The following is a 57,671-nucleotide window of genomic DNA, read 5'->3' as shown; positions in this document are numbered from 1 at the left end:
TGGCCGAGCGCTTCGGCAAGGACGGGACGCCCGCCGGGATCGGCGGTGCGGTGGAATTTCGCACCGACGTCTTCGACGCTGACACCATCGAGTCGCTGGTGCGCCGGCTGGAGCGGGTGCTTGCGGCGATCACCGACGATCCCACGCGGCCGATGTCATCGATCGACCTGCTCGATGACTCGGAACGCGGCTGGCTTGACGAGATGGGTAACGGGGTTGCGCTGACCCGGCCGGCGACCGCGCCGGTGTCGATGCCCGCGTTGATTGCCGCGCAGGTGGCCCGGACTCCGGATGCCGTCGCGCTGGTATCCGGCAGCCTGTCGCTGACCTACCGGGAACTCGACGAGGCGGCCAATCGGTTGGCGCACGTGCTGGTGGGTCACGGCGCGCGCCCGGGTGAATGCGTGACGCTGCTGTTTTCCCGTTCCGCCGAGGCGATCGTGGCGATGGTGGCCGTGCTCAAGACGGGAGCGGCGTATCTGCCCATCGACCCGGCGGCGCCGGCGGCGCGGATCGAGTTCACGCTCGCCGACGCCCGCCCGATCGCCGCGGTCACCACCGCTGATCGGGTCGGGCGGCTAGCAGGCCATGGGTTAGCGGTCATCGACATCGACGACCCCGCTGTGGCTTCCCACCCGAGCACCGGGCTGCCGATGCCGGACCCGGAGGATATCGCTTACCTCATCTATACCTCTGGCACCACCGGTGTGCCCAAGGGGGTCGCGGTCAGCCAGGCCAGCATGGCCCAGATGATGTCGTCGCTGGCCGTCTACACCCCGGCCGAGCAGGCATTCGCGCAATGTCACTCCTATGCCTTCGACTTCTCGCTGTGGGAGATCTGGGTTCCGTTGCTGGGCGGCGGACGAGTAGTGATCGTGCCCGAGTCGGTGGCCGCCTCGCCGGAAGATCTGCACGCCTTGCTGATCGCCGAGCAGGTCCGCGTGCTCGCCCAGACCCCGTCGGCGGTGGCCATGCTGTCACCCGATGGTTTGGAGTCGACGGCGTTGCTGGTGGCCGGTGAGGCTTGCCCGGCCGAGGTGGTGGATCGGTGGGCGGCGGCCGGGCGGGTGATGCTCAACGGCTACGGCCCCACCGAAACGACGATGTGCGCCTCGGTCAGCCCGCCGTTGGTCGCGGGGTCGGGTGCGCCGTCGATCGGGTCGCCGGTGCCGGGGGCGGCGTTGTTCGTCCTCGATGGGTGGTTGCGTCGGGTGCCCGCCGGTGTGGTGGGTGAGTTGTATGTCGCCGGCGATGGGATCGCGGTGGGTTATCTGCGCCGGCCCGGGTTGTCCGCGTCGCGGTTTGTGGCGTGTCCGTTCGGTGGCGTTGGCGTGCGGATGTATCGGACCGGGGATTTGGTGCGGTGGCGCGCCGACGGGCAGTTGGATTATCTGGGTCGTGCCGATGAGCAGGTCAAGATCCGCGGGTATCGCATCGAATTGGGCGAGATCCAGACGGCGTTGATGGGTGTGGACGGTGTGGACCAGGCGGCGGTGATCGCACGCGAGGACCGCCCCGGCGACAAGCGCCTGGTCGGCTATGTCACCGGCGCCACGGACCCCACCCGGATACGAACCGTGCTGGCCCAGCGGCTGCCGGCCTTCATGGTGCCGGCCGCGGTGGTGGTGGTCGACGCGCTGCCGCGGACGGCCAACGGCAAGCTTGACGCTCGGGCGTTGCCGGCGCCGGACTATGCCGATCAGGAGCGTTATCGGGCGCCGGGTGATGCGGTCGAGGAGATCCTGGCCGGCATTTATGCGGAGGTGCTGGGGCTGGAGCGGGTCGGGGTTGATGATTCGTTCTTCGAGCTCGGTGGCGACAGCATTTCGTCGATGCAGGTGGTGGCGCGGGCGCGGGCGGCGGGGCTGGTGTGCAAGCCGCGTGACATTTTCGTCGAGCAGACGGTGGCCCGGTTGGCGCGCGTCGCTGGGGTGGCCCAGGCCGAGGGTTTGGTTGATGAGGGCGTCGGTGCGGTGGTGGCTACGCCGATCATGCGTTGGCTGGCCGAGGTCGCTGGTCCGGTTGATCAGTTCAATCAGACGGTGGTGGTGCAGGCTCCGGCAGGGGCGACCGAGGCGGACGTGGTGGTGGTGGTGCAGGCGCTGCTGGATCGGCACGCCGTGCTGCGGTTGCGCGTCGAAGACGATGGTGCCCGGGCCTGGTCGATGCGGGTGCCCGAGGCCGGTTCGGTGGACGCCGCTTCGTGCCTGCAACGGGTGGAGGTGCTCTCCGAGGAGGTGCTCGTCGCGGCCCGGGCGCGGCTGAACCCCGCCGCCGGTGTCATGTTGAGCGCGCTGTGGGTGGGCTCCAGCAGCCAGCTGGTGTTGATCGTTCACCACCTGGCCGTCGACGGGGTTTCGTGGCGGATTTTGCTCGAGGACCTCAACATCGCCTGGGCGCAGCATCGCGGCGGACAACCGATAGACCTGCCGGTGACCGGCACGTCGTTCGCCCGCTGGGCGGCGCTGCTGGCCGAACAAGCCCACAGCCCAGCAGTGGTGGACCAGGCCGATGCCTGGCGACGTGTGGCGGCGGCCCCGGCCGTGTTGCCGGCCGTTCAGCCGGCGGTGGATACCTTTGCCACGGCGGGGCACCTGTCCATGTCGTTGGATGCCCAGACCACCCGAATGCTGCTCGGCGAAGTGCCGTCGGCGTTTCACGCGGGGGCGCAGGACGTTTTGTTGATCGCCTTCGCGTTGGCGGTGGCAGAGTTCGCGGGTACCGGTGCGGCGCCGATCGGTATCGATGTCGAGGGCCACGGGCGCAATGAGGACCTGGCGCCGGACGTGGACTTGTCGCGCACGGTGGGCTGGTTCACCGCCAAATATCCGGTGTCGTTGACCGTCGGTGAGCTGCGCTGGGCTCAGGTGACTGCCGGCGAGGCGGTGTTGGGTGCCGTGCTCAAGGAAGCCAAAGAGCAGCTTCGCGGGCTCCCGGATTCCCTGACCTACGGTTTGCTGCGCTACCTGAATCGCGACGCGGACCTGGCCGGACCCGACCCGGTGATCGGCTTCAACTATCTCGGGCGCCTGGGCGCGTCGGGCGGCGACGCCGCGGCGAGCGGCGACATGTGGTGGCCCAGCCGGGAAGGCTCGTCGAGGACGGGCGCCGTCGCGGCCATCCCGATGCCGCTGCTGCACACCGTGGAGCTCAACGCCGGCACGGTCGACACCGACACGGGACCGCAACTGCACGCCGATTGGATGTGGGCGCCTTCGGCGCTCGATCAGGCCCAGGTCAACCGGCTGAGCCAGCTGTGGTGCGACGCCCTGGCCGGTATCTGCGCGCACGTGCAGCGCGGTGGCGGCGGGTTGACGCCGTCGGACATCGCCCCCGCTCGGCTGAGCCAACCGCAAATCGACCAGCTTCAGCGGGAGCATCAGATCGCCGACGTGCTGCCTCTGACCCCGGTGCAGCAGGGGTTGCTGTTCCACGCCAGCACCGTCCGGGGGAGCGACGACGACCTGTATGCGGTACAGCTGAATATCGCCGTCACCGGTGCGCTTGACTCCGGCCGTCTACGCGATGCGGTACACACCGTGGTCAATCGGCATCCGCATCTGGCGGCCCGATTCTGCCCGCAATTCGATGAGCCGGTGCAGATCATCCCCGCCGATCCGGTGGTGCCCTGGCGGTACGCAGACCTCGCCGGCGATGGTCTCGACGCCGACGTGGATGAGCTGGTCGACCAGCTATGCGCGGCCGAGCGCGCCGCGGTGGGCGACCTGGCCGATCCGCCGGCATTCCGGGCGGCGTTGCTCCGCATCGGGGCAGACCGGCACCGCTTTGTGCTGACCAATCACCACATCGTGGTCGACGGCTGGTCATTGCCGATCCTCTTGGCGGAGATATTCGCCAGCTATTACGGTCAGCCGCTGGCCCCGGCGGGGTCGTATCGCCGGTTCGTGACCTGGCTGGCCGAGCGAGATCTGGATGCCGCCCACGCCGCGTGGCGCCAGGTGCTGGACGGCTTCGACAGCCCCGCTCTGGTCAGCTCGGGACACAGGTTGGCGCTCGGCACCCGTGCCGTCGAATCGTTCCTGCTGCCCGCCGAGACCATGCGGGCCATGAGCGAGCTGGCCCGCTCCTGCCAGACCACCGCAAACACGGTGCTGCAAGGCGCCTTCGCCCAGCTGCTGTGCTGGCTGACCGGCCAGCACGACGTGGCATTCGGTACCACCGTGTCGGGCAGGCCGGCCGATGTCGCCGGGGCGGAGTCGATGGTCGGGCTGATGATCAACACGGTGCCGGTCCGGGCGCGTCTGACACCCACCACCACCGCCACCGAGCTGCTGGAGCAACTGCAGAACACCAACAACCACACGCTCGAGCACCAGCACCTCGCGCTCAGCGAGATCCACCGCATCACCGGGCACGAGCAGCTGTTCGACACCCTGTTCGTGTACGAGAACTACCCGATGGACGCCGCCGCCCTGGCGGGCGATGACGAGCTGGTGGTCACCGAGTTCACCAGCCACGAGTCCACTCACTACCCGCTCTCCATCGTGGCCTTGCCGGGCAGTGAACTGCGCCTTCGAGTCGAATTCGACACCGCCGTGTTCGACGGCGCCGCCATCGGCGCGCTGGTCGAGCGGTTGCAGCAGGTGCTGGCGGTCATGGCCGCCGACCCGGCGCGGCCGCTGTCTTCCATCGATCTGCTGGACGAGCGTGAGTATGCCCGCCTGCAGCAGTTCGGCAACCGGGCGGTGCTGGCGCAACCTGCTCCCGCGGCGACGTCGGTTCCGGAGTTGTTCGGGGCGCAGGTGCTGCGGGCCCCGGAGGCGGTGGCGCTGGTGTGTGGCGACCGCTCCTGGAGTTACCGCGAGCTGGATGAGGCCGCCAATCGGCTGGCGCATTTGTTGGCCGGAAATGGGGTTGGCCCGGGCGCGTGTGTGGCGCTGTTGCTCCCGCGGTCGGCCGAGGCGATCGTGGCGATCTTGGCGGTGCTCAAGACCGGGGCCGCCTACCTGCCCATTGATCCCGCCGTGCCGGCGGCGCGGTTGGAGTTCATGCTCGGCGATGCTCGGCCGGTCGCCGCGGTGACCACCGCGCAGTTGCATGCGCGGCTGGACGGGTTCGGCGGACTGGCGGTCATCGATATCGATGATCCGGCGGCGGCGACCCAACCGAGCACAGGGTTGGCGGCGCCGGCCGCTGACGACGTGGCGCACATCATCTACACGTCGGGCACGACGGGCACACCCAAGGGAGTGGCGGTCACCCAGCAGAACGTGACTCAACTGTTCGCCGGTCTGGACATCGGTGTGGAGTTGGGGCCGGACCAGGTGTGGACGCAGTTCCATTCCTATGCGTTCGACTTCTCGGTGTGGGAGATCTGGGGCGCCCTGCTGCACGGGGGGCGGCTGGTGGTGGTGCCCGACTCGGTGGCGCGCGCGCCGGAAGACTTCCACGCCCTGCTGGTGGCGCAGCGGGTCACCGTCTTGACCCAGACCCCGTCCGCGGTGGGGGTGCTTTCGCCGGAGGGACTGGAGTCGACGGCCTTGGTGATCGGGGCCGAGCCCTGCCCGCCGGAGTTGGTCGACCGGTGGGCGCCGGGGCGGGTGATGGTCAATGTCTACGGCCCCACGGAGACCACGATGTGGGCCGCGAAGAGTGTGCCGTTGGTGGCGGGGGCTGGGGCACCGCCCATCGGGTCGCCGGTACCTGGGGCGGCGTTTGCGGTGCTGGACGGGTGGTTGCGTCCGGTGCCGGTGGGGGTGGTCGGCGAGTTGTATGTGGCCGGCCGCGGAGTCGGCGTGGGGTACTGGCGTCGGGCCGGGTTGAGCGCGTCGCGGTTCGTGGCGTGCCCGTTCGGAGCGCCGGGCGCACGGATGTACCGCACCGGCGATTTGGTGCGCTGGCGTGCCGACGGACAGCTGGACTACCTGGGTCGTGCCGACGAGCAGGTCAAGATCCGCGGGTACCGCATCGAACTTGGCGAAATCCAAACGGCGCTCACGAGTTTGGATGGAGTGACGCAGGCGGCGGTGATCGCCCATGAGGACCGCCCGGGGGAGAAGCGTCTGGTGGGATATGTCACCGGCACCGTCGACCCGGGCGAGGCGCGCGCCGCGCTGACCGAACGGCTCCCGGGCTACATGGTGCCCGCGGCGGTGGTGGCGCTCGAGGCGCTGCCGTTGACACCCAACGGCAAGCTCGACACTCGCGCCCTGCCGGCTCCGGAGTACCAGGACACGGATCGATATCGCGCCCCGGCCAACCCGACCGAAGAAATCCTTGCCGGTGCTTACGCCGAAGTGCTCGGTATTGAACGCGTCGGGGTCGACGACTCCTTCTTCGACCTGGGTGGGGATTCGCTGTCGGCCATGCGCCTGATCGCGGCGATCAACACCAGCCTCGAGGCGAATCTCCCGGTGCGGGCCTTGTTCGAGGCGCCCACGGTGGCCCAGTTGGCCCCTCGCATCGGGACCGAAAGCGGCGGCCTGCGGCCCCTGGTGCCCGGTGAGCGGCCCCCGGTGGTGCCGTTGTCGTTTGCGCAGAACCGGTTGTGGTTCCTGGACCAATTGCAGGGCCCGTCACCGGTTTACAACATGGCGATGGCCTTGCGGCTGCGCGGACGGCTGGATGCCGAGGCGTTTGGTGCGGCGCTGTCCGATGTGGTTGCCCGCCACGAAAGCCTGCGCACACTGTTCTCGGCGCCCGACGGGATACCGCAGCAGGTCGTGGCATCCGCCGAGCAAGCGGACATCGGCTGGCAGGTCGTCGAGGCCGGCGCATGGTCGCAGGAGCAGTTGGGCGTGGCGATCGGCGCCGTGGCGCAGTACACCTTCGATCTGGCCTCCGAAATCCCATTGCGCGCAAGGCTTTTCGCCGTCAGCGACGATGAGCACGTGCTGGTCGCGGTGGTGCACCACATCGCCGCCGACGGCTGGTCGTTGCGGCCGCTGGTACGTGATCTGGGCGTGGCCTATGCCAGCCGGCGCGCGGGGCGGGCCCCCGACTGGCCCGCCTTGCCGGTGCAATATGTCGACTACACACTGTGGCAGCGCGAAATCCTCGGCGATCTGGAAGACAGCCACAGCCGCATCGCCGCCCAGCTGGCCTATTGGGAGGATGCGCTGGCCGGGATGCCGGAGCGCTTGCAGCTGCCTACCGATCGGCCGTATCCGCAGGTTGCCGATCAGCGGGGCGCCCGGGTGGCGGTGGAGTGGCCGGCCGAGTTGCAGCGGCAGGTCACCCGCGTGGCGAGGGAACACAACGCCACGAGTTTCATGGTCGTTCAGGCCGCCCTTGCCGCGTTGCTTTCCCAAATCAGCGCCAGCCCCGATGTGGCGGTCGGTTTCCCGATCGCTGGACGCCGCGACGCCGCGCTCGACGAACTGGTGGGCTTCTTCGTCAACACGTTGGTGCTGCGTGTCGACGTGGCCGGTGATCCCAGCTTCGCCGAGCTGCTCGGGCAGGTGCGACGGCGCAGCCTCGCCGCATACGAGCACCAGGACGTGCCCTTCGAGGTGTTGGTGGACCGGCTCAACCCGACCCGAAGCCTCGCCCATCACCCGCTGGTCCAGGTCATGCTGGCTTGGCAGAACCTGCCCGGATCCGGCAGTGCCGCCGACGATTTGGCCTTCGGTGATCTGCAGGTGACGCCGTTGCCGGTGGACACCCGGGCCGCCCGCATGGATCTGACCTTCTCGTTGGCCGAGCGCTTCGGCGAGGACGGGGCGCCCGCCGGGATCGACGGCGCGGTGGAATACCGCACCGACGTGTTCGACGCGGACAGCATCCACACCCTGATCGTGCGGTTCCGCCGCGTGTTGATGGCCGTGACCGCCGACCCGGCGCGGCGGCTGTCGGCGGCCGAGTTGCTCGACGACGCGGAGCACGCGCGGCTCGACGACATGGGCAACCGGGCGGTGCTGACCCGGCGGGTGGCTGCGCCGGTGTCGATTCCGGCGTTGTTCGGCGCGCAGGTGGCCCGCACCCCGGAGGCTGTGGCGCTCAGCTGCGGTCAGCGGTCGTGGACCTACCGGGAACTCGACGAAGCCGCTAACCGGTTGGCGCACCTGCTGGCCGGCAACGGTGTCGGCCCGGGTCGGTGTGTGGCGCTGCTGTTCTCCCGGTCGGCCGAGGCGATCGTGGCCATCTTGGCGGTGCTCAAAACCGGGGCGGCGTATCTGCCGATCGATCCCACGCTGCCGACGGCGCGCATCGCGTTCATGCTCGGCGACGCCGCGCCGGCGGCCGCGATCACCACCGACGAGCACGCGGGACAGCTACAAGGCCATGGCGTGCTGGTCATCGATGTGAGCGACCCGACCATCGAGGGCCGACCCAGCACGGCGCTGCCCGCGCCGGAGGCCGACGAGATCGCGTACCTCATCTTTACGTCCGGGACCACCGGCGTGCCCAAGGGAGTCGCGGTCACCCACCGCAACGTCGCCCAGCTGATGGAGCCGTTGGATGCCGGCCTGCCGTCCGGGGCGGTATGGGCGCAGTGGCACTCCTACGTGTTCGACGTCTCGGTCTCGGAGATCTTCGGCGCGTTGTTGCATGGTGGGCGCCTGGTGGTGGTGCCCGAGACGGTGGCCCGCTCACCGGAGGACCTCCATGACATGCTGCGGGCCGAGCACGTCGACGTGCTGAGTCAGACCCCGTCCGCGGTGGCGATGTTGTCGCCGCAGGGGCTGGACTCGATGGCGTTGGTCGTCGCCGGTGAAGCGTGTTCCGCCGAGGTCGTGGATCGGTGGGCGCCCGGCCGGGTGATGATCAACGCCTACGGTCCCACCGAAGCCACCGTGTATGCGGCGATCAGCGCTCCGTTGGTCGCGGGGTCGGGTGCGCCGTCGATCGGGTCGCCGGTGCCGGGGGCGGCGTTGTTCGTCCTCGATGGGTGGTTGCGTCGGGTGCCCGCCGGTGTGGTGGGTGAGTTGTATGTCGCCGGCGATGGCGTCGCGGTGGGTTATCTGCGCCGGCCCGGGTTGTCCGCGTCGCGGTTTGTGGCGTGTCCGTTCGGTGGTGTTGGCGTGCGGATGTATCGGACCGGGGATCTGGTGCGGTGGCGCGCCGACGGGCAGTTGGATTATCTGGGTCGTGCCGATGAGCAGGTCAAGATCCGCGGGTATCGCATCGAATTGGGCGAGATCCAGACGGCGTTGATGGGTGTGGACGGTGTGGACCAGGCGGCGGTGATCGCGCGCGAGGACCGCCCCGGCGACAAGCGCCTGGTCGGCTATGTCACCGGGACGGTCGACCCGGCCAGCGCGCGCGCCGCGGTGGCAGACCGGCTACCGGGCTACATGGTCCCGGCCGCGGTGGTGGTGATCGACGCGCTGCCATTGACCGTCAACGGCAAGCTCGATGCTCGGGCGTTGCCAGCGCCGGATTATGCCGATCAGGAGCATTATCGGGCGCCGGGTGGCGCGGTCGAGGAGGTCCTGGCCGGCATTTATGCGGAGGTGCTGGGGCTGGCGCGGGTCGGGGTTGATGATTCGTTCTTCGAGCTCGGTGGCGACAGCATCTTGTCGATGCAGGTGGTGGCGCGGGCGCGGGCGGCGGGGCTGGTGTGCAAGCCGCGTGACATTTTCGTCGAGCAGACGGTGGCCCGGTTGGCGCGCGTCGCCGGGGTGGCCCAGGCCGAGGGCTTGGTTGATGAGGGCGTCGGGCCGGTGGTGGCTACGCCGATCATGCGTTGGCTGGCCGAGGTCGCTGGTCCGGTTGATCAGTTCAATCAGACGGTGGTGGTGCAGGCTCCGGCAGGGGCGACCGAGGCGGACGTGGTGGTGTTGGTGCAGGCGCTGCTGGATCGGCACGCCGTGCTGCGGTTGCGCGTCGAAGACGATGGTGCCCGGGCCTGGTCGATGCGGGTGCCCGAGGCCGGTTCGGTGGACGCCGCTTCGTGCCTGCAACGGGTGGAGGTGCTCTCCGACGAGGCGCTCGTCGCGGCCCGCGCGCGGCTGAACCCCGTCGCCGGACTGATGCTCAGCGCATTGTGGGCCGCCTCGACGGGCCAGCTGGTGTTGATGATTCACCACCTGGCAATCGATGGCGTGTCGTGGCGAATCGTGTTGGAGGACCTCAACATCGCCTGGGCACAGCATCGCGGCGGACAACCGATAGCGCTACCGGTGACCGGCACGTCGTTCGCCCGCTGGGCGCAGCTACTCGACGAGCACGCCCACACCGCGAAAGTCGTTGACACGGCGCAGATGTGGCAGCGTGTCGCGGCGACCCCTGCGGCGCTGCCGGCGGTGCAGCCCGACGATACCTATGAGACCGCCGGGCGCTTGTCGATGTCGCTGGACGACGCCGAGACGACCCGGATGCTCCTCGGCGAGGTGCCCGCCGCGTTCCACGCCGGCATACACGAGATCTTGTTGATCGCGTTCGCGTTGGCGACGGCGGAATTTTTGGGCGCCGGCGGCGGCCCGATCGCGATCGACGTCGAAGGCCACGGGCGCCACGAGGAGCTGGCCTCCGGTGTGGACCTGTCGCGCACGGTGGGCTGGTTCACCACCAAATACCCCGTGGCATTGACCGTCGGCAGCCTGTCCTGGACGCAGGTGATCGCGGGCGACGCGGAGCTCGGGGCGGTGATCAAGGACGCCAAGGAGCAGCTTCGTGCCCTCCCCGACGGGCTCACCTATGGTTTGCTGCGCTACCTGAACGCTCAGGTCGACCTCGAGGGCTCCGACCCGTCCATCGGTTTCAACTATTTCGGGCGCATGGGCGGGTCGGCGGACCTATCGGGTGACGGCTGGGGGATCAGCCCGGACGGCTTGTGGGTTACCGAAGCGGCCACGGCTATACCGATGCCGCTGATGCACACCGTGGACCTCAATGCGGGCACCATCGACACCGAGGCCGGGCTGCGCCTGCAAGCCAATTGGACATGGGCGCCGTCGGCGCTGGACGAAGGGCAGATCGCCCGGTTGAGCCGGTTGTGGTTCGACGCCCTGGCCGGCATCTGCGCGCACGTGCGGCGCGGTGGGGGTGGACTGACCCCCTCAGATATCGCGCCCGCCCGGTTGAGCCAGCAGCAGATCGACGACCTGCAACGGCGACACGCGGTCGCCGACATCCTGCCGTTGACCCCGCTGCAGCAGGGGCTGCTCTTCCACGCCCGCACCGCGCCCGGCAGCGCGGACGACCTGTACGCCGTGCAGCTGAACATCGCGGTGACCGGCGCACTTGACCCGTACCGGCTGCGCGATGCGGTGCACACGGTGGTCAAGCGGCACCCGCATCTCGTAGCCCGGTTCTGTCCGCAATTCGACGTGCAGATCATTCCGGCTGATCCCGGGCCGCCCTGGCGCTATATCTACCTCACCGGGTCGGGGGAGGGCGAGATCGACCGGCAGATCGAGCAAGTCTGTGCTGCCGAACGCGCCGCGGTCTGCGAGCTCGACGGCGAGCCGGCCTTCCGCGTCGCGTTGGTGCGCATCAGCGCCAACCGGCACCGCTTTGTGCTGACCAATCACCACATCGTGGTCGACGGCTGGTCGTTGCCGATCCTGATGGGCGAGATCTTCGCCAGCTATCACGGCCAGCCGCTGGGCGCCGCCGGCTCGTTCCGCCGGTTTGTGACCTGGCTGGCCGAGCGTGATCTGGATGCCGCCCACGCGGCCTGGCGCGAGGCGCTGGACGGCTTTGACACCCCCGCTCTGGTCAGCTCGGGGCACCGGTTGTCGGGCACCCGGGGCGCGGCATCCTTCGGGCTGCCCGCCGAGATCACGGGGGCCGTCGGCGACTTGGCCCGGTCATGTCAGACCACCGTCAATACGGTGCTGCAGGCCGCCTATGCCCAGCTGCTGTGCTGGCTGACCGGCCAGCAGGACGTCGCATTCGGTACCACCGTTTCGGGTAGGCCGGGCGACCTCGTCGGCGCCGAGTCGATGGTGGGCCTGCTGATCAACACGGTGCCGGTGCGGGCGCGTCTGACACCCGCCACCACCGCGATCGAGCTGCTGGAGCAACTGCGGGACACCAACAACCACACGCTCGAGCACCAGCACCTCGCGCTCAGCGATATCCACCGCATCACCGGTCACGAGCAGCTGTTCGACACGCTGTTCGCCTATGAGAACTACCCCGTGGACGCCGCCGCACTGGCCGCCAACGAGGAACTGGCGATCGGCGATATCGCTCGGCACGAATCCACCCACTACCCGTTGACGGTACAAGTCCTGCCCGGGAGCGAACTCGGCCTTCGCGTCGAATTCGACACCGGCGTATTCGATCACTCCGATATCGAAACGCTGATCGACCGGTTGCAGTGGGTGCTGGTGGCGATGGCCTCCGAACCCCACCGGCGGCTCTCGGCGATCGATTTGCTGGGTAGCGACGGCAATGCCCGCCTGAAGGAACTGGGTAACCAGGCGGCGTCGACCCGGTCCGCGCCCGAGCCGGTCTCGATTCCGGCGCTGTTCGCCGCGCAGGTGGCGCGTTCACCGGAGTCCGTGGCGCTGGTGTGCGGTGAGCGCACGTGGACCTACCGCGAGCTGGATCAGTCCGCCAATCGACTCGCGCAGCTGCTGGTCGCGCGGGGCGCGGGCCCGGGCGAGTGCGTCGCGGTGTTGTTCCGGAGGTCGGCTGAGGCGATCGTGGCGATCTTGGGCGTGCTCAAGAGCGGGGCCGCCTACCTGCCGATCGACCCGGCGTTGCCGGTGGCGCGGATCGGGTTCATGGTGGCCGACGCCGCGCCGATCGCCGCGGTCACCACCGCGGGGCTGGCCGACCGATTCGGCGGGTATGACGTGCTGGTCATCGACGTCGATGACCCCGTTGTCGACAGCCAGCCCAGCGCCGCACCGCCGGTGCCGGCCCCCGACGACATCGCGCACATCATCTACACCTCGGGCACGACGGGTGCGCCCAAGGGAGTGGCGATCACCCACCAGAACGTGGCCCAACTGCTCGACTCGCTCGGCGCGGGCCTGCCTTCCGGACAGGTGTGGACGCAATGTCACTCCTACGCGTTCGACTTCTCGGTCTGGGAGATCTGGGGCGCTCTCCTGCACGGAGAACGCCTGGTGGTGGTGCCCGAAGAGGTCGCGGCCTCCCCTGACGACTTCCAGGCCTTGATGGTGGCGCAGCGGGTGAACGTGCTGACCCAGACGCCGTCGGCGGTGGTGGCGCTCTCGCCCGAGGCCTTGGCGTCGACAGCGTTGCTGGTTGGTGGTGAGCCCAGCCCGGCCGAGCTGGTTGACCGGTGGGCGCCGGGCCGGGTGATGGTCAACGCCTATGGTCCGACAGAGACCACCGTGTACGCGGCCATGACTGCGCCACTGGTGGCCGGATCGGGGACACCGCCCATCGGGTCGCCCGTCTCGGGTGCGGCGTTGTTTGTGCTGGACGGGTGGTTGCGGTCGGTACCGGCCGGGGTGGTCGGCGAGTTGTATGTGGCCGGTTGGGGCGTGGCGTGCGGTTATGTGAGCAGGGCAGGCTTGACCTCCTCGCGCTTCGTGGCCTGCCCATTCGGAGCGCCGGGCACCCGGATGTATCGCACCGGGGATTTGGTGCGGTGGCGTGCCGACGGGCAGCTGCAGTATGTGGGCCGGGCCGATGAGCAGGTCAAGATCCGCGGTTACCGCATCGAACTGACTGAGATCCAGGAGGCGTTGTCCGCGCTTGACGGAGTGGCGCAGGCGGTGGTGGTCGCCCGTGCGGACCGCCCGGGTGAGAAGCGTCTGGTGGGGTATGTCACCGGCACAATCGATCTGGCGGCGGCGCGCGCCGCGCTGACCGAACGGCTCCCCGGCTACATGGTCCCGACGCTGGTGACGCTCGACGCGCTGCCGTTGACGCCCAACGGCAAGGTCGACGTCCGCAGCCTGCCGGCGCCCGGACACACCGCGGGCCAGTATCGCGCCCCGAGCACCCCCATCGAGGAGACCCTGGCCGGGATTTTCGCCGACGTCCTCGGCATCGACCGAGTCGGAGTCGACGAATCGTTCTTCGATCTCGGTGGCGACAGCATTTCGGCGATGCGCGTGATCGCCGCGGTCAACGACGGCCTGGATGTTGATCTTGCGGTACCCGCGCTGTTTGAAGCGCCCACGGTGCAAGCTTTGAGTCACCGGTTGCAGACCCACCCGGCTTCCACTCACGAAGTGGTTCCCCTTCAGTATCTGAAGGGCGGTAGCGGCACCCCGCTGTTCTGCGTCCATCCGGCAGGGGGGGTGAGTTGGCCGTACCAGGCGCTCGGCAATCACGTGGACTGCCCGATAATCGGAATTCAGCAGATTCGGCGGCCCGAAGAGCCTCAACCTCAATCGATTTCGGATATGGCCAAAACCTATGCCGACCGGATCCAAAGCATTCATCCCGACGGGCCTTACCACCTCCTCGGCTGGTCTTACGGGGGTGTGATCGCTCATCAGCTCGCGGTCGAGCTTCGACAACGCGGAAGCGTCGCAAACCTGTTCCTTCTGGACGCTCAGCCGATCATCGACAGCAGCATGGCCCTGCGCGACTACGCTCTGGACGAAGCTCAGATCGTGAAAGAAATCCTGGAGTTCTACGGCGTAACCACGCCCGAACCGAATGAGTCGTTGACGTACGAGCAGATCGAAGATCTCATTCGCCAACAAGAAGCCATTGAGCTCTCCCGGCACAAAGATCTGCTGAATCTGCTCGTTCAGAACCTGAACACCAATCTCGCGTTCTATCGGGCTCACGAACCCGGCATTCTGGACGGCGATATGACGGTCTTTTCCGCTATGCGAGACGACAGCGATCGCGGTAACCATCTTCGGCAGAGTTGGCGGCCCTACGCTACGGGCGACATCGCCGTGTACGAAGTCGACTGCACGCACAATGAGATGCTGATCACCGAATCGACCGGTATGTACGGTAAGCAACTCCAGCGCCTGCTCGACCTGGATCTCTCGCGGCGCGATGGCAAGCTCTAGCGTTGCGGCAGCGGTGATTTCGACTTCGATATCTGCGTCGGCGCCCATAGCGCGTTCGACCGTCGAATTCAGAGGATGTTGAAGCCCTCGGCCAACTGCGAGATCCCGACCACCGTGAACACAGTCACCAGGATCTGCCGGTGGTAGGCGCGCACCCAGTCATGCAGCTGTCGCAGGAGGGCCTCGGTGCGGGCCGGCGCGGCCACATAACCCACCAGGATCATCTCGACTACGGAATACATCAACAGGAAGAAGGCGATGGAGGCGCTGACCTGTGCCGCGATCGGGGCCCTCGAGGCCACGATGATCGCGAGGATGAAGAAAACGCCATCGACCGGCACCGAGGCCAACCCGATCACCCACGCGATCCACAGCGATCCTGCCTCCCACGCGCAGTGGCCGCGGTGGAGCAGGCGCCGCAGCGGCGAACGGTCGTCGGCAGAAACATCCCGCGCGCGGCTGAGGAATCGTGGAACGGCGATCGGCGTATCCGGGGCCGGCCCGAGCGCCGAGTCCCCACGGCTCATTGCTCGCGCCTCGGCGCGCTGGCGCGTCGAAAACCGCACGGCCAGCACCGCGGCGATCGTCAAACCCAGCACACCTAGGCCGATTTGAATTCGCGGGAGGGCGGAGCTGGCCGCCGGGGTCGCCGAAGCGTGCCCAAACGAGCCGAACAGCGACGTGAAGTTGAGCAGGACCAGCGGCACAACCAGTTCGGGTATGCATACGGTGAGCCCGCCGATCCAGTAGGCGAGCAAATTCGGCGCGGGCCGCGGGCGGGAGATCATCAGAAGGGCCAGGCCCAGGCGCACCGGATTGAGCGCAGCCAGAACACCCAAACTCAGGACCGACCCCCACATCGCCACGACTGTACCCAATCCTGCAGAGGTCAAACACCGAGTCGGTGTCGCGTCGCGAACCCCGTTCGCGTGCAACGTGTTCGAGCGGCTGACAAACGAGCCGGCGCCGGTCGAAAGGGCTTGGCGGGCATCGCCGGGGCGGGCCCAGCGGTCGTGGCGAACCGTTCCGGTTGAAACCTGTTGCGCCACGGCGGTTTATGTTCGCCCGACGGCGCCGCCTGAGGTTCACCGGCGAAAACCGCAAGGCGGGGTGCCCGCAGCGATCAGCTCGCGACCTGGTGACGGCCAGGAATCACCGATTACCCGTTGGCCGGCAACCGGCGAGCCGACGCATGTCACAGCGGCCGTCTGGGCGATTCCATTCGGGCAACGGTAGGGTCGAAGGCGTGTGCGGAGTCACCGGGGAGGTACGGCTCGACGGGCAAGCGCCCGACGTAGCGGCGGTCTCAGCGATGGCCGCCGTGCTGACGCCACGGGGCCCGGATACAGGCGGCGCCTGGTCGCAGGGCCGGGTGGCGCTCGGCCACCGTCGCCTCAAAATCATCGACCTGACCGAAGCCGGCGCCCAGCCGATGGTCGACTCGGAGCTGGGGCTGTCCCTGGCCTGGAACGGCTGCATCTACAACTACAAGGAGTTGCGGCAAGAACTCAGCGGGTACGGCTACCGCTTCTTCTCGCACAGCGACACCGAAGTTCTGATCAAGGCCTACCACCGGTGGGGCGACGATTTCGTGAGCCACCTGTTCGGCATGTTCGCCTTCGCCATCGTCGAACGCGACAGCGGGCGGGTGCTGCTGGGCCGTGACCGGCTCGGCATCAAGCCGCTGTACCTGACCGAGGACGGCCATCGGGTCCGGTTCGCGTCCACGCTGCCCGCCCTGTTGGCCGGCGGCGGCGTGGACACCCGCATCGATCCGGTCGCCCTGCACCACTACATGAGCTTCCACTCGGTGGTGCCCGCGCCGAACACCATCCTGCGCGGCGTCCGCAAGGTGCCGCCGGCATCGCTGGTCGCCATCGAGCCCGACGGCAAGCGCACCGTCACCACCTACTGGGCGCCCGACTTCACCCGCCACGCCGACCGCGCCGGCTGGTCGGAGCGCGACTGGGAAGACGCCGTGCTGTCCACGCTGCGGCTGGCGGTCAAGCGCCGCCTGGTCGCCGACGTGCCGGTCGGTTGCCTGCTGTCCGGCGGCGTGGACTCCAGCCTGATCGTGGGTCTGCTCGCCGAGGCCGGCCAGCACGGGTTGTCGACCTTCTCCATCGGTTTCGAGTCGGCGGGCGGCGTCAAGGGCGACGAGTTCCAGTACTCCGACATCGTGGCCAAGCGCTTCGAGACCGACCACCACCAGATCCGCATCGAGACCGACCGGATGCTGCCCGCGCTCGACGGTGCCATCGGCGCGATGAGCGAGCCGATGGTCAGCCACGACTGCGTCGCCTTCTACCTGCTCAGTCAGGAAGTGGCGCGGCACGTCAAGGTCGTGCAGTCCGGCCAGGGCGCCGACGAGGTGTTCGCCGGCTACCACTGGTACCCGCCGATGGGCGAGCCCGCCGCGGCGACCCTGGACGGTGCCGTCGCGCAATATCGCGGCGCCTTCTTCGACCGCGACACCGCCGGGGTCTCAGCCCTGGTCGGATCGGGCATCGTCGCGCCCGACGACCCGAGCCTGCGATTCGTCACCGAGCATTTCGCCCAGGCCGGCGCCGAGACCGGTATCGACCGCGCGCTGCGGCTCGACACCACGGTGATGCTGATCGATGACCCGGTGAAGCGGGTCGACAACATGACGATGGCGTGGGGGTTGGAAGGCCGGGTGCCGTTCCTCGACCACGATTTGGTCGAGCTGGCAGCGACCTGCCCGCCGGAACTGAAGATCGCCCACGAAGGCAAGGGCGTCCTGAAACAGGCTGCGCGACGGGTGATTCCGTCCGAGGTCATCGATCGCCCCAAGGGCTACTTCCCGGTCCCGGCGCTGACCCACCTCGAAGGGCCCTACCTCGACATGGTCCGCGACGCCCTCTACGCACCCACCGCCAAGGAACGCGGCCTGTTCAACACCGACGCGGTCGACGCGTTACTGGCCAACCCCAACGGCAAGCTGACCCCGCTGCGCGGCAACGAGCTCTGGCAGATCGCCCTGCTCGAGCTGTGGTTGCAGCGCCACGGTGTCACCGGCCCGGTCGCATGACCATGGCCGATCCGTCCGGCGGCCACGACCACACCGAGGCGATCACCCTCGGCCTGCACGACGCGTCGCCACCCGAGCTGGTCGACGCGATGGCCAAGGACGTCGAGCTCGAATTGGGTTGGGGCCGGCTGATTTTCGGGCAGACCTTCGCCAATTCGCAGGAACTGGTCGAAGCGCTGCGCCGCGAGGGTCCCGGGCGCCGCGACATCTGCATCTACGCCCGCGAATCCCACGTCGTGGTCGCCGAGGCGCCCACCGAGCTGTTCATCGACCCCAGCCACACCTACCGGCTGCGCTTCACCCCGACGACGAAAAACCTTGCGCCACCGCCGCTTGGCGTCACGGTCCGCACCCTCAACGACCCGATCGATGCCGACGCCATGAATCGCGTCTACGTGCGCTGCGGCATGGTCCCGGCCGGGGTCGACGTGATCTGGCACAACCATCAACACCTGCCCGCGGTGAAGTACCTGCTGGCGGTGCGCGACGAGGACGGCGCGGTCGTCGGCACCGTTACCGGCGTCGACCACGAGCTGCTGTTCAACGACCCGGAAGAGGGATCGAGCCTGTGGACCCTGGCGGTGGATCCGGCAGCGGGGCTGCCCGGGGTGGGTGGCGCCCTCACCAAGGCGCTGGCCGAACACTTCCGCAGCGAGGGCCGGGCCTACATGGATCTGTCGGTGGCGCACGACAATGCCGCCGCCATCGGCCTGTACGAGAAGCTGGGTTTCCGTCGCGTCCCGGTGCTGGCGATCAAGCGCAAGAACGCGATCAACGAGCCACTGTTCAGTCCGCCGCCCGAGACCATCGACGACCTCAACCCGTACGCCCGCATCATCGCCGACGAGGCGCTGCGCCGCGGGATCTGGGTCGAGGTGCTCGACGCCGAGACCGGCGAGATGCGCCTGACCCACGGCGGCCGCAGCGTGCTCACCCGTGAATCCCTGTCCGAGTACACCTCCGCCGTGGCCATGTGCCGCTGCGACGACAAGCGGCTGACGCGGCGCCTGGTCGCCGAGGCGGGCATCACCGTGCCCCGCGCGCGACTGGCCACGTTCGATGAGAGCGATTTCGCGTTCCTCAAGGAGGTCGGCGAGGTCGTCGTCAAACCGACGCGTGGCGAGCAGGGCAAGGGCATCACGGTCGGGGTCGTCCCGGACAACGGGCCCGACGACCTCAGCTCGGCGCTGGCGCGGGCCCGCCAGCACTACCCGGACGTGCTGATCGAGCAGCGGGTCACCGGCGACGACCTTCGCCTCGTGGTGATCGACGGACGCGTCGTCGCCGCCGCGCTGCGGATGCCCCCGGAGATCATCGGCACGGGCGAGCACAGCGTTCGGGATTTGATCGCCGCCGAGAGTCGGCGGCGCTCTGCGGCCACCGGCGGTGAGTCCCGCATCCCGCTCGACGACCTCACCGAGTCGACGATCGCCGAAGCCGGCTGGCAGCTCGACGACGTGCTGCCGCAGGGGACTCGGCTGCGGGTTCGGCGCACCGCCAACCTGCATCAGGGCGGCACCATCCACGACGTGACCGCGCACGTGAACAGCGAGCTGTGCCGAGTCGCGGTGACGGCGGCCGAAGCGATCGGCATCCCGGTGACCGGCATCGACTTACTGGTGCCCGACGTCACAGGCGCCGAGTACGCCTTCATCGAGGCCAACGAGCGCCCGGGGCTGGCCAACCACGAGCCCCAGCCGACGGCCGCGGCCTTCATCGACTTCCTCTTCCCCGGCCACCCCGGCCAGCCGCAGGCCTGGACTCCCGAGGAGTCCCGCTCCGAGCGTGGCTGACGCCCGCGGCGGCGCAGGTGCGGTACCCGGCCGAGGGCTAACGACGGGCTCGGGTGGGTAAATCCTCTGTCACACCAGAACGGAGACCGCATGAGTGCGAGCGCGCAAACCAAAACCATCTCGACGCAGGTGCCCGCGCGGCTGGACCGGCTGCCGTGGTCGCGGTTTCACTGGCGCGTCGTCGTGGGCCTGGGCGGGGTGTGGGTGCTCGACGGGCTCGAGGTCACCATGGTCGGCAACGTGTCGGCCCGGCTCATGGAACACAACAGCGGCATCGCGCTGAACGCCGCGCAGATCGGCATGGCGGCCGCGATCTACATCGCCGGGGCGTGCTCGGGGGCGCTGTTCTTCGGCCACCTGACCGATCGGTTCGGCCGGCGAAACCTCTTCATCATCACCCTGGCCATCTATCTGGTGGCCACGGTCGCCACCGCGTTCGCCTTCGCCCCGTGGTATTTCTTCCTGACCCGTTTCTTCACCGGCTCCGGCATCGGCGGCGAATACGCCGCCATCAATTCGGCCATCGACGAGCTGATTCCCGCGCGAGTGCGCGGTCGCGTCGACCTGATCATCAACGGAACCTATTGGCTGGGTTCGGCCGCCGGCGCGGGTGGCGCGCTGATCCTGCTGGACACGTCGCACTTCCCGCCCGACATCGGCTGGCGGCTCGCCTTCGGCATCGGCGCCATCCTCGGCATCTTCGTGCTGCTGGTGCGGCGCAACGTCCCGGAGAGCCCCAGGTGGCTGTTCATCCACGGCCGCGACGACGAGGCGGAGCAGATCGTCGGCGACATCGAAGCCGCGGTCGCGCACGAGACGGGCGAACCGCTGCCCGGACCGCAGGGCAAGGCGCTGCGGATCCGGCAGCGCACGGCGATTTCGTTCCGGGAGATCGCCGCCGTGGCGTTCAAGCTGTACCCACGCCGCGCGATCCTCGGACTGGCGCTGTTCATCGGGCAGGCGTTCCTCTACAACGGCGTCACGTTCAACCTCGGCACGCTGCTCAGCCAGTTCTACGACGTGCCGTCGGGCATGGTGCCGGTGTTCTTCGTGCTGTGGGCCCTCAGCAATTTCGCCGGACCGCTGGTGCTCGGGCACCTGTTCGACACCGTCGGCCGCAAGCCGATGATCACGCTGACCTACATCGGCTCCGGCGTGGCGGTGGTGGCGCTGGCGTTGGTCTTTGTCACCCAGGCCGGCGGCGTCTGGGCCTTCATCGGCCTGCTGATCGTCGCGTTCTTCCTGGCGTCGGCGGGTGCCAGCGCGGCGTACCTGACGGTCAGCGAGATCTTCCCGATGGAGACCAGGGCGCTGGCGATCGCGTTCTTCTACGCGATGGGCACGGCGATCGGCGGTATCACCGGCCCATTGCTGTTCGGTCAGCTGATCAACTCGGGCATGCGCAGCGAGGTTGTCTGGTCCTTCCTCATCGGGGCGGTCGTGATGGCCGCGGCCGGCCTGGTCGAACTGTGGCTCGGCATCGCCGCCGAGCAGCGCCCGCTCGAGGAACTCGCATTGCCGCTGACCGTGGAAGACGCTGAACGCCAAGAGGATTCGGAGCCGGCTACCGACTAGGCCGCTTTGCTACCGGCGCGGGATCAGCGGTTGTCGTCATCGCCGGTGGCGCGTTCGGTGAGCCCCTCCCGGGACAGCGCCCGGACGAATCTGTACGCCTGCATCCCGGCCGGGCCGGGATGGTCGAAGATCCATTCATTGATTTTTTCCAGCGCGTTGGCCAGGTCGTCGCGCTTGACCCGCACCAGGTAGGTCTTGCGGTCGTCGTCGGGATCCTCGAGGGAGTCCGCGACAGCGACGGGATTCTTGAACGCGTAGGCGATTCCGTGCACCGAGTCGTGGTTCAGTGCCCAGTGAATTTCACTGGGGCGCAGTCGATTCACCGCCAGATTACGGTAATCGTGGTCGTCGGCTGAACTGCTCACCGGGGCGGTGATCCTCTTCTGATTGCGGGGACGGTCGCGCGCAGCGATCGGGTTTCAAAGCGGGCATTTTCATCATAGGAAGAGGCGTCGCCTGCTGCATGTTGAGCGCGGCCGGGGGTCAGCGGCAATATCTCAGATACAGATAGCCCTCGCAGAACAGCGCGTGCTCGAGGCTCATGGTGCGCGGGGCGGGCAGTTGTGCCGGGCGCAGTCGGTGGCCCACCGGCTGGCTCGCAGCCAGTTTGGGGGCGAGCGTCACGCAGATTTCGGTGACGGCGTCGGCTTCCACCAACTCGTCGAGCAGCGTCGGTCCGCCTTCGCACAGGATGCGATGCATTCCCTGCTCGCGCAGTATCGCGACCGCTCGCGAGACGTCGACCGACTCCTCTCCGGCGACCACGATGTGGCGCCGGTCTTCGTCGAGGTCTTGTCGTGCGGCGGTGCTCGCGCAGGTCACCAGGATCGGCGGCTGGTCCGGGTTGCTGAACAGCCGGGCCGGAAGTTCACCGCTGCGGCTCACCACCGCGATCGGGGGCGGTTCGGTTCGTCCTTCGTGGTGCCGCGTGGCGCGCGCCGCGTCGCTGAGGGTCACCGGGCCGTAGTTTTCGGCGCGGGCGGTGCCTGCGCCGACCAGCACGACGTCGGCCAGGCCGCGCAGGATTCTCAATAGCCGTTGATCGGTGGGACACGACAGCGGACCCGCGCGACCACCGAACGCGGCGGCGCCGTCGGCGCTGAAGATCATGTTGGCCCGCACACCGTCCGGGGGATCGGCGTAGAAGGGCGCGAGTTCAATGATGCTGGGAACGGCGCTGATCCGGGGCGACTCGCTCACGCGCTAGGCCTCGTGGCCGGGTTCCAGCTCGTGCACGTCGCCGAAGGACACCCAGGTCTCGAGTTCCTGGGGTGGGCTGCCGGCCACCGGTGCGAGCAGGTGCCCGACATGGTCACCCAGCGAGAATCGTTCGACGATCTCGCCGACGAACCACGCGGCGGCGTCGTCGAGGATGGGCATCTCTTCGGGACCGCGATGCCAGGAACACCGGTCGAACTTGTCGACCTTGTCGCTGGTCTGGCCGCCGAAGAGCTCCACCACGTCCAGGTTCTCGTGGCCGAAAACGTGCACCGCCAGGTGGGAGGCGGCACGGGCGACGCGGAAGGTGTGGTTGCGCCGGGACAGCCCAACCAGGAATCGGGGCGGGTGAATGCTGGTCTGGCTGGCGAAGCCCACCAGGCAACCGGCCGGGGTGTCGTGGGCCTGCGTGGTGACGACGAACATCGGATAGTTCAGCAGCGCCACCAACTTGTCGAACGCTTCGGTCGCGGGGTCGGACATCAGCTCAGTCTTCCCCGTGCGGACCCCCGAGGAATCGTGTGGGTGATGAAGCGGCGAATCAGATAGGCGGCGACGCCGATGCCCAGAACCGCCACACCGGAAATTACGGACGGCAGCGGCATCGCGAAAGCCAGCACCGTGCAGCCGAGCAACCCGATCACCGGAATGACGCGGTGCGGGCGGCCCTCATCGGGCCCGAGCGTGAACGCGGAGGCGTTGGCGACGGCGTAGTAGATCAGCACGGCGAACGACGAAAATCCGATGGCGTCGCGAAGGTCGGTGGTAGCGGCCAGGATCGCGACCACGACGCCGATCAGCAATTCCGCGCGGTGGGGCACCCGGAACCGTGGGTGCACGGCGGCCAGCGCGTGGGGGAGGTGGCGGTCCCGGGCCATGGCCAGCGTGGTGCGCGAGACGCCCAGAATCAGCGCGAGCAGGGAGCCCACCGCCGCGACCACCGCGCCTACCTGGACGAGGGGGACCAGCCAGGCCGCGCCCGCGGCCCGGGCCGTTTCGACCAGGGGGGCGGCGCTCTGTGCGAGACGGTTCGGCCCCAGCGCCGAGAGTGAGGCCACGGCGACGACTGCGTAAACGGCCAGGGTGACGGTGAGCGCCAGCGGTATCGCCCGTGGAATGACGCGGGACGGGTCGCGCACCTCCTCGCCCAGCGTCGCGATGCGCGCATAGCCGGCGAACGCGAAGAACAGTAGACCCGCCGCCTGAACAACCCCACCGGTCGTCGTGCCGGTCGGGCGGAGTCGATCGGCGTCGGCGGCCGGGGAGGCGAGCGCGGCGACGCACACCGCCGCCAGCACGGCGAGCACCGCGGCGACGACGATGCGGGTCAGCCAGGCCGACTTCTGCACGCCGGCGTAGTTCACCGCGGTCAGTGCGATCACCGCCGCGACGGCCACCGCGTGCGCCTGCGCGGGCCAGACGTAGAGGCCGACGGTCAAGGCCATGGCCGCGCATGACGCGGTCTTGCCGACGACGAAGCCCCACCCGGCCAGGTATCCCCAAAAGTCTCCCAACCGTTTTCGGCCATAGACATAGGTGCCGCCCGACGCGGGGTAGCGCGCCGCGAGCCGCGCCGACGAGGTGGCGTTGCAGTAGGCGACCACCGCGGCCAACGCGAGGCCCAGCAGCAGTCCCGAGCCTGCGGCACGCGCCGCGGGTCCCAGCGCCGCGAAAATCCCTGCGCCGATCATCGAGCCGAGGCCGATCGCCACCGCATCGAAAACCCCTAGGCTGCGGCGCAATTCGCCGCCGGCGGGAGGGGTGCTCACCCGAGTGGGTCGTTCCGGCGCACCCCGCGATACATGCCCCAGCGCACGATCCACGGCATCACCACGCGCTCGACCGACCAGGACGGGAAGCGGAAGGCGTGGCCGGTGGGCAGGAAGACCTCCAGCCCGTTGGGTTGGATGCCCACCAGCGAACCCCACCGCCGTGTCGGCGCCCGGAAGGCCCGTAGCGGCCGGCCGGCGAAGTCGGCGAGGACATTGCGCGCCACCAGGGCGTCGCCGCGGTTACGGGCGGAGCTGCGCAAGGGATCGGTCGCCGCGACGTCGCCGACCGCGAACACACCCCGGTGGCCGGGGACGCGCAGCTCCGGGGTGACGCGCACGAACCCACGCTCATCGAGCAATTCCGCCGGCAGCCAGCCGGTGTTGGGCCGCACCCGCCCGATCGCCCACAGCACCGCGTCGGCGTCGGCCGGGGGTTGCCCGGTGCTCCAGTGGACCGGCCCGCTGGTGAGTTCGTCGCCGGCGAACCCGTCGGCCACCACCGCGCGGTGTCCGGGATGCACGCCGACGCCCAGCCGAGTCAGCCGGTCGCGGATGCGCTGCCATATCCGTGGATGGTGCCCCTCGAGAGCCGACTCGCCGGGGAAGTACAGGTCGATCCGCTTGTCCGGCCACGTGGTTGCCATGTTGAGGGCGCTGCTGACCGCCGCCGCCCCGCCACCCACCACGACCACCGATGCGGCGGCGGCCAGCCGGTCGTGCGCGGAGCGCAGTCCCGCGCCGATGTCGTCGGCCGACTGCAACGTCGGCTGGCGCCAAAATCCGTTGCTGACTCCGGTCGAGATGATCAGCGCGTCGTACGCCTCGGTGAGGGCCGCGCCGTCCTCGGTTCGGCCGAAGACGGTGTGGGCGGCCAGGTCCAGTCCGGTCAGCGTGGCCTGCACGGTGCGAACGCCGTCGAGGCGGCGGAACCGGTCGAACGGGATCCAGTAATCGCGGGCCCAGTCGTGCGGGCGCGAGAGCCGGACGCCGAGCTCCTGGCCGCTCACCAGCGCGGGTTTGGCCGAGATGCCGACGACGTCGGCATGCCGGGACAGCCGAATCGCCGCGAGGACGCCCGCGTCCCCGAGCCCGGCGACGATGACACGCTTACGGTTCATCCCCGCTATCCTGCCCTGCATGGTCGGCGGTCTGGGGGAGTCCCCGGTTGTTCCGCGCCCACGGCTGGGCCGCGCGCTGCGCGCCGCGGTGCGTGCGTCGGCGCCTCGGCCCGCCGCTGCCCGGCGCGCCGCCGCCGACTTCGACAAGGGCTTGATTTCGGCGGTCATCGCCGAAATCCGGTGGTCGTTCACCGCGCCGCGCACCTGGCTGATGGGTGTGGTGGCCAACGTGATCTTCGCCGCCGGCTGGTTGCTGGTGCAGCCGCTGACTCTCGGCCGTCACCACGATTGGGTGATCCTCGTGGGCACCTACTTCTCCTCGTGGGTCCTGGCCGATGTCACCACCACCAATTTCTTGGGCGCCGACCATTACCGGATCATTCGGGGTTTATCGGGCGGGGTCCCGTTCTGGAGGATTCTGCTGATCAAGAACCTCGCCCTGCTCGCGATCGTCGGGCTGCCCACCCTGGCCGCCGCGGTTGCGTTGACGCTGTGGTTGGAAACGCCTGGGCGGCTGGGCATTACGATCCCCACCGTCGCGGTGCCCATCGTGTCCTGGCTAGGTGTCGGCAATCTCATCTCGGTGCTGCACCCGGTCAGCACCGAGCCGCTGATCCGGCGCTGGCGCCAACGCGGCGATTTGCGCCGCACCCTCAGTTGGGTGCTGGCCCTGACACTGCCCTATGCGCTGTACTACGTGGCCGATCCGATGAACGGCGTGGAGCACCGCGTGTTGTGGAAGCAGGCGCCCGCCCTGATCTGGCCGGTATTCGGGCGCGAAACGAAAAGCTTTGTCCACCTTGCCATCGCCGTCACCGTGTGGATCGCCGGTAGCGTCGCCGCGGTGTATTGGGTGCGCAGGCGCGGGTTGCAGATCCGCTAGGACACCTGGGGTTTGATCTCTTCGATCACCCACTGCGCGTAATCGAGGTATTCGTCCACGCCTCCGACGGCCGGGACGGGAACCGCGGTCACGGTCACGCCCTGCTCGGCGAGCCAGTTCAACCGGTCAACGATGTGTGCGGCGCTCATGCCCGGCCGGTCGGTCGCGCGGCGCGCGACGTGTCCTTCGCCGACCCGGTTGGTGCCCAGCCCGTGCATCACCTCGAATTGCCGTCCGTCGTACGCGCTTTGAGACTTGATGTAGTCGAGCTTCTGAGCGATCTGTTCGGGTGGCGTGAGAAACGGCCACCACCCGGAGCCGAAAGTGGCCGCCCGGCGCAGCGCGGCGTCCGCGTCACCGCCGATCCAGATCGGAAGATGGGGCTTCTGAACGGGTTTCGGCTCGAAGGCGATGTCGGCGAACGACACGTATCGACCTTCGAATCGCGGCGTGTCGCTGGTCCACAATTCGACGATGGCCGCCAGGTATTCGTCGGCGATGCGGCCCCGCTCCCCGAAGGGCACCGAGAGCAGTTCGAACTCGCGGGCCAGCCACCCGACTCCGAACGTCACCATCATCCGGCCCCCGCTCATCCAGTCCGCGGTGGCCAGCGCTTTGGCCAGCACGATGGGGTGCTGCAGAGGCAAGATGGTGACGCACGAGTTGATGGCCACCCGCTCGGTGGCACCGGCGATGAAGGCCTGCGCGGTCGTCGAGTGTAGATAGTGCGGCCCGGACAACTCGACGTGATCGGTGGGAATGACGAAATGCTCGGGCACCGCGATCATGTCGTAGCCCCACCGGTCGGCGCATTGCATCATGCGGCGCTGTTCTGGCCCGCTGACGGCGGCCTCCCAGGGCTGCGTAATCGCCTTGAGGCGCAGCAGGTGCGGAACGGGGAAGGCGAATTTCACGGGCGTCCCAGCCAGCGGTCCATGTCCTCCAATCTAGGGGGCGGTGTTGCTAACCTGGCAACATGGACTCCGAAACGGACCCTGCCAGCCAAAAGCTGACCAACGCGACCCTCGCCGCCACCAGTTGGGCGCTGCTGGGCATGATGTCGTACGAAGAGGAAGTCTCGGGCTACGACCTCAAGAAGTGGATCGACTGGAGCGTCGACCTCTATTACTGGAGTCCCTCGTACAGCCAGATCTACACCGAGTTGAAGAAGCTGGAGTCGCTGGGATTGGTGACATCGCGTGTCGAACGCGACGAGGGTACCCGCAGCCGCCGGCTCTACAAGATCACGCCGGCAGGCATGGACGCCGTCACCGCCTGGACCAACGACGCGCCCGTCGACCCCCCGGTGCTCAAACACTCTGTGCTGCTGCGGGTTACGTTCGGCCACCTGAGTAACCCGGCTAAGCTCAAGGAATTGCTGCAGGAGCACGTGGCGTACGCCGAATCCAGACACCGCAAGGCCGTCGAGGACGCCGAGGGAGCGGAGGCGGAGCCCGCGTGGGCGTACTCGGTCCTCGCGCTGCGCTGGGCGGCCAAGTACTACGCCGCCGAACGCGAATTCGCGTTGGAGATGATCAAGGAGATCGACGAGGCCGACGCGGTCCTGCAGAAGGCCGCGAAGGGTGGTTTGGGCAAGCCACGCCCGACGCCGGGGTATTGGCGTGAGGTCGAAAAGCAAGTTCAGGCCAAGCGCGAAGTGGATTAGTGCTGACGGTGGCGACCGGTTAGTCCCGCCACGAAATCCCTTGCATCACTTGTGTTTCAGTGGCCCCTGGCCGCCGCTTCTTGTCGGTGGCTACGGCTAGTTTCGGGGTATGGGTTCGAGCGATCAGCAGGATGTCGATGCGGTGTTCGACGCGCTCGATGCCGCCTGGGATCGAGCCTGCGCGCTGAACCTCGACGCGCTCAGCCCGCAGCAGCAGCTGGCGGTGTTGCGGCGCTGCGAAAAGCAGCGCCGACGCATCCCGGCCGTCGAGCATCCGCTGATCAATTCCCCTGTCCGCCAAGCACCGTCGGTGGAGCTGGGCGGCTCAGTGGTCCATGCCCTCGCCGAGGCGACACTGATCAGCCGCACCGAAGCCTCCCGCCGCATCAAAGAGGCGCGCGATCTGGGCCCGCGACACGGCCTGACCGGCGAACCGCTGGACCCAGTGCTGGCCGCCACCGCGGCCGCCCAACGCGAAGGCACGCTGGGCGCAGGTCAGGTCGCGGTGATTCGTAAGTTTCACCGCGCCCTGCCCGGCTGGGTGGACACGGCGACCCGCGAGCAGGCCGAGGCCAAACTCGCCATGGAGGGAACCCGGTATCGGCCCGAGCAGCTCGGAAAGCTGGCCGATGTCCTGGCCGATTGCCTCAACCCAGATGGCACCTTCACCGACGAGGACCGGGCCCGCCAACGCGGCCTGACGCTGGGCAAGCAGCAAGCCGACGGCATGTCGGCGTTGCGCGGCTGGCTCACTCCCGAGGCGCGCGCCACGTTCGAAGCCGTCTTGGCCAAACTCGCCGCCCCGGGCATGTGCAATCCCCTCGACGACACGCCGTGCGTCGATGGCGCGCCCACCCAAGAGGCCATCGAGCGTGATGCGCGATCGGCGGCCCAGCGCAACCACGACGGGCTGCTGGCTGCCCTGCGCGCCATGCTGGCCTCCGGAGAGTTGGGGCAGCACAACGGGTTACCGGCCTCCATCGTCGTGACCACGACGCTGGCCGAGCTGGAATCCGCCGCGGGGCGCGGGTTGACCGGTGGGGGCGCCATCCTGCCGATGAGCGACGTGATCCGCCTGGCCCGTCACGCCCATCACTATTTGGCGATCTTCGACAAGGGCAAGGCGCTAGCGCTGTATCACACCAAGCGCCTGGCCTCACCTGGGCAGCGAATCGTGTTGTACGCCAAGGACCGCGGGTGCAGCTCCCCGGGCTGCACCGTGCCCGGCTACTACTGCGAAGTCCATCACGCCACCGACTACGCCAAGTGCCACACCACCGACGTCAACGACCTCACCTTCGCCTGCGGCCCCCACCACCGCCTGCTACGCCCCGGCGGCTGGACCACCCGCAAAAACGCCCAAGGCGATACAGAGTGGAAGCCACCACCCGAGCTCGAACGCGGACAACCCCGCACCAACACCTTTCATCACCCCGAGAAGCTGCTGCGCGACGGAGACGACGAAGACGGCTAGTGCTGATGGCGGCGACCCGCCGCGCTCGCCGCATCCCGCCCCGCGATGTAGCCGTACACCAGCCCCTGCGCGATCGTCGCTCCCGCGCCCGGATACGTCGTCCCGAACGCGTTGGCGGCGGTGTTGCCGATCGCGTACAGCCCGCCGATCGCGCGGCCGTCTTCGCGCAGCACCCGCGCACGCTCGTCCGTGTTCAGTCCGCCGCAGGTGCCCAGATCGGACAGCACCATTTTCACCGCGTAGAACGGGCCGTTGACCAACGGGCGCAGGTTGGGGTTGGGCTTGATGGTCGGGTCACCGTAATAGCGATCGTAGGCGCTGCGGCCCCGGCCGAAGTCGGGATCCTCACCGGCAGCGGCATTTTGATTGAAGCGTGTCATCGTCGCAAAAAACTCCGAGACGCCAACGCCGATCCGTGCGCCCAGATCGGTCAAAGTGTCGGCCCGCACCGCGATCCCGGCGTCATACCACGCCTGCGGGATGCGCATCCGCGGAAACAGTTCGGCACCAAAGACATAACTGTTGCGGTACTGCTGGTCGAAGACGATCCACATCGCCTCGACCGGGCTGCCGGCCCGCTCCAGCTCGAGCAACCGCTGACCGAAGGACATGTAATCCGCCGCTTCGTTGGCGAATCGGCGGCCGTTCTGATCCACGATCAGACAGCCCGGCAGTGACCGCTCGGCCAACATCACCGCCGGCGCCTTGCCGGGCAGCGGCGCGACGGCGGGGAACCACCACGCCTGATCCATCAGGTCGATGTCGGCGCCGATTTCCTGGCCCGCTCGGATCCCGTCGCCGGTGTTGGCGGCGGCACCGAGACTGAGGTTGGCGCCCAACGATTCCGACTGGAATTTCCACCGCATGTCCATGCGGTGGTCGAAACCACCGGTCGCCAGCACGACGCCCCGCCGCGCGGTGATCGTCACCTCGCGGCCGTCGTGCTCGACGACGGCGCCGGTCACGCGGTCGCCATCGCCGGCGAGGCGCGCGAGCGTTGTGCCGGTCCACACCGGGATGCCGGCGCGCAGCACCCCGGTGAACAGCCCGGCCATCAGGCCCTGACCGCCCGCGGCGTAACGCCGGCCCACCATACGGCCGGCCAAGCCCTGCGCCAGGCGCTTGCCGTAGACCGGAATTCCCTTGCGCGGCATGCGGGCCACCAGATTCATCCACCGGTAATCGGCGCCCGTCGTCGGCATCGGGACGGTGACCTCCATCAGGCCGGGCTCCAACCTCGTGCGGTACTCGCCCAGCAGGGAGGTGTCGAACGGGCGGCACTCACAGGTTCGCCCGGCGGGGCTGCCGCCCGGCTCCTCGGGGTGGTAGTCGGAATAGTCGCGGGCCCAGAACAACCGCAGCGGCGTCGCGCGGCGCAGCATGTCCACCGTCGCGGACACGTTCGCCACGAACGCCGCCGACCGTTGCGCGGGCGCCGAACCGCAGACCACCGCATCCAGGTAGGCGCCGGCGCGTTCGGCGGTGTCTCCGGCGTGCGCTTCGGCCAGCACCGGGCTGGCCGGCAGCCACAGCGCGCCGCCGGACCGGGCGGTCGAGCCGCCCACGTACGACGACTTCTCCACGATCAGCACCGACAATCCCGATTCGTGGGCCGCCAGCGCCGCGGCCATGCCGGTGCCCGAGCCGACGACGAGCAGGTCGACGCACGCGTCGGCCACGGAAAGTCCGGCGGGAATCGTCGCGCTGTGCGTCGTCACGTCCGCAACGGTAGGCCGAGGAGGGAAGCCACCGGAAGCTCCGTCCTGATGAGTGGAACAAGGGGGTCCCGCGGCGCGGTCCGGGGGAGTTAAATCGGGCTCATGACGTCGCAGACCGAGGCTGACGAAATTCGGTTCATCGAAGCGCAGGCCGCGCCGACGCGGTTCGCCCGCGGATGGCACTGCCTGGGGCTGACCAGGGATTTCGGTGACGGCAAGCCCCACGCGATCAACGCCTTCGGGCAGAAACTCGTCGTCTTCCGCAGCGGGGACGGGAACATCAGCGTGCTGGACGGATACTGCCGGCACATGGGCGGCGACCTGTCCCAGGGCGAGGTCAAGGGCAACGAGATCGCCTGCCCGTTCCACGACTGGCGCTGGGGCGGCGACGGGCGCTGCAAGCAGGTGCCGTACAGCCGGCGCGCGCCCAAACTGGCCCGCACCCGAGCGTGGATCACGCTGGAGCAGGACGGCATGTTGTTCGTGTGGAACGATCCGGAGGGTAAACCGCCACCGCCGGAGGTGACGATCCCGCGCATCGAGGGCGCCAGCAGCGACCAGTGGACCGACTGGCACTGGTACACCACCGTCGTGGGAAGCAACTGCCGCGAAATCATCGACAACGTGGTGGATATGGCGCACTTCTACTACATCCACGGCGCGTTGCCCACCTACTTCAAGAACATCTTCGAGGGGCACGTCGCGACGCAATACATGAACGGCGAGGGCCGTCCGGACATGGGCGGCACCGAAGGCGCACAGATGCTGGGCAACACGTCGGTGGCGTCCTACTACGGTCCGTCCTTCATGATCGACGACCTGACGTATCACTACGAGCACGGCGACGCCAAGACGATCCTCATCAATTGCCACTATCCAATCGATGCGAATTCCTTTGTGCTGCAATACGGCATCATCGTGAAGAAGTCGGAGACGATGCCTTCGGACGAGGCGATGCAGACGGCGGTCAAACTCGGCGACTACGTCAAGCTCGGTTTCGAGCAGGACGTCGAGATCTGGCGGCACAAGGCACGCATCGACAACCCGCTGCTGGTCGAGGAAGACGGCCCCGTTTACCAGTTACGGCGCTGGTATCAGCAGTTCTATGTCGACGCTGCTGACGTGCAACCGGACATGGTGGACCGCTTCGAATTCGAGCTCGACACCACCCGGCCCTACGAGGCGTGGATGAAAGAGGTCGAGGCCAACATGGCGGCCCGGGCCTGATGACGCTGAGATCGCCGGTGCGAGCGGACAATCGGCTCGAAGAGATGCCGATGGTGCCGGTGGTGTGCACTAATTGTGGTGCGCGGGTGCTGGCCCGCAAGAGCAGCTGGAATCAGACCAGCGTGCAGTGGAACGCCGATGCGACGCAACGGTGTGTCGAACGCGCCGACGCGCGCAAGATTGCGACACCGGGCGGCCGGGGCGTCTTCATCGTGTGTTCGGCGCTGAGCGCGTCGATCGTGGACGCGGTGCGCCGCGGAGATTTGGCTGTGGTCGACGAAACCCATTGTGCACCAGAGTAATTAGGATCGCCTATCCCCGCGGGATCTCATCCGTGTGACGGGGGCAGTACGAGTAGATGCTCTGGGCGACGAAGAAACCGGTGTGAAACTCGGGCAAACCGCTGCTGGCCAGCACTTCGTGCATCACCTGCAGGGGCGTATCGCCGGCGTCGAGCCGAGCGCAGACGTATTGAGCGGCTTCGATCGCGTGTCCGGCCGAAGATTGGTCGATGATGCCCTGTTCCTCCAGGGCCGCCAGAAATCTCTGGTCGGTGGTGTCGGCATGGGCGACCGGCGCCGCCGCCAACAGGGCGACGGATGTGGCCCCCGCGGTGAGAAGCAGGCGGGCACAACGCCTATCGCAGTGACGAAAGGTCATCGGTACCGCGGTGTGATGAATACGCCCTCGGCTTCAACCGTGACGCCGTCGGCGTTTCTGAGGTGGCCGGTCGCATACGTCTTGCTACCGTCGATCCGCTCCACCCGGGCCTCGGCTCGCAGCGCGCCCAATCGGGTGGGACGCAGGTAGCGCACGGTGATGGTGCCGGTGTAGGCCGGTTTACCCGGCCGATGAGCCGTCGCACCTAACACATGATCCAGGATCAGTGCGCACATTCCACCGTGCACATGTCCGGGCGGTCCCTCGTAGCCGGCGCCGAGGTGAACGTCGGCACGCACGCCGCCCGCCTCGTCGTGCTCGATGATTAGGGGCGGGGCGATTGCGTTACGCAGCCCCACGGCCACATTTCCCCAAACGATATTTGCACCTTCGGAATTCGTGCGCACACCAAACGACCCAGGCAGGAGTCGCGTGCTCAACAACTCGACGGTTTGGTCGACCAGAGCCAGAGCACGCGCCACGGTGGCGTCGTCGGCCTCGCTGCGAATCGTGACATCGATCAGTCGTCGCACCGACTGCGTGAGCTGTTCGCGGATATCGATCATGCGAGCGCGAAGGCGCTGATCGGCGCCTCCTCGGGGTAAACGGCGGGTCCGCCCAGGTCGTAAGCGGCGTTGAGCGCGCCGATGAAGGCCGCGTCGTGCAGCGGTTCACCGGGGATGTCGAGCCTGATGCCTCTGGTTTTGAGGTCGTCGACCATCATGTCGATGGCCCGCTCGACGGTCAGGTCGTCGGAACCCTCCATGTTCTTCTTCAGCTCGTCGAAGTCGGCGAACACCTCGGCCGACCAGTGCACCAGGAAGCGCAGCTCGTCGGTGTGGTGGCGCGCGATGACGTGCTCACCGTTCTTCAGCAGCCAGTGGTTGCGGTCGTCAGGGTCGCCGGTGAACACGGTGTCGAACGCCAATCCGGGCGGAATCTGTTGCTGTAGCGGGCCGTTCGCTTCGCCGCGGTGCACCATCATCTCGTTCTGCACGACGACGCCGCGGTTGTAGATCGGCGGCAGGACTCGCTTGGGAGCCCTGAGCGGCCCTTCGGGCCAGTACGTGAAGCCACTACTGCCATCCAGCGAAAACCAGGTGATGACCTGAGCCATCTTGATCAGGTAATCCGTGAAGAGGCCGGATTTGCCCATGACGCTGGTGAGCCAGGTCGGCGCGTTCTCGTGCCGCACGCCGCGGAAGCTCGGCGAATCCAGGTGTCCCGGATCGCGATTGGCGCACGGTCCGTTGATGTTGAACAGCATCAGCTGTGGTTTGGCGTACTCGGCGTTCCAATAGTCTTTGGCCAGCTCCAGGAATCGCGCGTTGTAGAAGCAGTCGTGCAGCTGAGGGTAGAGCACCGCGCCGTGATTGGCCAGGTAGCCGCGGAACGTCGGGGTCAGGAAGAGGTCCAGCGACGGCGTGAACCCCTCGGGGAAGGCGCCGCTCATGGTGGCGATCAGTTCGTCGGCGGACGCGAAGTGTTGCGCGATGATCAGCTTCCATGGCCCCTCGGTGCGCACGACGTCAAGGAGTCGTTCCCGCTGATCGTCGGTGTAGACGTCCGCGATTTCTCGGGGCGGTGCGGCGGGGCGCAGGATGTCGGACAACTCTGTCCGCCGCTCGTCGGTCAGCATCGAGGTCTCCTTCGGCGTGGCGCTCGATCGGGTTGCTGTCGATCTTGGTCGGATTGGCACGGCGACGGGTCACCCATGTCCGGTGATCGGGAGGAAGTTGCAAACCAAACGTCAAAAGGGGAGCGGATGCGCGAATTTCGCCCTGAGTAGCGCGCCGATCTCGGCCAGCGCGAGGCCGGCCCGCGCCACAGTTTCCGAACGCATCAGAAAGCCGTGATACACACCGGGATAACGAGTGACGGTGGTCTGCACGCCGGCATCCCGCAACCGCTCCGCGTACCGTTCTCCCCAGTCGCGGATCGGATCGACGGAAGCGGTCGCCACGATCGCCGGTGGGAGGTGGGACAGGTCGGTGGCATACGCCGGCACGAGATAGGGATGATCGGGCGGACCGGTTCCCGCATCCGCGAGTTCGTGCATGTAATGGATGTCGTCGAGGCTCAGCATGGGCGCCGAGTCCAGCGTCGCGAGCGACGGCACCGTCATGTCTCGATCCAGGCCCGGGTACAACAACACCTGGCAGAACAATGGCGGACCGCCTCGATCACGGGCAGCCAGGGCGACGGCCGCGGCCAGCGCGCCACCCGCGCTGTCGCCGATCACCCCGATTCGGGTTGGGTCCAGCCGCAATTCGGTGGCGTTCGCTGCGACCCAGGCGGTCGCGTGGAACGCGTCGTCGAATTGTGCTGGCGGTGGGGCTTCGGGGGCGAGGCGGTATTCGACGGCGACGATGGTTGCACCGGACGCCTGGGCGAGATTGCGGGCCAGCGGCTCGAAGGAATGGTTGGACCCCAGCACCATGCCACCGCCATGGAAATAGACCAATGCCGGCGCATCGAGGTCTCGGGTCGGCCGGTAGACGCGCAGTGCGAGCTCGCCATCAGGGGCGGTGATCGCGTGGTCGGTCACCTCGGCCATGTCGGGCATCGGTGGCAGTGGCATTGATTCGAGGGAATCGCGCACCATCGCAAGGCCTCGCTGCCGCATCGGCGCGACGGGGCCTAGGGACGCCACCCTGGCAGCGGCGTCGGGGTCAAGGGGCGGCACGCTCATTCTTGTGCGGGATGGAAGTTCTTGGGTGGGATGAAAGCGGCGTTCGGTGCTCAGCGTCGGTGGCCGCTGTGCCGCAAGCACATTGGCTCGTTCGAGCATCGCATTGCCCACGAATTCGGGTTGAGTGAGTAGATAGAACCGCCCTTCGGCGGCCTGCCCGAACACCACTTCGGCGGCCGCGAGTGGATCCATGGCATCGGCCTTGATGTCGAGCATCGCCGAGCGCTGAGATTCTGCCGCGGCGCGGCCGCTCGCGTCGTCGCCGTCGACCCCGCCCGCCGACTCGAAGATGTTGGACACCACCGCGCCCGGCAGCACGGCCTGGACGTGGATGTGACGGTCGTGCCCGGCGGATTGAACCTCAAGATGCAGGCATTCGGTCAACGCCAGCACCGCGTGCTTACTCATGATGTACGGCGCCTGCAACGGAATCGACACCACCGCGCCCACCGACGACAGGTTCCACACCCACGCCTGCTCGGCGGTGGCCATCATTCTGGGCAGGAAGGCCCGCACACCGTGGAAGACGCCGCTGATGTTGATGTCGATCACGCGCTGCCAGTTGGCGAGGGGCGTGTCCCAGAGATAGCCGAATTGTTCGACGCCAGCGTTGTTCACCAGTAGCCGCACCGCACCGACGTCACGGTAGGTCATTTCTGCCAGCGCCTGCATCGCGTCGTGATCGCGAACGTCGCACACCACGTCGAGCGCCGAGCCCCCCGCGGCGCACAGCTCGTCGCGCAGCGCGGCAATGGCATCGGCGTCGACGTCGGCCAGCACCACCGTCATCCCCAACCGGCTGGCGTGTCGCGCCAGGCCGGCACCGATGCCCGCGCCGGCGCCGGTGATGACCGCGACGCCGCCGGAGAACATTTCGTGGGCGTTCACCGGTTACGACACGGCGGCACTGCGGGCGGAGTGCTCAGACAACGGGACCGAATCGGTGGTGTCGAGAACAATATCCATCTCGGTGAACTCCAGCCCGTCGGCGCCGCGGCGCACGCCGACCTTCGCCACGCCGCTGGACACGGCAAACGGTACGAAGTTCGCGGTCTGATTGACGAAGATATAGAACCGCGCGTGGGTGATGTCACCCTCGGTACCCGTGCGGTGCACGTTGGTGGCGTGGTGGCGCAGCGGGTACGGACTTTGGTTGCGATGCTCCGACAGCCATTCCATGACGGCGCCGCGGCCGTGCAACTCGGGCGACATCAGTTCCTCGAATGGGCTTGTGCCCGAATCGCTTCGGGTCACGTAGCGCACGTTCTCGGCGTAGCGTGCTGCCAGTTCGTCGTAGTGTGCCTCGTCGTAGTGGTACCAAAAACCGGCGATGAACTCCTGCAGGTCCGACAGCGTGATGTCGTTGCTCATGGCATCAGTCAACTCCGGGTGAGGCCATGCAGACACCGGACTGCCCGGTCAGTGGAACACGGCCCGCCCAACCGGCTTAGATCCTCCGATACTCACTGCCATGACCTCCGCCACTGAATCGACGGCGCCGCCCGGTTCGGCCACGCTCGATCTCGAGGAGCTGCGGGCGAACCTTGGCCAGGCCGACCCCGGCGTGCTGGTCGCAGTCCTGACTCAGCTGACCGGCGACTCCTCGGTGATCGAGAAGTTCGGGCCTAAGATTTCCCACGTCCCGGATCCCCCGGAGCGGGCCGGCGTCACCGACGACGCCACGACGGAGGAATTGGTGAGCGCGCTGGTTGCCGCCCTGGCCGAAAGTCGGCGAGCGAGTGCACCGCCCGTGGATGATCCCGAACTGTTCAGGCGCTTGCTTCCGCTGGCGTTGGGCTCGGAGGTGGACGACGAGTTCGTTCCACTGCTGTTCGAGCAGGGCGGCTTTCGACTCGCGCGGCCGACGCTGCCGCAACGAGTGCCGATCCCCGAATCGACGAACATGGTCATCATCGGTGCGGGGATCGCCGGCATCATCGCTGCGCTGGCGGCCGCCGAAGCCGGGGTCGACTACGAGATCATCGATCGCAACGACGAAGTCGGGGGAACATGGTTGACCACGACCTACCCCGGCATCGGGGTCGACACCCCCTCGGCGTACTACTCGTTGACGCGCGAGGTGAATCCCGAATGGACGAGCTACTATCCGCAGGGAGCCGAGTACCAGGCCTATCTCGTTGCACTGGCCGACAAGCACGGACTGCGTGAGCACATACGGTTCGGCACCGAGGTGACGGCCCTGTGGTGGGATGAGGACCGCGCCCGTTGGCAGGTCCACTCGGTCGACGGCGACGGTAACTATGACGTCACTCACTCGCGGGTGGTCATCACCGCCGCTGGCTACCTCAACAGGCCGCGGTGGCCGGACCTACCGGGCCGGGAGGCGTTCGCGGGCACCAGCGTTCACTCCGCGCGGTGGGACACATCGCTAGACCTCACGGGCAAGCGGGTGGCGATCATCGGTGCCGGCTGCACGGCGGTGCAGATCGTTGACGCCTGCGTGGACCAAGTCGAGCACCTCACCGTGTTTCAGCGCCAGCCGCACTGGGTGGCGCCGCGCAGGCGACTGACCGACGACGTACCCGAGTACCGCCGCTATCTCGGCCGTCACCTTCCGCATTACGCCAAGTGGCACAGGCTGAAGTCCTATTGGGGCACGGCGGACAACAATTATCCGGTGATCCTACGTGACCCGGAGTGGGCGGAAACGCATCTATCCATCTCGCCCGCGAACGACGTGCTTTTGCGTATGTGTCTGGACTACATCCACGCAACCTTTGGTTCGGGAACTGAGCTGGCGAAGAAGGTGACGCCGGATTTTGCCCCCTACGGCAAGCGAATCATCCGTGACCCAGGTGGTTACTACCAGGCTCTGACCCGTGAGCATGTCGATGTGGAAGCCAGCGAGCCGGCCGCGGTCAACGCCAAAGGCATTGTCACGCAAGACGGTAGGCAGATCGATCTCGACGTGATCATCTATGCCACCGGTTATCACCTTGATTTCTTGTCCACTATCGATATTCGCGGCCGCGGCGGGCGCAAGCTCACCGACGAGTGGGGTGACAGCCCCCGTGCCTACCGGGGCGGCACCGTGCCTGGTTTTCCCAACCTGTTCATCAACTCGGCCCCGAACTACAGTCCCGGTCACGGAGCCGGCGCCAATTTCTCGATGGAAGTGCTGTCGCACTACATCATCGAATGCCTGCAACTGATGGCGCTGCGCGGCGCGACGACGATGGAGGTCACACAACAGGCCTACGACGACTATGTGGCCGCGATCGACGAGGCCATGGCCGGCACGGTGTGGTGCCACACCCCGAATGCGCACACCTATTACCGGTCCGGCTCGGGGCGGGTCGTGGTGGCGACTCCGTACCGGCTGGTCGACCTCTGGCATGAACACCGAGCGCCGATCGAAGAGCATTTCGAGTTTCGATGACCGAATTACTCTCCGGTAGAACGGCTTTGGTGACCGGCAGTAGTCGCGGGATCGGCCGGGCGATCGCGCAGCGACTGGCCGCCGAGGGCGCCACGGTCGCGGTGACGGCGCGCAACCACACACCCTCGCAATCCACCCGGGCCGGGCTCGCTACGGTGCTGCCCGGAACGATCGATGAGACGATCGCCCTGATCGAGAACGCCGGCGGCTCGGCGTTCGGGCTGGACGTCGACCTCGAAGACGACGGCGCCCGTGCCGGTCTGATCGACCGGGTGCTCGACCGCACCGGCCGTATCGACATCCTGGTCAACAATGCGGGCTTCGCCGACTACTCGATGATCGAAAAGATGAGTCTGGAGACATTCGACCGTACCGTGGAGCACTACCTGCGCACGCCTTTCGTCCTGACGAAAGCCGCAGTGCCCCATATGCGCAAGCAAGGCGCGGGCTGGATCGTCAACATCGGGTCGGTGACCGGAGTGGCGCCGGTGAGGCCGTACCGCGACTACAACAAGACGTCGGGCGACGTGGTCTACGGGTCCGTGAAGGCCGCGTTGCACCGCTTTACGCAAGGTGTCGCGGCGGAACTGCTCGACGCCAACATCGCGGTCAATTGTGTGGGCCCATCGACGGCGGTGCGGACACCTGGTGCGGCTCAGTTGATTCCCGACTCGTTTCCTACCGAACCCGTGGAATACCTGGCCGAGACCGTGCTGGCGATGTGTCATCTTCCTGCGGCTGAGCGCACCGGATTGGTCGCCTTCAGCCTGCACTATCCGTGGTCGCAGCGGTTGCGAGTTCGCACTCTGGACGGCAAAAGTGAGCTACCTGCGCTGCGGCCACCGACGACGGCCAATCCGAACATCCTGCCTGCGGGGGTTTAGCCGGATTCAGCTCAGCACCGGGTCGGTGATCGCGCAGAAGCTGTGGCACACCGGATTCCGGACGATGACCTCGGGGCACTCGGGATCGAACCAGCGGTCCACGACGGCCCAGTGGATCGGATGCATCAGGTACGGGCCCAGCAACCCGTCGACGTCGGTGAATTCCTGCTCGAACACGTGGGTCCACTCCCGGATCCCGATCGCTTGCTCGACACGGCTCAGCTGCCAGGCGGTGATCGTCTTGACATACCGCGGCATCAAGCGCAGCTCGTCTTCGAAGCGCGCAATGGTGTCGGCGGCGGTGCCGGGACGCACACACAGCAACAGTGCGCGATAGACGGTGCCGGTTGCGCCGGTGCACGAAGCTTCACCCGAGTAACAGGCGCCATTGATGGCGGTGATCGCGGGATCCTCGAACAGTGCTGCGAAATCGGACTCGGCGGAATGCCATTGGCCTTCCGCGCCGAAGCGCAAATGCACCAGGACGTCGCCGCCGTTGCGTGTACCCGGAAGCGTCGGCTCGACGAGCTGGCATTGTGCCCCGGTGTGTGCGGCACCAGCGCGCACGGCGCTCAGGACCCGGTCGCGATCGTGCTCGACGACGTCGAGCAGCCGGGTCACGCTATACATCGCAAAGTCGATCGACGTCTGTGGCCGCCGCGGCCACACTGCGCCCCCGCGTCTCGACGAGATCGCCGATGCCTTCCCACCATGGCCCCAGAGTCGGGTCCGGCCGGCCCTGCCACGTCATCTCCCACCACGCCTGCAGGCTGGGCAGTGACCAGGTGACCGTCACGGTGTTGGCTTGATCGTCGAACCAGATCGGCGGGCTGACCAAGATGTTGCGCAGCGTCATGCCGCGGTCGCGTGCGGCCGGCGCGTACTCGTTGAGGTAGGTGTCGACGAACTCCCTGGCACAACCGGGCCGCGTTACGACACGGTCGATGACGAAAATCTCACCGTTGGCCATATGCAAAGGGTATGGCGCTGTCTTGCGTTGGACACCGGTAAGTCCCGTCCATTGGGAGGCGCCGTGTACGAACGATGTTCATGCGTACTGCTTCATGCGTACTGCAAGGCGCGCGGCGGCACGGGACGCAGAGGACGCAATGGTTGCAGGGTTGGCGCAACCCGCCGCGGGCCGTCTTCGACATTGCGCCAGATGCCCATCGCCGTCATCCGGACGGGGGCGGCCAACCGCTGATCGAACATCATGCGCTTCATCGGGCCGCACACCGAGACCGCGGCGACTGCCTCGCCCGGACTGCCGATCGGCGCTGCGATGCAACCGAATCCGGGCAGCGATTCCTCGCGTTCGAAGGCGACGCCGTGCGCGCGCACCCGGGACAACTCGACGGCCAGCTGCGAGCCGGTGGCGATCGAATACTTCGTTCTGCGCACCCGCAGATCCACCGGGGCATCCTCGTCACGGTAAGCCAGGATCGCCTTGCCGACGGCGGTGCAGTGCGCGGGCTGACGGCTGCCCACCCGCGTGGGTATCGGCGCCAGCGGCGAGTCGCCGACCTTGTCGAGGTAGACCACGTCGGGCCCGTCCAGAACCGCGAGGTGCACGACGAGCCCTGTGGCGCGGTGCAATTCGCCCAGCAGGGGACCGGCGGCGCGCACCAGGCGGTCCTGATGCACCGCCAGCGAGCCCAGCTCGACCAGTCGCATGCCCAACTCGTAGTCGCGGCCGCTGCGGCGCAGCCAGCGCAGCTGCACCAGGCGCTCGAGCATCCGGTGCGCCGACGAGCGCGGCAACCCGGTGCGCCGGACGATCTGGGCCAGGGTCAGCCGGCCGGGGCCCTCGAAGGCATCCAGGACGAGCGAGATGCGGTCGATGACCGCCGTGGGTGTGGCTGATTCCGCGGTCACTGGCATCCGGCCCTCCTGGCTAGAGCTATCTGGCTGGCATATTCCTATTAGGAATATCTGTTGTACCACACCGCTGTGTCCGCTGTCACATGGCGCGCAGACCGATATTGCCCAGCAGACACAAAAGCACCCGACACGCCGGGCGCACGGGTGCTTTTGTGTCTGCTGGCGGGGTCGGCGAGTCAGCCCTTGGCCGCGGAGCGGCCGGCGCGGCGGCCGTAGAAGCTGCCGTCACCCAGCGAGACGCCGCTGGCGTACCCCCACGCGGCCAGGCCGGCGGTGCAGCGTCCGGCGGCGAAGAGCCCCGGGATGGGCGCGCCGCTGACGTGCAGCACCTCGGCGTCCAGCGTGGTGGCCAGCCCGCCCAGGGTGAAGCCGCCGGTGTTCTCCCGCAGGTCGACGGCGCCGACGGGGGAGCCGATCGGCTTGATCCACTCCGGCTTCTTGTGCAGCAGCGGATCCTCGCCGCGCGCGGCGCCCTCGTTGTATGCGGCCACCGTCGCCTGCAGCGAGCCGGGCGCCAGTCCCATGTCGCGTTCCAGGTCGGCGACGGTGTCGGCCACCCAGGTCGCCGGGCGCAGCATGAACTTCGGTGACCAGGAGGCCATCGCCTCCTCCTGGGCATCGCCGTCGATGATCAGGTAGGCGACGTTGTCCTGCTGGTAGAGGGTGAGCTGTCCGATCCGGCCCGGGTAGGTGTCCTCGGCGACGTAGCGCTGGCCGCGGCCGTTGACCAGGATGCCGCGCACCAGCTGCTGCGGGTCGATGAAGATCGCCACCTCGGTGGCGTCCATGTGTGCCAGGTCGGCGCCCAGCGCCTGCGCCATCCGGATCGCCTGCCCGTCGTGTTGCTCGATGGAGGCGGCGGGCCGGCCGGCGATCCGCGGCGCATAACGCTGGACCATCGCGTCGTTGTAGGCGAAGCTGCCCGTCGCCAACACCACCCCGGAACGCGCCCGGATGCTCATCTCGGTGCCGTACTTTCGGGCGCGGATGCCGACCACCCGGCCGTCGGATTCGGTGATCAGCCGTGACACCCGCACGTCGTAGAGCGCCCGGGCGCCGGCCGCGGTCGCGGTTTCCACCAGCGGCTTCATCAGCATGTAGCCGGCGCTGGCCTCGCCCTGCTTCTTGTTCTGCATCTGCGGGACGTGCCCGCGCGGCGCGGGGGAGGCGATGGTGTTGAACGGGAACGAGTTTTCGCCGCCGCTGTACATCAGCCCCTGGTCGCCCATCGGCTCCCAGCCGGGCTCGGAGAAGAACTCGGCCTTGAAGGGGACGCCGCACCCGACCAGCCAGTCGAAGTGCGCGACGCTGCCGGCGCAGTAGTCGGCGATCCGGTTCTCGTCGGCACCAGGTCCCATCGCGACGTTGAGGAATGCCGCCATGTTCTCGACGGAATCTCCGAAACCGCAAGCCTTTTGGATGGGGGTGCCGCCGCCGAGGTAGATGAAGCCGCCGGCCATCGACGCCGCGCCGCCCCAGGAGCCGGTGCGCTCCAGCACCAGGACCTCGGCGCCGGACCGGGCCGCCTCGACCGCCGCGGCCGCACCGGCGACGCCGTAGCCGGCGATGACGACGTCGGCCTCGTCGTCCCATGAGGTGATCGACGAGGCGGGGATCGGAGTGACGTCCGATTCGGGTGTCACAGCCGCATCGCCGCGGGCATTTCGCCGACCCACTGGTGGCCCCAGTAGCTGTCGGCGGTGATCTCCTCTGCGGTGTAATAGGTTTCGTTGACCCGCATCCCGTCCGTGCCGAATTCGATGTCCCAGTCGCCGGGTGCGCGGACGTAGAACGAGACCATCTTGTCGTTGGTGTGCCGCCCCAGGGTGGACGACAGCTGGAACCCCTCGGCGTTGACCCGGTCCAGCGCCTGCCCGACGGCGTCCAGGGTGTCGACCTCCACCATGATGTGGACCAGGCGCGGGTCGCGCTGGTGTGCGGCCGGGACGATCGCCAGGCTGTGGTGTCGCTCGTTGATGCCCAGGAACCGAACCCGCACCGGGCCAAACTCTTTGGGCAGCGGCACCCGGAACGCGCCGCGGGCGCGGAAGCCCAGGACCTCGGTGTAGAAGTCGAAGAGCCCATTTGGATCGGTGGCCGGAACCACCACGTGGCCCATGCCCTGATCCCCGGTGACGAACTTCGCGCCGTACGGGGTGACCACCGGGCTGTGGTCGAGCACCGCGCCGTGGAACACCTCCAGCGTGGTGCCGGCGGGATCCTCGAACGTGATCACCTCTTCGACGCGGCGGGCCTCGGCCTCGTCGGGCGACAGCTGTTTGTAGGCCACGCCGGCGCCGTCGAGGGCGGCCTGCACCCGTTGCAGCGCGGGGTGATCGCGCACCTCCCAGCCGACGGTCAGCACCCGGTCGGTCTCCCCGGGCACCACGATCAACCGGGCCGCCCGCTCGTCCATCCGCAGGTACAGCGCCGACGGGTCGGGTCCCTTGCCCTCGGCGAAACCCAGCACCCCGAACGCGAACTGCCGCCAGCGGTCGATGTCGTTGGTCGAAATGGTGATGTAGCCCAGGCTTTTCAGGTCACTCACGAATGGGTCTCCTGCTCAGATCAGGGCCCGCAGCGGGCCCTCGGGCGGATCGATGCCGATCGAACTCAGCGCCGACGCGTGATACGTGGTGCCGGGGACATGGATGGCATGCATCTGCCCGACGTGCACATCACGCCAATAGCGTTGCAGCGGTTTGTCCATGCGCGCGGCGTTGCCGCCCGAGCGGGCGAAGATCTCGTCGACCGCGGACACCGCACGCCACACCGCGCGCACCTGCGTTCGGCGCCCGGCCGCCCGGTCGGCGAACGACACCTCCTTGCCGGCCGCGACCATGTCGTAGATGCGGTCGGCATTGGCCAGCAGCTCCTGGCGCGCCGCGTTGATGTCGGCGGCCGCCTCGCCGATCGCGTGCATGACGTAGGGGTCGTCCTTGATCGCGGTCCCGGTGGCGCCGACGCGCTCACGCTGATAGTCCAGATGCGCGGCCAGCGCCCCTTCGGCGATGCCGATGGTCGCCGCGGAGATGCCCAGCGGGAACATCGTCGACCACGGCATCAGGTACAGCGGCTCGGTCATGCCGGCCTCGCGCTGGGCGGTGCCGTCCATCACCTTGGTCGCGTCCATGGTCCGGTAGCTGGGCACGAACGCGTCCTTGACGATGACGTCCTTGGAGCCGGTTCCACGCAGCCCCACCACATTCCACGAGTCGTCGACGATCTCGTAGTCCTTGCGCGGCAGGATCATGTGCAGCATCTGCGGCGGCATCAACGGGATGCCCTTCTCGTCGCCGAGCATGGCGCCCAGGATGATCCAGTCGCAGTGGTCGGTGCCCGAACTGAACTGCCAGCGGCCGTTGAACAGATACCCGCCGTCGACGGGTTTGGCCACACCCTGCGGCGCATACGGCGACGCCATCCAGGTGTCGACGTCGTCGGCCCAGATTTCGGCGGCAACCTTGGGGTCGGCGTAAGCCAATTGGTAAGGGTGCACGCCCACGACGCCGACGATCCAGCCGGCCGCCGGATCCAGTGCCGCGGTGGCCATCGTCGTCTCGGCGAACTCACGCGGGTGGACCTCGAAGCCCTGGTACTGCTTGGTCTGCAGCAGCCGGATCAGGCCGGCGCCCTTCATCATCTTGACGGTGTCGTCGGTGAGCCGGCCGATGCGCTCGGCTTCCGCGGCTTGGTCGCGCAACTGGTCGGCCATGGCCACAACCTGATCGAGTACCCGGTCGCTCATATCGTTGTCCTTAAAGTGTCATGGCCCTTACGTGTGTGGGCCTAGTAATGGTCTACCGCAGTCCCGGGCCGTCCCAAAGGAAATCCCGATGAGCGGACACCCGGCATCGAAGAATCCGACGTGAACATAGGCTCCGGCCGGCCGGCGGCCGGGAAATCTCCTGCGAACCGTCCGGTGACCGGGAAGGGCTACGGTCCGCCGCGCGTCAGGCCCTACGGTGACTGCTTGTGAACGATGCCGGCCAACAGTCCCCCGATGTCGTCGTGGTCGGCGCGGGGTTCGCCGGCCTGTACGCCTTGCACAAGTTGCGCAGCCAAGGCCTCTCGGTCCGGGTGCTGGAGGCGGCGCCCGAGCTGGGTGGCACCTGGTACTACAACCGGTATCCCGGCGCGCGCTGCGACGTCGAGAGCGTCGACTACTGCTACTCGTTCTCCGAGGAACTCCAGCAAGAGTGGCGCTGGACGGAGAAGTACGCGACCCAATCCGAGATCCTCGAATACCTGAAGTGGGTCGCCGACAAACTCGACCTGTGCCGCGACATCGCCTTCGACACCCGCGTGCTCTCCGCCGTGCTGGACGAGTCGACATTGCGCTGGACGGTCACCACCGACACCGGGCTTGTGCTCTCGGCACGATTCTGTCTGATGGCTACGGGGCCCCTGTCCGCCGCTATGACGCCGAATTTCCCTGGGTTGGATACTTTTGCGGGCGAGATCCACCACACCGCGCACTGGCCACGCGAGCCCGTCGACTTCACCGGCAAGCGGGTGGCAGTCATCGGCACCGGATCCTCGGGCATTCAATCGATTCCGATCATCGCCGAACAGGCGGCGCACCTGTACGTCTTCCAGCGCACCCCCAACTACAGCGTCCCGGCGGGCAACAAGCCCTTGACCGCCGACGAGCTCGACGAGATCAAGGCCGGTTATGCGCAGCGGCGCGCGTTGTCGTGGCGCAGCGGCGGGGGTTCACCGCACCTCACCGCCCCGAAGCCGACGATGCAATTCAGCGCCGACGAGCGTCGCGCGGCATTCGAAAAGCGTTGGCAGCTCGGCGGTGTGCTGTTCTCCAAGACGTTCCCCGACCAGATGACCGACCTGGAGGCCAACGACGAGGCCCGCAGGTTCTACGAGGAGAAGGTCCGGGCCGTCATCGACGATCCGGCCGTCGCCGACCTGCTGATCCCCACCGACCATCCGATCGGAACCAAGCGAATCTGCACCGACAGCAACTACTTTCAGACGTTCAACCGGCCCAACGTGTCGCTTATCAGTGTCCGCAACACACCGATCGACTCGATCGATGCCGCGGGCATCAACACAGACGAGGCGCACTACGACCTCGACATGATCGTGCTGGCAACCGGTTTCGATGCGATGACCGGGGCGCTGGACAGCATCGACATCGTGGGACGCGGCGACACGACGCTGCACCAGGACTGGGCGCACGGACCGCGCACCTATCTGGGATTGGGCGTCGACGGTTTTCCCAACCTGTTCTTGATCTCGGGCCCGGGAGCGCCCGCCGTGCTGGCGAACATGGTGCTGCACGCGGAGGCTCAGGTGAACTGGATCGCGGAAGCCATCGCCTACCTCGACCAACACGGTTACGCCGCGCTGGAAGCCACCGTCGACAGCGTGGACGGCTGGGGTGCCGAATGCGCCCGCCGGGCCGAGGCGACGCTGTTCACCAAGGCGAACTCCTGGTACATGGGGGCGAACGTGCCCGGAAAACCAAGGGGCTTCATGTTGTTCGTCGGGGGGTTCGCCACCTACAACGACATCTGCGCCGAGGTCGCCGGCGCAGGCTACCCCGGCTTCGATTTGATCGAACGATGACGGGATCACTCGACAAGGTCGTCGTGGTCACCGGCGCCGCCAAAGGCACCGGGCGGGTGCACTGTCAGCGCTTCGCCGACGAAGGCGCCGACGTGATCGCTCTCGACGCCGACACCGCTGCCGACGAGTTGCGCGACACCGCAAGGGGAGTCGAGGACCGCGGTCGACGGTGTGTGACCGGCTTGGCCGACGTCAGCGACCTCGCGGCGGTGACCGCCGCCATCGACACCGGCGTAGCCGAGTTGGGCCGCCTCGACATCGTGGTCGCGAACGCCGGAGTCCACCTGCCCGGCGCGCCATCCTGGGAACTCGACCCACACGTCTGGCAGCGAACGCTCGACATCAACCTCACCGGCGTCTGGCATACGATCCGGGCGAGCGTGCCGCACATGGGTGCCGACGGTGGCTCCGTTGTCATCATCAGCTCCACCAGCGGCATTCGTGGTACGGCGAATACCGCTCACTACACCGCCAGCAAGCACGCGGTGGTCGGTTTGGCCCGCACGCTGGCCAACGAGCTAGGGCCGCGCGGCATCCGGGTCAACACCGTGCATCCCGGCGCGGTCGCCACCCCAATGGTGCTGAACGAAGCCACTTTTCGGCGCCTGCGACCGGACCTGGACAACCCGACAGCTGCCGACGCGGCCGAGGTCCTGCAGGCACGGAACCTGCTTCCGGTTCCCTGGGTCGAGCCCGTCGACATCGCCAATGCCGTGCTGTTTCTGGCCTCGGATGCGGCCCGCTACATCACCGGCACCCAGCTCGTCGTCGACGCCGGTCTGACGCAGAAGACGACATGACCGGACGGCTCCACAACAAGGTCGCCCTGATCACCGGTGCGGCCCGCGGGATCGGTCGCGCGCAAGCGGTGCGGTTCGCGCGGGAGGGCGCGGACATTGTCGCGCTCGACGTGTGCGGCCCGGTCGACACGGTGACCATCCCACCCAGCACCCCGGCCGACCTCGACACCACCGCGTCGCTGGTGAGCGAGGCGGGCGGGCGGGTGCACGCCGAAATCGTCGACGTGCGTGACCTTTCCGGTCTGCAGGCGGCCACCGATCGCGGCGTCCAGCGGTTCGGCGGCCTGGACGTGGTCTGTGCGACCGCGGGAATCACGTCGCGCGGCATGGCGGTCGACCTCGACGAGAACGCCTGGCGCACCATGCTCGACGTCAACCTCACCGGCGTGTGGCATACCTGCCGCGCCACGGCCCCACACCTGATCGCGCGCGGGGCGGGGTCGATGATCCTGACGAGTTCGATCGCGGGGCTGCGCGGTCTGGTCGGCGTCGCGCATTACACCGCCGCCAAGCACGGCGTGATCGGCTTGATGCGCTCGCTGGCGAATGAGCTTGCACCGCATGGTGTTCGGGTCAACTGCGTCAACCCGACCAACGTCGACACACCGATGATCCAGAATGACCTCGTCAGTAGCGCGTTCCGGCCCGACCTGGACCGCCCTCCGACGCGCGAGGAATTCGCCGAAGCCGCGCGCTCGATGAACATGCTCGCGGTGCCGTGGGTAGACGCGGAGGACGTGGCCAACGCGGCGCTGTTCCTGGCCTCCGACGAGGCGCGCTACATCACCGCGATCGTCCTGCCCGTCGACGCCGGGGCCACGCAGCGATAGAGGAGCGCCGCGCTCGCGATCGCCGCCGGTTAGCTGCGCGACAGGAACGCCAGCACGGTGCTTTCGAACGCGTCCTTGGCCTCGATCATCGCCCAGTGCCCCGAGTTGGGGAAGACGTGCAGTTCCGCGTTGGGGATGGTGCGCATCGGGATCAGCGCCATGTCCGGCGGACTCACCCTGTCGTCGCGGCCCCACGTCAGCAGGGTGGGAGCGGTGAGCTTGTGCATGGTGGCCCACGGCAGTGGCCGGTCGGAGGCGTTCATCGCGGCGTTCATGCCGGCGAACGCCGCCTTGCCGTACATGCGCCGCGCCGCGGCCAGGGTTTCGGGATCGGTGGCCAGCTGCCAGCGTTCCTCGATCAGCTGTTCGGTGACCAGGGCCTGGTCGTAGACCATCGACTTGAGCCAGTCGACCAGGCGTTGCCGCGTGGGGTCCTCGACGAACTCCTGCAGCAGCCGAATGCCTTCGCTGGGACTGGGACTGAAGATGTTGGTGCCGATGCCGCCGATGGTCACCAACCGATCGACGCGCGCCGGATTATGGGTCGCGAAGTTGATCCCGACGCCGCCGCCCATCGAGTTGCCGACGATATGCACCTTCTCGACGCCCAGCGCGTCGAGGAAGGGCGTCACCGTGCCGAACGCGGTGACCATCGGATGGCCGCCGAAGTCGTCGCTCACGCCGAAACCGGGGAATTCCAGGATCAGGCATCGATAGTGGGCGCCGAAGGCGGGCAGCACGCCGCGGAAGTTGCGCCAGCCCGTGACACCGGGACCGGATCCGTGCAGGAAAAGCAGCACCGGAGCGGACGCCGGCCCGCCGCTGTCGTAGTAGCGCAAAGCGCCCTTTTCCGTACTGATTTCACGCAGATCCTGCGCCGTGATCATCGTCGATTCAGAAGTGTCTGCCACGGATGTCACCCTGCCATGCCGCGGCCGCGACGGCGGACCGGGTTCCGCTGACTGGGCCGCCTAGCGCGGATCGTGAGCGCGCTCGCCGCAATTCAACAGCTCTTTGAGTGCGGCGGGGAAAGCGTCGGCGAGGTCCCACAGGTCGGGTACGAGATCGGGGCAGGAGATGATGCCGACGCCAAGCCGGCCGTTGAGCGACATCACGGTGATGTTGAGCGCGGCGCCGGCAATGATCGGGCCGAGCGGATACATCGCGTCGAGCCGGCACCCCAGGAAGTAGAGCTGTTCTTGTGGGCCGGGGACGTTGGACAGCACCAGACTGTGTGGCGGCTTGTCGGGCAGAGGCAGGCGCGGTAGCAGCTTCCTGGCCGCGCCGAACATGGCCTGGCCGGCCACTTGCGTCCAGTCGTGCAGCAGGGTCGGGCCCAGCGCCGCGGAGTGGTCCTTGGCCGCCGCGTTTCCGGCGGCAATGCTCGCCAACCGTTCCACGGGGTCTTCGATGTGGGTTTCGAGCCGGCAGAGCATCCAGGTCATCTGGTTGCGGCCCGCCCGGGTCGATTGGTCGCGGACGGACACGGGCACGCTGGCGACCAGGGGGAGCTCCGACAGCGCGTCGCGGTCCTGCAGATACTGCCGCAGCGCCCCCGCGCACATCGCCGTCACGACGTCGTTGACCGTCACGCCGAACCGGCGCTTGACGGTCTTCACGTCCTCGAGGTCCACGCTGGTCAGGGCGATGTTGCGGCGCCGGGTGAACGTGCCGTTGAACGCCGTCTGGGGTGCGGCGAACGGTGCCGCCATCGTCTGCCCACCACCACGCGCACGCAACACGGTTTGCGCCAGGGTCAGCGCCGTCGACGGCACGACTCTGGCCAGACGCCAGGGCCGCAGTGCCGCGCCGATCAGCCCGGTGGCGGCGATCAGCAGCGGATTCGCCGCGCCGATGCGCTCGGCCGGTTTCGGTGGGGCGGCGTCGGGCGTGGCGCTGCACAACTGCGCCAGCAGGTTGGCTCCACCCACGCCGTCGACCACCGCGTGGTGGATCTTGAGGACGACGGCCAGCGCGTCGCTACCGTGCAGGCCCTCTATCACCCACATCTCCCACAGCGGACGATCTCGATCAAGCGAAAGCCCGGCGACGTGGCCGCAGATGTCCGCTAATTCTTTGGGCCCTCCGGGCGAGGGCAGGGCGACGCGGTGCAGGTGGCGAGACAGGTCGAAACGATCGTCGTCCACCCACACCGGATGATCGAAGTTCAATTGGTTGTCGGCCAGCTTGAGGCGGAATTCGGGCACCGCGTCCAGCCACACCGACAGCGCCTTCTGGAAGCGTTCGAACGTGTAGCCCCCCGGCATCGTAGTCGGGTCCATCTCCAGGACGCAGCAAACATTCAAAGGTTGCGTCGGCGATTCCAGATATAAGAAGAACGCGTCTAATCCACTAAGTCGTTGCATACTGCTCGTCTCTGTTGCGCGGCCATGACCGCTGGTCACGTGACCGGCGGTCACCCCGGAGCTGCTGCGGGGACGCGCCATCAGGGCGACCGCAATCTTTGATGTGACTCTTATCTGTAGCCGTTGAGGCCGTTTCGGCAAACATTCCGCCGGTGCATCGCCAAGATCGCCGCCCCGCGGCCGCGCAGCGCCGGGGCGGTTGCCGTCATCGCCTCGTTCCGGGATTCCCGCGGGCCATCGCCGAGTCCGGTGCCGCCCAGTCTGTCGAAACCTTGCGGTGCTTGATCAGCCAGGTTTCATCCTCGGGTACCAGGATGTCGCGGTAACGGCCGTAGTGGTCGAGCCCGATGTGGGTGACCGCGGTGAAATAGGAATCGACCCGGGCCCGCCCGGGCGCCACCTCGACGAACAACACGTTCGTGACGTTATGCCGCACAAGGGGTTTCACGTCGGCTGCTGCGGGGATCTTTCCGGTGACGCCGCTCAAGAAAGCCGCGATCTCCCGACGTCCGCGCAGCGGTTCGAAACCACGTATTTCGAGGATGCCGTCCGTGCAGAAAGTGCCCGCCAGACCGTCGAGTCGTCCGGCGTCACCCGACCAGTTGTAGCGCGCCAGGGTGTCCCGGATCCGCTCGCGGGCGATCAATTCCCACATCTCCACCGTCGCGACTCCTCACCTGGGTATGACGGAGCCTAGTAGCGCCAGTGTTTTTACCGACGTCCGCACTCGAGAATCGCGCCGGCAGTTGCCCTTTCGCGGTCGCGTTACCTGACGATGTGGGGCCGGAAACCGTACCGGGCCGTGGGCGTGACCCCGTTCAGGTCGAAGACGGCAATCAGGGCACGCAGCAACGCCGGCGACCAGTCTTCCCAGGGCTGCGCGTCAACGCGATCGAGCAGCTCACCGCGCAGGTATTCGATGCCCGCGGGCTGCTGATGGTCGGTGCTCAACTAGCCGATTCCTTCCGGGTTACGTGCTGGTGCTTTGACGTTAGGGCGGGCGCAGCACGCATGTACAGTCGACTGGCCAAATTCAAATCTGTCTCGGACGCCGGCGGCGGCGGGCCCCTGGCTGAGCAAGAATCTGTTCACCACTTCCGCTACCCACGGTAGCGGAATACAGTGGGTGGATGAGACCGGGCGAAGACGGTACGCACCTACGCACGTGTCCGTTGTGTGAAGCCATGTGCGGCTTGGCAATTCACGTCGAGGGCGGCCCCGAAAACGGAAAAGTCACCAGCATTCGCGGCAACCGCGACGACGTTTGGAGCCGCGGACATCTATGCCCCAAAGGCACCTCGCTTGCGGCGCTGCACGACGATCCGGACCGCATCCGCCAGCCGATGATCAAGGTCGACGGCAAGTGGCGGGAAGTCAGCTGGGACGCGGCGTTTCGCCGCTGCACCGAGCTCTTGACCCCGGTGATCGAGAAGTACGGCATCAAGGCGGTCACCGCCTACACCGGAAACCCGCTGGCGCATTCGTTCTCGCTGGCCCGCTACGCGGGCGTGCTGATGGGCATGTCCGGCATGCCGGTCACGTATTCGCCCGGCACGGTCGACCAATGGCCGAAAAACCTGTCCTCGCATCTGATGTACGGGCGGTGGTGGAACTTCCCGGTCCCCGACATCGAACGCACCGACCTGCTGGTGATCATGGGCGCCAACCCGGCCGCGTCACAGGGTTCGCTGTTGGCCGCGCCCAACGTCATGAACCTGATCGACGGGATACGCAACCGCGGCAAGGTGATCGTGATCGACCCGGTGCGAACCCTGACCGCCGCGCGCGCCGACGAGTGGCTTCCCATCGTGCCGGGAACCGACGCGGCCCTGTTGCTGGCCGTCGCACACACCCTGTTCGGCGAAGACCTCGTCAACCCTGGCCCGCACGTCGACGGTGTCGGCACCGTGCGGCGCGCCGTCGCGGACTGGCCACCCGAACGGGTCAGCGCCGTCACGGGCATCGACGAGGACCGCATTCGCCGGCTGGCCCGCGAGCTGGCCGGCACCGAGAAATCGGTGTTATACGGCCGAATCGGCCTGTGCAACCAGGAGTTCGGCAGTCTGGCCAGCTGGCTGGTCGACGTCGTCAACATCCTCATCGGGCATTTCGACACCCCCGGCGGGGCGATGTTCCCCAAACCGGCGGCATGGTCGATCACCACCGAACCGCTGCCCGGACTCGAGGGCGGTGCGCCGGAATTCGGTCGTTGGCACACTCGGGTCCGCGGCGCCAAGGAGGTGCTCGGCCAGGCCCCGGTGTCGTGCATGGCCGAGGAGATCGCCACACCGGGTGATGGGCAGCTCAAGGCACTGATCACGGTCGCGGGAAATCCGGTGCTGTCCACCCCCGCCGGGGACAAGCTCGACGAAATACTGCCGATGCTGGAAGCGATGATCTCCGTTGACCTTTGGCTCAACGAGACGACGCGGCACGCCGACGTGATCCTGCCCGGCCTGTCCCCGCTCGAGCAGCCGCACCACGACGACCTGATCCTGCTCTTCGCCATCCGCAGCATCGCGAATTATTCTGCGCCGGTATTCGATCCGGGCGATCGCCCGCACGAATGGGAGATCCTGATCCGGCTGACCGGCCTGTGCACCGGAACCCCCGCCGAAGACGTCGATGTCGCCGCGATCGACGACGGCTTCTTCGATTATCTGGCCTTCACCAAAGGGCTCGACGGGGAACAGATCCGCAAGCTGTACGAGCGCGGCGGCCCGGAACGAATGCTCGACCTCACATTGCGCACCGGGCCCTTCGGCGACCAGTACGGCAAGAACCCGGGTGGGCTCACCCTGGACCTGCTCAAGGCCAACCCGAACGGCATCGACTTCGGGCCGATGGTGCCGCAACTGCCCGACCTGCTTGGCACGCCCGACAAGAAGATCCGGCTCGCCCCGCAGTATCTGCTCGACGACCTGCCGCGGCTCGCCGCGCGCATGGATCGCCCCGCCGAGCCGCTCGTCCTCGTGAGCCGGCGGCACCTGCGATCCAACAACAGCTGGCTGCACAACGTGCCCGCGCTGATGAAGGGGAAAGACCGGTGCACGTTGCTGATTCACCCCGACGACGCGGCCCGGTGCGGCGTCACCGACAACGAGATCGTGACCGTGAAATCCGAGGCAGGCGAGATCAAGGTTCCGGTCGAAATCACCGACTCCATCAAGCCCGGTGTGGTGTCGATGCCGCACGGCTGGGGGCACGGCAAGCCGGGCACCCGCATCTCGGTCGCCAACGACTCGCCCGGCGCGAACACCAATGTGCTGTCCCCGCCGACGTTCGTCGACGAGCCGTCCGGCAACGGGGTGCTCAACGGCATCCCGGTCACGATCATCGACGATCAAGCCCGATTCCGGCCGGCGCCGACCACCTGAGCCGGTGCCCCCCCGATCAGGGGTCAATGGGCCGATTTGTCCACTGGCGGTCGGGCCGGCGCGTGGACCGGAACCATCCGCCGGCAGCCCCGGTACCGCCGTCGGTGGGGATGACGTGGCCGGTGACGAAGCCCGAGAGATCCGAAGCCAAGAACAGGATGACCCTGGCCTGATCCTCGGGCAGGCCCATCCGCCCGACGGGGACCCATTGCGGCCATTGCGTCTGTTCGTCGGCCGAAAGCCATTGCGAATACGGCACTTGCAGGGATTCGGTGACGTCGGGCGCGATGGCGTTGACCCGCACGCCGTCGTTGCCCACTTGAACCGCGAGGCTGCGAGTAAACGCGTTGACGGCGGATTTGAAGGCGGCATACACCGGGTCCTCCGGGTAGCCCCGCAGCCCCTCGACCGACGAGACGTTCACGATCGCACCCGTGCGCCGCTCGACCATAGCCGGCAGAAACGCATGCGTCAGCAGGAAGACGTGGTGCAGGTTGATCCGGTACAGCTCGTCCCACAGCTGCGGGTCGGTGTCGACGAAATTTCCGGGATGGCGCAACCAATGGCCCACGTTGTTGACCAGCACGTCGACCCGGCCAGACCGGTCGAGCACGGTGCGGGCCAAGCGGGCGACCTGGCCGGGGTCTCGGACGTCGGTGACCACGGCTGAAGCCGACCCGCCGGATTCGGTGATCGAGGCGGCCGTCGCGCTGGCGAGGTCGGCGTCGACGTCGGCGATCACCACATCGGCACCATGTTGGGCGAACAACTCCGCGGTCGCCGCGCCGATGCCCCCAGCGCCGCCCGTGATGACCGCCACCCGGTCGGTCAGCAGCGGTTCCGCGGGTTTAGCGTGTGCCATCGCTCATATATAGGCCATTCGGGGACCTCAACAACAGCCGTTTCGGTCCGCGCAGACCCGCGCGGCAGCCCCTAGAAAGATGAACGGGTGATACCCGTCTCTGCAGCCAGCAAACAGTGATCTACACAACATTTCTCGCGCGTTAATTTGCAGTTAACCACCAACGATGGCGGGTATCCGCCCCCCACTTAGGAGGTTGACATCGATGGCGAGCACGGCCGAACCGACACATATTCTGCCGAGTGTGGCGATGACGCGGCGCGTCCATCACCGTCATAGTCCGCAGTCGGTTGCCGTTGGGCTGGCCAGTCGGTTCATCGTGAAAAACACCGTCCGCGCGTGGGCCATGACGCCGAACCTGCACTGGCCGTTCGAGTACGTGGACGGAGTCGCGGGTCTGGTCCCACAATTCGGGTCAAAAGCGAGGATCGAGCGGGTGCGGTTGGACCATTGCGCCGCCGAATGGGTTCGCGCTCCCGGCGTGTCGGGGGAGCGGGCAATCCTGTATCTACACGGTGGCGCGTTTTTGACCTGCGGCCTCAACACCCACCGCTCGATGGTGACCCGCTTGTCGCAGGCGGCCGACGCCGCCGTGCTCACCGTCGCTTACCGCAAGCTGCCCGCGCATCACATCACCGACGCCATCGACGACGGCATCAGCGGCTTGCGCTGGCTGCTGGATCACGGCTTCGACGGCGACCAGATAGTCGTGGGCGGCGACTCCGCGGGCGGATACCTGGCGTTCATGACCACGTTCCTGGCGATCCAGGAGGGAATCGTGGAACCGGCCGGAGTCGCGACCGTCTCGCCGTTCACCGACACCGATCCGGTGCGAAAACTCAAGCACCGCAACGCGCGAAAGTGCTCGATGTTCACCCGCCGGGCCTTCTCGCGGTTCGCCCAATTCCTCGACAGCGCACAGGTGGTGGAAGGCCGGGGCGACTCCACGGTCGCCTCCCCGGTGGACGCCGATCTGTCCTCGTTACCGCCGGTGATGATCCACGCCAGCTCGGACGAGTTGCTGCTCGCCGATGCCGAGCTGATGGCGAAGCGCTTGGAAGCCAGCGGGATCCATTGCGATCTGCACCTGTGGGACGGCCAGATCCACGACTTCCCGATAGCGGCCGACATCTTGCCCGAGGGCAGGCGTGCAATCAAATACCTGGGGGACTTCGTCAAGGACGTCACCGGCGCCCGCGCCAAGGTCCTCAGCATGCGCAGCCTGCGCAATGCCGCGGTGGCCGGTTGAAGGCGTCGAAAGTAACTGCACCGCAGGCGCTTCCCGCGGCGATGCGGTTGGGGGCAACAGTGCCCGACGAACAACCCCGCGCATGAGCCACGCCGCTGCCGTTACAGTTGGTCCTGATGACTTCACCAGCCCCGCCTGCGCTGACCGTGCGCTACGAGGGATCCGAACGCACCTTCGCGCCGGGCAACGATGTGGTGATCGGGCGTGACCTTCGCGCCGACCTGCGAGTTGCCCATCCGCTGATCTCCCGCACCCACCTGATCGTGCGGTATGACCAGGGCCGATGGATCGCCGTCGACAATGGCAGCCTCAACGGCCTCTACGTCCACAACCGGCGCGTCCCGGCCGTCGACATCCAGGATGGGCTGCGGGTCAACGTCGGCAATCCGGACGGCCCGGCGCTCACCTTCGAGGTCGGCCGCCACCAGGGCTCGGCCGGGCGGCCCCCGCTGACGACGTCGATACCGATCGTCAGCGACCCCGCCGCATCGCGGGCACGGGCGCCCCAGAGTCTGCCAGGGGCCACGCAGTACCCCGGCCAGCCGCAGCAGCCGGCGTCCGCCTCGTTCCGGCACCCCATCCATCCGCCCACCACGGCGCAGCCGAGTCAGCCGGCCGGCGCAGCCACGCCGAGCTATTCGTCCGAGCCGCCGCCGCGGCCCGCGACCAGCGGTCCGCCGAGCCCGCCACCGAGCGGACCCCAACCCGCCCCCCAGAT

Annotated in this window: 41 protein-coding genes and 1 pseudogene (1 of these 42 running past the window's edge); 17 read left to right on the top strand and 25 right to left on the bottom strand. The window is 67.6% G+C overall.

All coding sequences use genetic code 11. From position 1 onward, the window contains the following. Positions 1 to 14,870, top strand: the end of a protein-coding gene (locus AC5Y4T_RS18815) for a non-ribosomal peptide synthase/polyketide synthase (protein WP_499954796.1). 16,324 nt of this gene lie to the left of the window's left edge; the window shows 14,870 of its 31,194 coding nt (coding positions 16,325-31,194); its start codon lies beyond the left edge, outside the window; the stop codon is at positions 14,868 to 14,870. Between the two features lie 68 nt (positions 14,871 to 14,938). On the opposite strand, the gene AC5Y4T_RS18810 is transcribed toward AC5Y4T_RS18815, so the two are convergent. After that, complete coding sequence (locus tag AC5Y4T_RS18810) at positions 14,939 to 15,730, bottom strand: GAP family protein (RefSeq protein ID WP_499920950.1); 792 nt, start codon at positions 15,728 to 15,730, stop codon at positions 14,939 to 14,941. A gap of 386 nt (positions 15,731 to 16,116) precedes the next feature. On the opposite strand from AC5Y4T_RS18810, the gene AC5Y4T_RS18805 reads away from it, so the two are divergent. The 3 genes from AC5Y4T_RS18805 to AC5Y4T_RS18795 all read left to right on the top strand — a co-directional run bounded on the left by AC5Y4T_RS18805 (position 16,117) and on the right by AC5Y4T_RS18795 (position 21,290). Next, positions 16,117 to 17,922: an N-acetylglutaminylglutamine amidotransferase gene (locus AC5Y4T_RS18805; protein ID WP_499920952.1), complete on the top strand. Its 1,806-nt coding sequence runs from the start codon at positions 16,117 to 16,119 to the stop codon at positions 17,920 to 17,922. Further along, positions 17,919 to 19,715: an N-acetylglutaminylglutamine synthetase gene (ngg, locus tag AC5Y4T_RS18800; RefSeq protein ID WP_499920954.1), complete on the top strand. Its 1,797-nt coding sequence runs from the start codon at positions 17,919 to 17,921 to the stop codon at positions 19,713 to 19,715. The genes AC5Y4T_RS18805 and ngg overlap by 4 nt, the downstream gene beginning before the upstream one ends. Positions 19,716 to 19,805: 90 nt before the next feature. Then, positions 19,806 to 21,290: an MFS transporter gene (locus AC5Y4T_RS18795; RefSeq protein ID WP_499920956.1), complete on the top strand. Its 1,485-nt coding sequence runs from the start codon at positions 19,806 to 19,808 to the stop codon at positions 21,288 to 21,290. Positions 21,291 to 21,313: 23 nt separating this feature from the next. Here AC5Y4T_RS18795 and AC5Y4T_RS18790 read toward each other — a convergent pair whose 3' ends face one another. From AC5Y4T_RS18790 to AC5Y4T_RS18770, 5 genes are all read right to left on the bottom strand, one after another. Beyond that, positions 21,314 to 21,655, bottom strand: coding sequence for a hypothetical protein (locus tag AC5Y4T_RS18790; protein ID WP_499954794.1), 342 nt, complete (start codon positions 21,653 to 21,655; stop codon positions 21,314 to 21,316). 118 nt (positions 21,656 to 21,773) lie between these two features. Continuing rightward, entirely contained in the window at positions 21,774 to 22,490 is a 717-nt protein-coding gene (locus tag AC5Y4T_RS18785) for a pyrimidine reductase family protein (protein WP_499920960.1), read from the bottom strand. Between the two features lie 3 nt (positions 22,491 to 22,493). Then, positions 22,494 to 22,991, bottom strand: a complete 498-nt coding sequence (locus AC5Y4T_RS18780; protein ID WP_499920962.1) for a flavin reductase family protein — start codon at positions 22,989 to 22,991, stop codon at positions 22,494 to 22,496. Then, positions 22,991 to 24,277 carry an APC family permease gene (locus AC5Y4T_RS18775; protein WP_499920963.1) on the bottom strand — a complete coding sequence of 429 codons (1,287 nt, stop codon included), beginning with the start codon at positions 24,275 to 24,277 and terminating at the stop codon, positions 22,991 to 22,993. The genes AC5Y4T_RS18780 and AC5Y4T_RS18775 overlap by 1 nt, the downstream gene beginning before the upstream one ends. After that, the gene (locus AC5Y4T_RS18770) at positions 24,274 to 25,398 is read right to left on the bottom strand and encodes an FAD-dependent oxidoreductase (protein ID WP_499920967.1); all 1,125 of its coding nucleotides are present in this window, start codon (positions 25,396 to 25,398) and stop codon (positions 24,274 to 24,276) included. Before AC5Y4T_RS18770 ends, AC5Y4T_RS18775 begins: the two co-directional genes overlap by 4 nt. A gap of 19 nt (positions 25,399 to 25,417) precedes the next feature. On the opposite strand from AC5Y4T_RS18770, the gene AC5Y4T_RS18765 reads away from it, so the two are divergent. Further along, on the top strand, positions 25,418 to 26,281 hold the full coding sequence (locus AC5Y4T_RS18765; RefSeq protein WP_499920970.1) for a hypothetical protein: 864 nt from the start codon (positions 25,418 to 25,420) through the stop codon (positions 26,279 to 26,281). Here AC5Y4T_RS18765 and AC5Y4T_RS18760 read toward each other — a convergent pair. Further along, positions 26,278 to 27,195, bottom strand: coding sequence for a TIGR03619 family F420-dependent LLM class oxidoreductase (locus AC5Y4T_RS18760; RefSeq protein WP_499920972.1), 918 nt, complete (start codon positions 27,193 to 27,195; stop codon positions 26,278 to 26,280). The two genes, AC5Y4T_RS18765 and AC5Y4T_RS18760, sit on opposite strands and share 4 nt — an antisense overlap. A 62-nt stretch (positions 27,196 to 27,257) precedes the next feature. Here AC5Y4T_RS18760 and AC5Y4T_RS18755 point away from each other — a divergent pair, with 62 nt between their 5' ends. Next, the gene (locus AC5Y4T_RS18755; protein ID WP_499920974.1) at positions 27,258 to 27,947 is read left to right on the top strand and encodes a PadR family transcriptional regulator; all 690 of its coding nucleotides are present in this window, start codon (positions 27,258 to 27,260) and stop codon (positions 27,945 to 27,947) included. A gap of 109 nt (positions 27,948 to 28,056) precedes the next feature. Further along, positions 28,057 to 29,421 (top strand): HNH endonuclease signature motif containing protein, encoded by a 1,365-nt coding sequence (locus AC5Y4T_RS18750; RefSeq protein ID WP_499920976.1) that lies wholly within the window; start codon positions 28,057 to 28,059, stop codon positions 29,419 to 29,421. Here AC5Y4T_RS18750 and AC5Y4T_RS18745 read toward each other — a convergent pair. Further along, entirely contained in the window at positions 29,418 to 31,139 is a 1,722-nt protein-coding gene (locus tag AC5Y4T_RS18745) for a 3-ketosteroid-delta-1-dehydrogenase (protein WP_499920978.1), read from the bottom strand. The two genes, AC5Y4T_RS18750 and AC5Y4T_RS18745, sit on opposite strands and share 4 nt — an antisense overlap. A 102-nt stretch (positions 31,140 to 31,241) precedes the next feature. Between AC5Y4T_RS18745 and AC5Y4T_RS18740 the strand changes: the two genes are divergently transcribed. Together AC5Y4T_RS18740 and AC5Y4T_RS18735 are read left to right on the top strand one after the other, a co-directional pair. After that, positions 31,242 to 32,366, top strand: coding sequence for a 3-ketosteroid-9-alpha-monooxygenase, oxygenase component (locus AC5Y4T_RS18740; protein ID WP_499954791.1), 1,125 nt, complete (start codon positions 31,242 to 31,244; stop codon positions 32,364 to 32,366). Beyond that, complete coding sequence (locus AC5Y4T_RS18735) at positions 32,366 to 32,668, top strand: ferredoxin (RefSeq protein ID WP_499954789.1); 303 nt, start codon at positions 32,366 to 32,368, stop codon at positions 32,666 to 32,668. The genes AC5Y4T_RS18740 and AC5Y4T_RS18735 overlap by 1 nt, the downstream gene beginning before the upstream one ends. Before the next feature lie 10 nt (positions 32,669 to 32,678). Here the strand turns inward: AC5Y4T_RS18735 and AC5Y4T_RS18730 are convergent, their stop codons facing one another. From AC5Y4T_RS18730 to AC5Y4T_RS18705, 6 genes and pseudogenes are all read right to left on the bottom strand, one after another. Next, positions 32,679 to 33,026: a DUF732 domain-containing protein gene (locus tag AC5Y4T_RS18730; RefSeq protein WP_499920983.1), complete on the bottom strand. Its 348-nt coding sequence runs from the start codon at positions 33,024 to 33,026 to the stop codon at positions 32,679 to 32,681. Then, positions 33,023 to 33,592 (bottom strand): PaaI family thioesterase, encoded by a 570-nt coding sequence (locus AC5Y4T_RS18725; protein WP_499954787.1) that lies wholly within the window; start codon positions 33,590 to 33,592, stop codon positions 33,023 to 33,025. Before AC5Y4T_RS18725 ends, AC5Y4T_RS18730 begins: the two co-directional genes overlap by 4 nt. Beyond that, positions 33,589 to 34,665: a hypothetical protein gene (locus tag AC5Y4T_RS18720; protein WP_499954785.1), complete on the bottom strand. Its 1,077-nt coding sequence runs from the start codon at positions 34,663 to 34,665 to the stop codon at positions 33,589 to 33,591. Before AC5Y4T_RS18720 ends, AC5Y4T_RS18725 begins: the two co-directional genes overlap by 4 nt. A gap of 111 nt (positions 34,666 to 34,776) precedes the next feature. After that, positions 34,777 to 35,718 carry an alpha/beta hydrolase gene (locus AC5Y4T_RS18715; RefSeq protein WP_499954828.1) on the bottom strand — a complete coding sequence of 314 codons (942 nt, stop codon included), beginning with the start codon at positions 35,716 to 35,718 and terminating at the stop codon, positions 34,777 to 34,779. A 24-nt stretch (positions 35,719 to 35,742) separates the two neighbouring features. Continuing rightward, positions 35,743 to 36,591 (bottom strand): annotated as a pseudogene (locus AC5Y4T_RS18710) (SDR family NAD(P)-dependent oxidoreductase); the annotation flags it as partial. Positions 36,592 to 36,609: 18 nt separating this feature from the next. Then, entirely contained in the window at positions 36,610 to 37,089 is a 480-nt protein-coding gene (locus AC5Y4T_RS18705; protein ID WP_499949340.1) for a nuclear transport factor 2 family protein, read from the bottom strand. A 100-nt stretch (positions 37,090 to 37,189) separates the two neighbouring features. On the opposite strand from AC5Y4T_RS18705, the gene AC5Y4T_RS18700 reads away from it, so the two are divergent. Continuing rightward, entirely contained in the window at positions 37,190 to 39,118 is a 1,929-nt protein-coding gene (locus tag AC5Y4T_RS18700) for a flavin-containing monooxygenase (protein WP_499954783.1), read from the top strand. Then, positions 39,115 to 40,002 carry an SDR family NAD(P)-dependent oxidoreductase gene (locus AC5Y4T_RS18695; RefSeq protein ID WP_499954781.1) on the top strand — a complete coding sequence of 296 codons (888 nt, stop codon included), beginning with the start codon at positions 39,115 to 39,117 and terminating at the stop codon, positions 40,000 to 40,002. The genes AC5Y4T_RS18700 and AC5Y4T_RS18695 overlap by 4 nt, the downstream gene beginning before the upstream one ends. Positions 40,003 to 40,008: 6 nt before the next feature. On the opposite strand, the gene AC5Y4T_RS18690 is transcribed toward AC5Y4T_RS18695, so the two are convergent. The 6 genes from AC5Y4T_RS18690 to AC5Y4T_RS18665 all read right to left on the bottom strand — a co-directional run bounded on the left by AC5Y4T_RS18690 (position 40,009) and on the right by AC5Y4T_RS18665 (position 45,631). Then, positions 40,009 to 40,632, bottom strand: coding sequence for a Dabb family protein (locus AC5Y4T_RS18690; protein ID WP_499954779.1), 624 nt, complete (start codon positions 40,630 to 40,632; stop codon positions 40,009 to 40,011). After that, a complete protein-coding gene (locus tag AC5Y4T_RS18685; RefSeq protein ID WP_499949346.1) occupies positions 40,625 to 40,972 on the bottom strand; it encodes a hypothetical protein in 348 nt (115 codons plus the stop codon). Before AC5Y4T_RS18685 ends, AC5Y4T_RS18690 begins: the two co-directional genes overlap by 8 nt. Positions 40,973 to 41,064: 92 nt before the next feature. Beyond that, the gene (locus AC5Y4T_RS18680) at positions 41,065 to 41,883 is read right to left on the bottom strand and encodes an IclR family transcriptional regulator (protein ID WP_499921126.1); all 819 of its coding nucleotides are present in this window, start codon (positions 41,881 to 41,883) and stop codon (positions 41,065 to 41,067) included. Positions 41,884 to 42,059: 176 nt separating this feature from the next. Continuing rightward, positions 42,060 to 43,526 (bottom strand): FAD-dependent oxidoreductase, encoded by a 1,467-nt coding sequence (locus AC5Y4T_RS18675; RefSeq protein ID WP_499954776.1) that lies wholly within the window; start codon positions 43,524 to 43,526, stop codon positions 42,060 to 42,062. Further along, positions 43,523 to 44,431, bottom strand: coding sequence for a biphenyl-2,3-diol 1,2-dioxygenase (gene bphC, locus AC5Y4T_RS18670; RefSeq protein WP_499954774.1), 909 nt, complete (start codon positions 44,429 to 44,431; stop codon positions 43,523 to 43,525). The genes AC5Y4T_RS18675 and bphC overlap by 4 nt, the downstream gene beginning before the upstream one ends. A 15-nt stretch (positions 44,432 to 44,446) precedes the next feature. After that, on the bottom strand, positions 44,447 to 45,631 hold the full coding sequence (locus AC5Y4T_RS18665; RefSeq protein ID WP_499954772.1) for an acyl-CoA dehydrogenase family protein: 1,185 nt from the start codon (positions 45,629 to 45,631) through the stop codon (positions 44,447 to 44,449). 227 nt (positions 45,632 to 45,858) lie between these two features. On the opposite strand from AC5Y4T_RS18665, the gene AC5Y4T_RS18660 reads away from it, so the two are divergent. From AC5Y4T_RS18660 to AC5Y4T_RS18650, 3 genes are read left to right on the top strand one after another with little or no spacing between them, the layout of a single operon-like run. Beyond that, positions 45,859 to 47,469 carry a flavin-containing monooxygenase gene (locus AC5Y4T_RS18660; RefSeq protein WP_499954770.1) on the top strand — a complete coding sequence of 537 codons (1,611 nt, stop codon included), beginning with the start codon at positions 45,859 to 45,861 and terminating at the stop codon, positions 47,467 to 47,469. Then, a complete protein-coding gene (locus AC5Y4T_RS18655; protein WP_499954768.1) occupies positions 47,466 to 48,269 on the top strand; it encodes a mycofactocin-coupled SDR family oxidoreductase in 804 nt (267 codons plus the stop codon). Before AC5Y4T_RS18660 ends, AC5Y4T_RS18655 begins: the two co-directional genes overlap by 4 nt. Beyond that, positions 48,266 to 49,099, top strand: a complete 834-nt coding sequence (locus AC5Y4T_RS18650; RefSeq protein WP_499954766.1) for a mycofactocin-coupled SDR family oxidoreductase — start codon at positions 48,266 to 48,268, stop codon at positions 49,097 to 49,099. The genes AC5Y4T_RS18655 and AC5Y4T_RS18650 overlap by 4 nt, the downstream gene beginning before the upstream one ends. Before the next feature lie 29 nt (positions 49,100 to 49,128). Here AC5Y4T_RS18650 and AC5Y4T_RS18645 read toward each other — a convergent pair whose 3' ends face one another. The 4 genes from AC5Y4T_RS18645 to AC5Y4T_RS18630 all read right to left on the bottom strand — a co-directional run bounded on the left by AC5Y4T_RS18645 (position 49,129) and on the right by AC5Y4T_RS18630 (position 52,416). After that, entirely contained in the window at positions 49,129 to 50,010 is an 882-nt protein-coding gene (locus AC5Y4T_RS18645; RefSeq protein WP_499949352.1) for an alpha/beta fold hydrolase, read from the bottom strand. 60 nt (positions 50,011 to 50,070) lie between these two features. Then, positions 50,071 to 51,465, bottom strand: a complete 1,395-nt coding sequence (locus AC5Y4T_RS18640) for a WS/DGAT/MGAT family O-acyltransferase (protein WP_499954764.1) — start codon at positions 51,463 to 51,465, stop codon at positions 50,071 to 50,073. A 205-nt stretch (positions 51,466 to 51,670) separates the two neighbouring features. Further along, positions 51,671 to 52,126, bottom strand: coding sequence for a nuclear transport factor 2 family protein (locus tag AC5Y4T_RS18635; RefSeq protein WP_499954762.1), 456 nt, complete (start codon positions 52,124 to 52,126; stop codon positions 51,671 to 51,673). A gap of 104 nt (positions 52,127 to 52,230) precedes the next feature. Then, a complete protein-coding gene (locus tag AC5Y4T_RS18630; protein ID WP_499921010.1) occupies positions 52,231 to 52,416 on the bottom strand; it encodes a hypothetical protein in 186 nt (61 codons plus the stop codon). Between the two features lie 179 nt (positions 52,417 to 52,595). Here AC5Y4T_RS18630 and AC5Y4T_RS18625 point away from each other — a divergent pair, with 179 nt between their 5' ends. Continuing rightward, positions 52,596 to 54,842 carry a molybdopterin-dependent oxidoreductase gene (locus AC5Y4T_RS18625; RefSeq protein WP_499954760.1) on the top strand — a complete coding sequence of 749 codons (2,247 nt, stop codon included), beginning with the start codon at positions 52,596 to 52,598 and terminating at the stop codon, positions 54,840 to 54,842. A gap of 16 nt (positions 54,843 to 54,858) precedes the next feature. On the opposite strand, the gene AC5Y4T_RS18620 is transcribed toward AC5Y4T_RS18625, so the two are convergent. After that, a complete protein-coding gene (locus AC5Y4T_RS18620; protein ID WP_499954758.1) occupies positions 54,859 to 55,704 on the bottom strand; it encodes an SDR family NAD(P)-dependent oxidoreductase in 846 nt (281 codons plus the stop codon). Positions 55,705 to 55,909: 205 nt separating this feature from the next. Here AC5Y4T_RS18620 and AC5Y4T_RS18615 point away from each other — a divergent pair, with 205 nt between their 5' ends. After that, complete coding sequence (locus tag AC5Y4T_RS18615; protein ID WP_499954756.1) at positions 55,910 to 56,953, top strand: alpha/beta hydrolase; 1,044 nt, start codon at positions 55,910 to 55,912, stop codon at positions 56,951 to 56,953. Positions 56,954 to 57,069: 116 nt separating this feature from the next. Further along, positions 57,070 to 57,671 (top strand): FHA domain-containing protein (locus AC5Y4T_RS18610; protein ID WP_499954754.1); only part of this gene is annotated, 602 nt, incomplete at its 3' end.

This window comes from Mycobacterium sp. NGS11 (assembly GCF_059813315.1).
Note: the sequence above shows the minus strand (reverse complement) of the source record. Positions and strands in the feature narration are given on the sequence as shown.

What these genes read in the sequence shown, in the direction of transcription:
- AC5Y4T_RS18625 (WP_499954760.1), top strand. Translation starts at nt 52,596, where the DNA reads ATGAGACCGGGCGAAGACGGTACGCACCTACGCACGTGTCCGTTGTGT.
- AC5Y4T_RS18715 (WP_499954828.1), bottom strand. Translation starts at nt 35,718, where the DNA reads ATGAGCGTGCCGCCCCTTGACCCCGACGCCGCTGCCAGGGTGGCGTCC.
- AC5Y4T_RS18730 (WP_499920983.1), bottom strand. Translation starts at nt 33,026, where the DNA reads ATGACCTTTCGTCACTGCGATAGGCGTTGTGCCCGCCTGCTTCTCACC.
- AC5Y4T_RS18690 (WP_499954779.1), bottom strand. Translation starts at nt 40,632, where the DNA reads ATGTATAGCGTGACCCGGCTGCTCGACGTCGTCGAGCACGATCGCGAC.
- AC5Y4T_RS18755 (WP_499920974.1), top strand. Translation starts at nt 27,258, where the DNA reads ATGGACTCCGAAACGGACCCTGCCAGCCAAAAGCTGACCAACGCGACC.
- AC5Y4T_RS18795 (WP_499920956.1), top strand. Translation starts at nt 19,806, where the DNA reads ATGAGTGCGAGCGCGCAAACCAAAACCATCTCGACGCAGGTGCCCGCG.
- AC5Y4T_RS18655 (WP_499954768.1), top strand. Translation starts at nt 47,466, where the DNA reads ATGACGGGATCACTCGACAAGGTCGTCGTGGTCACCGGCGCCGCCAAA.
- AC5Y4T_RS18615 (WP_499954756.1), top strand. Translation starts at nt 55,910, where the DNA reads ATGGCGAGCACGGCCGAACCGACACATATTCTGCCGAGTGTGGCGATG.
- AC5Y4T_RS18810 (WP_499920950.1), bottom strand. Translation starts at nt 15,730, where the DNA reads ATGTGGGGGTCGGTCCTGAGTTTGGGTGTTCTGGCTGCGCTCAATCCG.
- AC5Y4T_RS18725 (WP_499954787.1), bottom strand. Translation starts at nt 33,592, where the DNA reads ATGATCGATATCCGCGAACAGCTCACGCAGTCGGTGCGACGACTGATC.
- AC5Y4T_RS18720 (WP_499954785.1), bottom strand. Translation starts at nt 34,665, where the DNA reads ATGCTGACCGACGAGCGGCGGACAGAGTTGTCCGACATCCTGCGCCCC.
- AC5Y4T_RS18650 (WP_499954766.1), top strand. Translation starts at nt 48,266, where the DNA reads ATGACCGGACGGCTCCACAACAAGGTCGCCCTGATCACCGGTGCGGCC.
- AC5Y4T_RS18700 (WP_499954783.1), top strand. Translation starts at nt 37,190, where the DNA reads ATGACCTCCGCCACTGAATCGACGGCGCCGCCCGGTTCGGCCACGCTC.
- AC5Y4T_RS18695 (WP_499954781.1), top strand. Translation starts at nt 39,115, where the DNA reads ATGACCGAATTACTCTCCGGTAGAACGGCTTTGGTGACCGGCAGTAGT.
- AC5Y4T_RS18665 (WP_499954772.1), bottom strand. Translation starts at nt 45,631, where the DNA reads ATGAGCGACCGGGTACTCGATCAGGTTGTGGCCATGGCCGACCAGTTG.
- AC5Y4T_RS18735 (WP_499954789.1), top strand. Translation starts at nt 32,366, where the DNA reads ATGACGCTGAGATCGCCGGTGCGAGCGGACAATCGGCTCGAAGAGATG.
- AC5Y4T_RS18770 (WP_499920967.1), bottom strand. Translation starts at nt 25,398, where the DNA reads ATGAACCGTAAGCGTGTCATCGTCGCCGGGCTCGGGGACGCGGGCGTC.
- AC5Y4T_RS18750 (WP_499920976.1), top strand. Translation starts at nt 28,057, where the DNA reads ATGGGTTCGAGCGATCAGCAGGATGTCGATGCGGTGTTCGACGCGCTC.
- AC5Y4T_RS18705 (WP_499949340.1), bottom strand. Translation starts at nt 37,089, where the DNA reads ATGAGCAACGACATCACGCTGTCGGACCTGCAGGAGTTCATCGCCGGT.
- AC5Y4T_RS18680 (WP_499921126.1), bottom strand. Translation starts at nt 41,883, where the DNA reads ATGCCAGTGACCGCGGAATCAGCCACACCCACGGCGGTCATCGACCGC.
- AC5Y4T_RS18640 (WP_499954764.1), bottom strand. Translation starts at nt 51,465, where the DNA reads ATGCAACGACTTAGTGGATTAGACGCGTTCTTCTTATATCTGGAATCG.
- AC5Y4T_RS18740 (WP_499954791.1), top strand. Translation starts at nt 31,242, where the DNA reads ATGACGTCGCAGACCGAGGCTGACGAAATTCGGTTCATCGAAGCGCAG.
- AC5Y4T_RS18780 (WP_499920962.1), bottom strand. Translation starts at nt 22,991, where the DNA reads ATGTCCGACCCCGCGACCGAAGCGTTCGACAAGTTGGTGGCGCTGCTG.
- AC5Y4T_RS18765 (WP_499920970.1), top strand. Translation starts at nt 25,418, where the DNA reads ATGGTCGGCGGTCTGGGGGAGTCCCCGGTTGTTCCGCGCCCACGGCTG.
- AC5Y4T_RS18685 (WP_499949346.1), bottom strand. Translation starts at nt 40,972, where the DNA reads ATGGCCAACGGTGAGATTTTCGTCATCGACCGTGTCGTAACGCGGCCC.
- ngg (WP_499920954.1), top strand. Translation starts at nt 17,919, where the DNA reads ATGACCATGGCCGATCCGTCCGGCGGCCACGACCACACCGAGGCGATC.
- AC5Y4T_RS18620 (WP_499954758.1), bottom strand. Translation starts at nt 55,704, where the DNA reads ATGGCACACGCTAAACCCGCGGAACCGCTGCTGACCGACCGGGTGGCG.